Source organism: Streptomyces sp. NPDC030809, from assembly GCF_055572195.1.
This window is the reverse complement of sequence record NZ_JBVIDV010000002.1, coordinates 407,057-460,258: the sequence shown is the minus strand read 5'-3', so window position 1 is coordinate 460,258 and position 53,202 is coordinate 407,057. Positions and strand designations below refer to the sequence as shown.

The following is a 53,202-nucleotide window of genomic DNA, read 5'->3' as shown; positions in this document are numbered from 1 at the left end:
ACTCGGCCGTGGTCCGCCGGACTCAACCTCCGGGCGCTGGACTCGGCCGTGGTGCGCCGGACTCAACCTCCGCGCCGGACTCAACTTCCGCGCGCCGGACTCGGCCGTGGTCCGCCGGACTCAACCTCCGGGCGCCGGACTCGGCCGTGGTGCGCCGGACTCAACCTCCGCGCCGGACTCAACTTCCGCGCGCTGGACTCGGCCGTGGTCCGCCGGACTCGACCCGGCCCGCCGGACTCGGCCCCGGCACCGGCTTCAGGCGTGGTCCGCCGGATCCGAGCCCGTTCAGCCCGGTTCAGCCCCGGTCCGCGACCGCCCAGGACGCCGCGGCCACCACGCTCGCCGCCCCCAGCACTGCCGGCCACGCTCCGATCTTCTTGGCCAGCGGGTGCGCCCCGGCGAAGCCCGCCAGGTAGAGCCCGCCGAGCGCGGCCGCGGCAGGGGCGCCGGCCCGCTGGTGCCACGCGCGTGCGGCGACCGCGCCGGCCGTCCCGAGGACGACCCCGCCGAGCGGCCGCTTGCGCGTCCAGCGCGCGACGGCGTACCCACCGACCAGACCAGCAGCGGCCACTGCCGCCGACGGCACCTGTGCCATGCCCATTCCTTCCGCCGTACTTCCGTACATCCGTGCGTGCAGTGGTCCTGCCGCTTCGAGGCTAACGCGCCCGCCGTGCCAGCCCCGCGGCGCCCGCGAGGCCGAGGACGAGTACGGCCCCGCCGATCACGGCGTCCGGAACCGCCTCCTGGACGGACCGCGGCAGCATCGCCACGACGCCCAGGACGAGGAAGAACGCGAGGGCGCAGCCACCCGCGCCGAGCAGCAGTCTGTACACGGGGCCCCCTGTTCCGACCGGCATGACACCCCATCAACGCACCCGGGCCACCCCACGACACGGCCCCCGCGCCGCCACCGGCGGGCCTTGGGTATGTCGTATTTGTCGCACACCCTCCGCTTCTGCGGACACGCCGCCCGCGGGAACCCTCCCGGCGTAAATTCGCTCTCCCGGAGAGAAATCCCCCCAACCCGATGCAGCCGCCCCATTGGCCGCCAACCGCACCAACCGCACCAACCGTGCGGCACGCCCGCCACGCCCGCCCCACCCGTCACCCCAGGAGCCCCGCCCGTGATCTGTTACGGAAAGGCCGTCCTCGACCTCCAGGACGAACTCGTCGACGCCTACGCCGAGGTCTTCTCCGCCCCGCCCTGGAACGAGGACGAAGAAACCATTCGCCAGTTCTCCGCCCGCCTCCAGAGCGACGTCCGCCGGCCCGGGTTCCGTACCGCCCTGGCCCAGTCGGAAGCCGGCATCGACGGCTTCGCCACCGGCTGGATCACCTCCGGCCCCTTCCCCGCCGACCGCGCGTACGGTCACGTGGCCGCCCAGCTCGGCCCCGAGCGCGTCGCCGAATGCCTGGTCGGAGCCCTGGAAATAGACGAGCTCGCCGTACGCTCGTACGCCCGCGGCCACGGCACCGGCCGGGCCCTCCTCGCCGAACTGACCGCCGACGCACCCGACTCCCGCGCCTGGCTGCTCACCGCGCGCAAGGCTGCCGACACCGTCGCGACGTACCGACGCCTCGGCTGGCACGAGCTGACCCCGCTGCCCGGCACCGAGAACGGTGTCGTCGTCTTCCTCGCCCCCGGCCACCCCGCGGCGGCCTGAATCAGGCCGCCGTTCCCGGGCATACCGGGAGCATGATCACCGATCTCGACCGCATCGCACGCCGCCAGCTCAACCTGGCCACCTCCCACCAGCTCACCCGGGCGGGCATCGCCCCCGGCACCCGCGCCGGCCGCGCCCGCCCCGGCGGCCCCTGGCAACGCCTCCTGCCCCGCGTCTACCTCCTGCAGACCGGTCCGCCGGACCGCCGCCAACGCGCCCTGGCCGCCGTCCTCCACGCGGCCGCGCCGGACACCGACCCCCTGTCGGGAGCCACCGCAGCCCTCACCGGCGGCGCCGCCCTCGCCCTCCTCGGCATCCGCGGCGCGCCTCCCGAACCGCACCACGTCCTCGTCCGCGCCCCGCGCCGCGTCGCCACCGCCCCCGGCGTACACCCCCGTACGACCGCCCGCTGGCCCGCCACCCTCACCGTCTGCGGGGTCCCCAGCACCCGCCCGGTCCGCGCCGCCGCCGACTTCGCCGCCCGTACCCAGGACGGGGACCTGGTCCGCTCCGTCCTCGCCAACGTCGTCCAGACCGGCTGGTGCCACCCCCAGGACCTGCACGCCGAACTCCGCGCCGCCCGCACCCTCACCCGCCCCGCCACCCGCACGGCCGCCGCCGAACTCCTCGCCGGCGTGCGCTCGATCGCCGAGGGCCACGCCCGCGAGGCCCTCGCCCGCACCGACCTCCCGCCCCCGCTCTGGAACCCCCGCCTCCACACCCCCGACGGCGCCTTCCTGGCCTCCCCGGACGCCTACTGGCCCGACGAGGGCGTGGCCCTGGAGATCGACTCGGCCGAGTACCACTACACCCGCGACGCCTGGCACGCCACCCTCCGCCGCCGCCTCCGCCTGGAAGCCCACGGCATCCTGGTCGCCAGCGCCACCCCCTCCATGATCCGCACCACCCCCACCGAGATCACCCAGGCCCTCCGCACCCTCCTCACCCTGACCACAACCCGCCCCCACCCCCCGAACATCCGCCTCCGAGACCACGCCCAGCTGGAACTGCCCTTGGGGAGGTAGGGGCGGTGGCATAGCGTCGTCGCATGACGATGCGGGAATTGCTGCTTGAGGTGGCCGGTACGTATGACCGGGCCGCAGGGTGCAAGGAACACGTGTGGGGCCAGCAGGTCCTGCGGAGCGTGTCACGTCGCACGACGTTGGGTGGTCCGCAGGGGTGGACCATCCGTGGTTACGGAGGGAACGGGTCCGCGGCTATCTGCCCGTGGATCGGCATATATGACCGGGCGATCAATGACGACCCGAAGAAGGGCCTGTACCTCACTTACATCTTCAGCGCAGACCTGAAGACGGTCACCTTGACGCTCCAGCAGGGGGTCACGGAGCTCAGTGAACGGATGCCGATCAAGCATGCCCTGGAGCAGCTGAAGCAGCGGGCGGCCGTGTTGTACGCCGCCTTGCCCGAAGGCTTGGCCGCACCCTGGAAGCACAGCCCCGCGTTCGGCTCCAAGGAGCGGCGGCCGAGGTTGTACGAAGCGGCCAGCGTCTTGGCGCGCACCTACCCGACGGACGCCCTCCCCAGCGAGGACGAGTTGCAGCAAGACCTGCTCGCGCTGGCCAAACTGCTGGCCCCCGTCGATGCCGCGGAGCGCCTCCTGCGTTCAGGCGAGGCCGAGGAAGTCCTGCCTCTGGCGGCGGCCGTCGGCTCGCGCGTGGCGCTGGCCGGCTTCAAGCCGCGCAACAGCTCCGAGTACATCGCCGACATCCCGGCCCGGCAGCAGGTCAAGACCCGGGACCACGAAGCGGTGATCACGGCCTTCAAGACGTACCTCAGCCCCCGTGGTTACACGGTCATCAACCAGCAGATCCATCCCAAGGACCTGGTCCTGCAGCACACGGACAGCCCCACCGAATGGCTCGTTGAGGTCAAGGTGGTGCGGAAGGGGAATCCGACGAGCGCCGTGCGCGAAGCCGTCGGCCAGCTCCGCGAGTACAGCTACTTCCACTACCGGATGCAGAAGCGCACCGAACCGCACCTCCTCGCCCTCTTCTCGGAGGACATCGGGGTGTACGCGGATTATCTCGAACACCAGGGCATCGCCGCGATCTGGCGCGACGGTGCGGGCTGGGCCGGATCCCCCACCGCTGCCGCGTGGGGCATGGTCGACTGACCGTGCGCCAGTAGCGCCGTCTTACGAAGCCCCGTGGCAGTCCCCGTAAGGCTTTTCCGAGGTGCACCAGCAGGGGGAGTGGGGGGTTGGCGGCCAGGGGGTGGCTTTGCCGCGGGCGGCGAGGGTGGTGGCGTATTCGGCCAGGAGGGAGGGGGTGGCGGGGCTGGTGTGTTCGGAGGCGGCGAAGGCCTCGTACGAGGGGACCGTGGCGGTGACGATGCCGAGGTTCTTGGTGCCGGAGGCGGAGAGGGCGCGCAGGGAGCGTTCGATGGTGGCCAGGTGGGCCGCGTGGGAGGGGTACTCCGCGGCGAGGGAGGGGTAGGCGGCGAGGAGTTCGGCGAGTTCGTCGGCGGGCCAGTGGAGGACGGCAACCGGGAAGGGGCGGGAGAGCGCGGCGCGCCGGTCGCCGAGTTCGGCGCGCAGGCGGGCGATCTCGGCGCGGAGTTCGGCCGGGTCGTCGGACCCGAGGGCCCAGATGCGCTTGGGGTCGTGGAGTTCGTCGAGGGGGATGGGGCCGGTGTGGCGGGTGTCGGCCACCATGTCCCAGTCGTCGTGCGGCAGGGCCAGGAGGCGGCGGACGCGGTGGCGGCCGGTGAGGAGGGCGACCGTGGCCGTGGTCAGCGGGGCGTCTTCGGGGATGAGCAGGCGGGCGGCGTCGGTGAAGGCGGCGTGGGCGGCGTCGAGCTCGTCGTGGGCCTCGAGGGTTTCTGCGATGACCTCCCACGGGGCCGGGTCGGCCGGGGCGGCGGCGCGGATGCCGTCGATGAGGGCGCGGGCCTCGGCCTCGTGGCCGTACTCCCACAGGTTGGCGGCCTGGAGGGCCTTCACCAGGTGGGGGTTGGCGGGTTCGGCCGCGAGGAGCCGGTCGTAGAGGGCGCTGGCCCGTTCGCGCTCTTCGGCGAGTTCGAGGTGGGCCGCGGCCTGGAGGAGCAGGGGCTCCTGGTCCTCGGGGTAGCGGGTCGCCGTGCGGATGAGACGCTCGGCTTCGTCGATGTGCTCGGCAGGCGTGTCGGGGCGCATGGTCCACACCGTACTGCTGCTGGTCAGTTGGCGGGGCAGGTCTTAGGGTGCGGGCCGTGCGCGAGCGGATTCCGGTGGTGGTGCAGGGGCAGCGGCGGCGGCCGGCGCCCGGGCGCGCGCTGGCCCGGGCGCTGTGGTCGGGGGCCGAACTCGCCGTGACGGCGGGCCTGGTGCTGATGCTGCTCGTGGTGCACCAGGTGTGGTGGACGAACCGGGAGGCGCGGGCGGGGGCGCAGGCGCAGGTCCGGGCGCTGGAGCGCCAGTGGGCGGCGGAGGAGGCGGACCGGGAGGCGCGGAGGGGTGCTGCCGTGGAGGCGGCGGACGGCGCGGATCGCGGGGGCGAGGACGGACCCGGGGGCGGACCCGGGGGCGAGGCGGCGGAGGGCGGGGCGGACTGGGGATCCGGATCGGGCTCGGGCTCGGGCTCCGGTGCGCCGCCGCGGACCGGGGGTGGCGGGGGGCCGGTGGCTCCGGGCGGGGAGCGGACGCCGCCGCGGTGGGACCGGGCGTACGCCGTGCTGCGGATCCCGCGGCTCGGGGTGGTGGCACCGGTCGCGCAGGGAGTGGACAAGCGGAACGTGCTCGACAAGGGGTACGTGGGGCACTACGCGGGGACGGCGCAGCCCGGGCAGCGGGGCAACTTCGCGCTCGCCGGTCACCGGAACACGCACGGGGAGCCGTTCCGCTACATCAACCGGCTGCGGGCCGGGGACGAGCTGATCGTGGACGTGCGGGGACGGCGGTTCACGTATGTGGTCGGGAGGCGGCTGGAGCAGACGACGGCCCGGGACGGCGGGGTGATCGCGAGCGTGCCGCGGAGCGTGGTGAAGCCGGGGTACGGGTACGCGGCGCCGGGTTCGTACATCACGCTCACGACCTGCACGCCCGAGTTCACCTCCCGGTACCGGCTGGTGGTGTGGGGGACGCTCGTGTCGGGCGAGGAGCGATAGGCCGGGCGCCCGTTCGCACCCCGGTCGCACCCGTTCGCACCCCGGCCGTACCCGTTGTCAGTGGGGCCGTCTACGATCGGTGTCGAGGTCGGATTGCCGCAGGGGGCGGCGGTCCAACTCGTTTCCGGGGAAAGGGGGGAGACGGATGATCAGGTCCAAGGGTGTCGTCGCCGGTGTGCGCGCTGCCGCCGCGGGACTGGAGTCTGCTCTGCTCCTCCTGCTGGGCACCGTCGGCGCGCTGGGGATCCTGGGAATCCTGGGACAGCACTTCGGCGACGGCGGACTGGCGAGCGCCGTCACCTTCGCGGCCACCGCTGCCGTAGGAGCCTCGCTCGCGGCCTGCCTGAGTCTCGCCGCCCGCAGTGCGCGGCCCGTACCGCCCACCCGAATACGCACCGCGATACGCGACCGGGAGCAGCGCACGGCGTTCCTCCCGCAGCGGGACCCCGATGCGGCCGGCCGGTCGCGTCCCAGGGCGCCGGGTCGTCCTTCCCTGACGACCGCGTAGGGGCGTACCCCGGACGGGGCGTACCAGGAATGGGGCGCACCCGGGATGGGGCGCACTCCGGCCGGGGCGTGCTCCGGACGGAGTCTCCGTTCCGGCTGCCATGCGTACGTACGCACCCGCGGCTCGTCACGCCGAAGTCGTTTCCTTTCGGTGCCGCCGCGCCTTCTTCCGGGCTTCCCGGATGTCCCTCCGGCTTTCCCGGTGTTCCGGTTCTCGCCGGTGTGCCGGGTGTCCCCGGGTGCGGTGGCAGGACGAGACCCCGGAGGTCCGCGTGTCCTTGTTCGTGCTGCTTGTTTCCCGTCTTGCCGATCTGCTCGACCCGGTCTTCGCCGCCTCGGCGACGGCCGTGGCCATCGTGCTCTTCACCGCCCTGGTGCGGGTCGCGATGCATCCCCTCACCCGTGCCGCCTTCCGCGGGGAGCGGGCCCGGGCCGCGCTCGCGCCCCGGATCGCGGAGCTGAAGCGCCGCCATCCCGGGCCGAAGAACGCCGACCGGCTCCAGCGGGCCGTGCTCGACCTCCAGGCGGAGGCCGGGGTCCGGCCGCTGGCCGGCTGCCTGCCGATGCTGGTGCAGCTGCCGGTGTTCTTCGTGATGTACCGGGCGTTCTCGTCGACGGAGATCGGGGGCGAGGCGAACGAACTGCTCGGGCACCGGCTCTTCGCCGCCCCGCTGGGCGCGCACTGGGCGGATGCCGTCGGGGAGACGGGTCTGTTCGGGGCGCAGGGGCTGGTGTTCGCCGGGCTGTTCGCGGCGATCGCGGCCGTGGCGGGCTGGACCGTGCTGCGGGCCCGGCGGGCGAACGCGGCGGGCGCTGGGCCGGCCGAGCTCCTGGGGGCGGGGGCGCGGATCGGGGGTACGGCGTCCGAGGAGCCTGCGGCGGCGGGGGCGCGGACCGGTGGCGTGGCGGCCGAGGAGCCTGCCGCGGCCGTGGCGCGGCGGCTGGCCAAGGTCATGCCGCTGATGGCCTTCGGGACGCTGGTCACCGCGGCCGTCGTACCGCTGGCCGCCGGGCTGTACCTGCTCACCACGACCGCATGGACGGCCGCCGAGCGGGGCTGGCTCCAGCGGCGGTGGGAGAAGGCCGGTGGAACCGAGCGGTCCAGTCTGTGAACAGGGTCTTGCATACGGGACGCAGTTCTTGGAGGATCAGCCAATCCTCCGATGGCCGCAACCCATCGGCCGGTCCGTCGGCATGCCCGCGGGCCGACCAGCCACGACCACGGGAGAAAGCCCATGAAGCTGCTGCGTGTCGGACCGGTGGGCGCCGAGCGCCCCGCGCTGCTCGACCAGAACGGAATCCTGCGCGACCTGTCCGGGATCGTCGCGGACATCGACGGCGGCCTGCTGGCGGATGACTCCGCGCTGGCCCGGGTACGGGACGCGGCGGCGGCCGGGGAGCTCCCCGTGCTCGACGCCGAGGGGCTGCGGATCGGCGCCGCGGTCGGCCGGATCGGCAAGGTCGTGGGCATCGGGCTCAACTACCACGGGCACGCCGCGGAGATCGGGGCGGCCGCGCCCGAGGAGCCGATCATGTTCCTCAAGGCTCCGGACACCGTGGTCGGCCCGGACGACACCGTGCTCGTCCCGCGCGGCAGCGTGAAAACCGACTGGGAGGCCGAGCTCGGCGTCGTCATCGGCAGCACCGCCCGCTACCTGGGCTCCGCCGCGGAGGGCCTCGCGCACGTCGGCGGGTACGTGCTCGTGAACGACATCTCGGAGCGCGAGTTCCAGATCGAGCGCGGGGGCACCTGGGACAAGGGCAAGAACTGCGAGACGTTCACCCCGCTCGGCCCGTGGCTGGTCACGGCCGACGAGATCCCGGACCCGCAGGTGCTCGACGTACGGCTGTGGGTGAACGGCGAGCAGAAGCAGGACGGTTCCACCTCGGACCAGATCTTCCCGGTGGGCGAGGTCGTGCGGTACCTGAGCCAGTTCATGACCCTGTACCCGGGCGATGTCATCGTCACGGGCACCCCCGCCGGTGTGGCCATGGGCCAGCCGGAACCCAAGCCGTACCTGCGGGCCGGTGACGTGGTCGAGCTGGAGATCAGCGGCCTCGGGCGGCAGCGGCAGGAGCTGAAGAACGCGTGACGGGTCCGGACCCGTCAGACGGGTCCGGACCTATCCGGCGGCTCCGGTTCCGGGCCCGTCAGCTGGTTCCGGTTCCGGGTTCCGGGCCCGTCAGCTGGTTCCGGTTCCGGGTTCCGGGCCCGTCCGATGATTCTGGTTCTGGTTCCGGGCCCGTCCGGCGCGGTCGGGCGGGCCTGGTCAGGCCGTCGGCTTGAGCTCGACCGTGGTGCCGGTGGCCGCCGAGCGGCGGGCCGCCTCCAGGACGTCGAGGCAGGCGGCGGCCTCGTACGCGGTCACGGGGGGTTCCCCGCCGGTGCGCAGGGCCTCGGCCACCGCCGCGTAGTAGGCCGGGTAGTCGCCCGCGAGGGTGGGGACCGGGCGGCCGCCGCCGGTCAGCGGGGACTCCCCGGAGCCGACGCGGCCCCACAGGTGTTCCGGCTCCAGCCCCCACGGGCTCCCGTCCTGCGGCCGCCGGCCCTCGCGCAGGGCGGCTTCCTGCGGGTCCAGCCCGTACTTCACGTACCCGGCGGACGCGCCCAGGACGCGGAAGCGCGGGCCGAGCTGGGCCGTGGTGGCGCTGACGTAGAGGTGGGAGCGGACTCCGTTCGCGTGCGTGAGTGCGATGAAGGTGTCGTCGTCCGTCTCGGAGCCGGGGCGGCGGAGGTCGGCCTCGGCGTAGACGCGTACGGCCGGGCCGAACAGGGTCAGCGCCTGGTCCACGACGTGGCTGCCGAGGTCGTACAGCAGGCCGCCGATCTCCTCGGGGGCGCCGGACTCCCGCCAGCCGCCCTTCAGCTGCGGGCGCCACCGCTCGAAGCGGGACTCGAAGCGCTGGACCTCGCCGAGCTCGCCGGTCGCGAGCAGGCTGCGGAGGGTGAGGAAGTCGTTGTCCCACCGGCGGTTCTGGAAGACGGAGAGCAGCGTGCCGCTTGCTTCGGCGAGGGCGGCCAGGGTGCGGGCCTCGGCGGCCGTGGCGGCGAGCGGCTTGTCCACCACCGTGGCCAGTCCCGCTTCCAGGGCGGCGGTGGCCAGGGGGACGTGCGTCTTGTTCGGCGAGGCGATCACGAGCAGGTCGAGCTCGGCGGCGCGGGCGAACAGGTCCTCCGGGGAGTCCGCGAGCCGCACGTCGGGGAACTCGGCACGGGCCTGCGCCCGGCGCGCCTCGTTGGCCGTGACCACGGTGTCGAGGACCAGCCCCTCGGTGGCCGCCACGAGCGGGGCGTGGAAGACGGAGCCGGCCAGGCCGTAGCCGATGAGACCGACGCGGAGGGGGGTGGTGGAGGACATGCAACCACTTAAGCAACGCTGTTGCGATAGTGCAAGCAGGGGGGATGATGGCGGTGTGAAGAACGGCGATGGGCGAGCGGAAGCGGACGGCGTGGCGGCGGGGCGGGGGCGTCGGGCCGGGACCGGTCCCGGTCCCGACCCCGGCTCCCGCCCCGGCCTCCGGACGGGGTCCGAGGCTGTCGCGGGGGCCCCGCCCGGCACGGGGTCCGGTCCGCGGCCGGGGTCCGGTCCCGTGGCGGGGGCTGCGCCCACTGTGGGATCCGGCTCCGGGGTGGGGGCCGGGCGGCGGGCGGGGGCCAGTCCCGTGGCGGGTCCTGGGCCCGGTGCGGAACAGGGTCCTGCCGTGGGGTCCCGTCCCGGTGGGGGGTCCGGGCCGCGGACGGAGGCCGGGCCCGGGGTGGGGCTTGCGGCCGTGCGCAGCCACAATGCCGGGCTGGTTCTCGGGCTGCTGCGGGCGGCGGGGCCGGTCGGGGCGGGGCGCCAGGAACTGGCCGAGGGCACGGGGCTGACCCCGCAGGCCGTCAGCAAGATCAGTGCCCGCCTGCGCGCGGCCGGGCTGGCGGCCCCCGCGGGCCGTCGCGCGTCGACCGGCGGAAAGCCCCCGGGGCTGCTGCGGCTCGTGCCGGAAGCCGGGTACGCGGTCGGGCTGCAGCTCGACCGCGACGAGGTACGGGTGGCGGTCGTGGACCTGTCCGGGCAGGTCGTCGCCGCGCGGTGCGCCCCGCTGGACTTCGCGGCCGGCGGGTCGGCGGTGGTGGAAGCCGCGGCCCGCGAGGTCGAAGCGGCGGTTCTGGACGCGGGGGTGACCTGGGCCGGGCGCCCCGGGGCGGCCGAGGAGCCGGGGATACCCGCCCCGCCGCCCGCCGGCCGGCTCCCTGGGACGCCCACCGGGACGCCGCCCGCGGGGATGCCGCCCGCCGAGGCGCCGCTTGGGGAGCCTGCCGAGACGCCTCCGACAGCGCCCGCCGGGACGCCCGCCGGAATGCCCGGTGGGGTGCCCGCCGGAAGGCCTGCGGGGATGCCGCCCGCCGCGGCGCCGCTTGGGGAGCCTGCCGAGACGCCTCCGACAGCGCCCGCCGGAATGCCCGCCGCAATGCCTGCGGGGATGTCGGTTGGGGCGGCTGCTACGACGCTTTCCGCCGCGCCGATCGGGGTGCCCGGCCTGATGCCCGCTGGGATGCCCGCCGGAAGGCCTGTCGGGATGTCGGTCGGGGCGGCCGCTACGACGCCTTCCGCGGTGCCGACCGGGACGGCTGCCGGGACTTCCGCCGAAACCTCCGCCGGGACGTTGGCGGGGGCTGCCGGAACCTCCGCCGGGGCGTTGGGTGGGGCCGCCGCAACCTCCGCCGGGACGTCGGCTGGGGCCGCCGCGACGTTTGGCGAGTCTCCCGCCGGGACGCTCGCCGGGAGGCCCACGGGGACTTCCGCCGGGATGCTCGCCGGGGCGCTCGGCGGGGCCTCCGCTGGGGTGGCCGCCGGGGCCCTCGGGGCCCTCGGGGGGCTGTGGGGGGTCGGTTGTGCCGTGCCCGGGCCGCTTGATCACCTGACCGGGGTGATGGGGCGGGTCACCGGGTTCCCGGAGTGGGACGGGTTCCCGTTGCGGGAGGCGCTCGCGCGGCGGCTGGGGGTGCCGGTCGTGCTCGACAAGGACACGAACGCTGCGGCGGTGGGGCTGGCCGCCGATGCGGGCGGGTCGTTCGCCTACGTGCACGTCGGTACGGGGCTGGGGGCCGGGCTCGTACTCGGTGGCGCCCTGCACCGCGGCACGCGTACGGGCGCGGGCGAGTTCGGGCACCAGGTCCTGCTGATGGACGGGCCGCCGTGCCGGTGCGGGGCGCGCGGGTGCGCCGAGGCGCTGTGCCTGGAGGCGGTGGCCGAGGGGGCGCACGGCAGGGCCGCCCGGATCCTCGGCGAGGCCGTCGCCAACCTGGTCGCGCTGCTGGACGTGGACCGGGTGGTGCTGGGCGGCCGCGTGGTGGCCGCGGCTCCGGACACGTACGTACGCGGGGTCGGCGAGGTCCTGTCCGCGCGTGCGCTCGGGGCGTACCGAGCGGGCGTGCGGGCCGCGCCCGAGGGGGCGGTGCTCACAGGGGCGGCCGAGCTGGTCCTGGCAGAGGCGTTCGGGCCGTCGGCCCTCACCTGAGCGAGGCGCTGCGCGCTACCGCACCCCAGTGCCCGGCGCGGGCACCCCGCAGTGCCTTGACTCGGGCTCTGCGTCCGGGTGGAGCGCGAAGGGCGCTGCCTCCGGGCGGTCGTGGCCCGCGGGGAACGGCGGGGTGCCGGGCCGCAGGGTGGATCCGGCGTGGGTCGTGGCTGCGTTGGGCCGGCCGCCGGGACTGCAAGAGTCGCCAGGCGAGCCGGTCCGCACCGGCTGCTGGGACCTGCACGGGGGCCCGTGCCGTGCCTCGGTCTCGCTCCCTGCTGCCGCTGGGAGGTGCGCCACGTGCTCCCTGGAGAGGCCGGTGTGCTGCGAGAGGCCGGTGTGCTGCGCTCCAGGGTGACGGCGAAGCCGAGACCGTCCGAACCGCGACGGGTGCGGCCGGAGCCGGGTTCTGCTGGGCTGGTCCCTCCGTTGCCGCGGTCGGGTGCGGCGGGGCTGTCGGCGGCCGACGTGGGTGGGCACGTCCGTGGTCCGGACGGGGGGTAAAGGGGTGGGGGAGCGGCGTGTGGGGGCGGGGTGGGCCGGTGGGCGTGGGAGGGTGCCGGGGACGGCGGGGTGATTGTCACCTGGTCCGACCAACGTCCGGCGAGCAGTGAAGGCCCTTCATGCGATTCCGCACAGCACTGGCCGTGTCCATCGCCGCGGCCGCCCTGGCCCCCGCGCCCGCCGCGGCATTCGTCCCCGCCCCCGCGTCGGCCGCAGCGTTCCCGCCCGCGCGTGCCGCCGCTGCGGCTCCGGCGCGCGTCCCCGCCGCCGTGCCGGCGCCCGCACGGGGCCCCCGGCCCGTCCTCGCGCCTGCCCTGCTCCCGGCTGTCACCCCAGCCGCGGGGCGTGTCCTCCCCGCCTCCGTGCCGGGCATGGCCCAGGCTCCCGTCGCGGCTCCGGGGCGCCTCGTTCCTGCCGCCGCACGGCCCGTGTTCGCCGCGGCCGTCCCCTTCCCCGCCCTCGCCTTGCGCCCAGGCGCCCCCACCCTCGCCTTGCGCCCAGGCGCCCCCACCCTGCGGGCCCCCGTTCCTCGTGCCCATGCCCTCGGTGTCGCGGCACCCGAAGTTCCCGTGGCTGCCGCGGCGCCCGCAACTCCCCTCGTCCCCGCCGCTCCTCACCCCACCCCCCTCGCCGCCGCCCCCCACTCCCTGCACGACATCGGGGAGGGCGGGGGGGCCAAGCCGGCGCCGGCCCTGCCGGCGCGGGTACAGCCTGACTGCGGGGACGGGCGGAGTGCGAAGTTCCCGTTGGGGGCGCGGATCCGTGGGGGGCCGGCCGTCTACCGGAGCGGGGGCGGGCCGCAGACCTGGTACCTCGACCTGACCAATGCCACCGGGGAGGACTGCCCGGCCGTGCATCCCGTCGTCGTGTTCACCGACCGGGCCCACGCCCTCGCGCCCGGGCAGTTCCGCATGGAGTTCACGGCCGGCGGGGCGACGTACCCGGTGAGCCTGGAGCAGTCCGACCAGGACGAGATCATCGCCGTGTTCGACGGGGCGGGGTCCTTCCCCGGGTTCACCGTCGGCGCCAACGGGTCGGTGACCGTGCCCGTCCGGCTCGCATTCGCCGAGGACACCCCGCCCGGGGAGGTCCTCGCCGATGCCGCGCTCGTCCAGCGCAAGGGGGACGACGGGGACTGGGTGGGCGAGAGCGGCGGCTACCGCTTCTCCGTCGAGGGCCCGGAGGAGCCGGCGGAGCCCGGGGCTGCCGGCTCCCTGGCCGAGACGGGCCGCACCGGGCGGCTGTACGGGGCGGCCGGCGCAGCCGCTGCGGCCGCCGGCGCGGGTGCGGGGCTGATGCTGGCGGCCCGGCGGCTGAGGGCCCGGCGGCTGTAGGACAGGCGGCCGAGGGCCACGCGGCGGAAGATCCAGAGGCTGAGGGCCCAGCGGTCGGAGGTACGACGGCTGGGGCCCGGCGGCGGGGCGTACGACGGCTGGGCGTACGACGGCCGCGAGCCCAGCGGCAGGGTCCGGTGGCCGCCGCAGGCCTCGGGCCCGGCCCGGGTGCGTCCTGTGGCGGGTCAGGCTCCCGCTGCTGCCTGCCCTCGCCGGGCGCAGCCGCAGCGCTCTGCTCCGCCCTCTCCGGGCGAGCTGAGCGCCACGACGATTTCCCGCGCCCTGCGCCCTGCGCCCCGCGCCCTGTGCCCTGTGCCCCGCGCTCGCCGCCGCCGGCAGTCTCGCCCTCGCCCCCGCCGCCGGGCTCACCGCCTGCGGGGGCGCCGCCGCAGGCTCCGCGGACTCCCAGGCCGACGTACTGATCACCCTTCAGCCGTTCATCCGGCATCCCGACGGCAAGGGGCGCGTCGAGGCCTACCGCCCGCAGGGCTCCGAGCGCGTCAACGGCGGGACGAGGACACCGGCGGGACGTGGCCCTCCGTCGTCAACGACTCCTTCGGCTCCGTCCAAGACGAGAAGGAGCTCGCCCGGGTCCCCAGGACCTGGGAGGAGCTGCTCCGTGCGCGACTTCGGCGGCCGGCCCCCGGCGCCGGACCGCCTGAAGAAGCGCCGGACCGACAACGTCGGTCACGGGCGGGACGACGGCCGCCCTCCGCCACGCCCCCCACCACCGCCGCGGGGCCGCGGACGGCCCAGGTGCTCGTCTCGTACGAGGGGACCCCGGCCCGTGCCCCGGCCCGTGCCCCGGCCCGTGCCCCCGCCGGTGCCCCCGGGTGGCCGTCCCCCGGCCCGGCCCCCGCGGCCCGGCCTGGGCGCCGCCGCGCCGGGGAGCGTGTATCCAGGAAGGATGGATCCCCGCTCCCCGGCGGCGAGCCGGCACCGCTCACGGACGCGGCGGCAGGCTCTCCTGGCCGTGCCGTTCGCGCTGATCGTGCTCGTCGGCGCCGTGGACGTACTGGCCCCGCCGGACGTGCACCTGGGGCCCTTCCTGGCTGCCGCCCCGGCGCTGACCGCCTCCTTCCGCGGCCCCCGGGCCACCGCCGTGGTGGGCGCCGCCGCCGTGCTGGTCCAGGCCGTGGTGGCGGCCGCCCGCACCGAGCTCACCGACCTCAACCACACCTTCCAGATCACCGCCCTCCTCCTGATCTCGGTGTTCGTGACCCTCTTCGCCCACCTCCGCGAGGTCCGCGAGCAGCAGCTGACCCGGCTGCGGCTGGTCGCGGAGGCCGCCCAGGAGGTGCTCCTGCGGCCGCTGCGGGAGCGGATCGGCCCGCTGCGCCTGGCCTCCGTCTACCTGGCCGCGGCGGCCGAGGCGCAGATCGGCGGGGACCTGTACGCGGCCGCCCGCACCGCCCACGGCACCCGGCTGATCATCGGGGACGTACGCGGCAAGGGGCTGGCGGCGGTCGGGGACGCGGCCCTGGTGCTCGGCGCGTTCCGGGCCGCCGCCCACCGGGAGACCGATCTGCCCGGCCTGGTCGCCTACTTGGAGGGCACGGTCTCCTCCGACCGGGAGGACGCATACGACCGCGAGGACGCGCGCCACCGCGAGGACGCACCTGGCCGGGAGGACGCCGGCGACCGCCGGAACCCCCGCACGCCCGCGGATCCGACCGCCCCCGGCGCCGCATCCGGCACCGCACCCGGCGAGGAGGACCCCGAGGACCGGGCCGAGGCCTTCACCACCGCGGCCGTCCTCGACATCCCGGACGGCGCCGAGGCCCTGAGCCTGCTCAGCTGCGGCCATCCGCCGCCGCTGCTCCTGCGCGAGGGCCGGGTCCGCGCACTGGAGGTGGACGGGCCCGCCCCGCCGCTCGGGCTCACGGAGTTCGCCCCCGACGGGCTCCGCGCGCAGGGGTTCCCCTTCGCGGCGGGCGACCTGCTGCTGCTCTACACCGACGGGGTGATCGAGGCCCGCGACGAGCACGGCCGCTTCTACCCGCTGGCCGACCGGCTGGCCGGCGCGCCCCGGCACAGCCCCCGGGCCCTGCTCGACCACCTCTGCGCCGACCTCCTCGCCCACGCCGCGGGCGGCAGCCTCGGCGACGACGCCGCCCTGGTCGCGGTCGAGCGGCTGCCGGGGAGCGCCCGTACGGAAGGAAAGTGACGGACCGTCGGAAGCCGGAGCGGGGCAGGGGCCGCGCAAGGGCCGGCCAAGGGCCGGGCAGCCCCCAAGCCCCCTCACTCCCCGCCCTTCCCCCGCCCGCCCGGTCCGCGCTGTGGACGGCGGGCGCGGTCCGGGCCGCTCCCCGATAGGGTGGTACAGACCAGAGATCAACCAAGGTCAGAGGCCCCCGCAGAGCGGAGAACAGTCCAGTGGCAGAGCGCAAGCCGATCGAATCCTGGCTCACCGACATGGACGGGGTCCTCATCCACGAGGGCACCCCGATCCCCGGCGCGGATCAGTTCATCAAGCGGCTGCGCGACTCGGGCAAGCCCTTCCTGGTCCTCACGAACAACTCCATCTACACCCCCCGCGACCTCCAGGCCCGTCTCCAGCGCATGGGCCTGGACGTGCCGGTGGAGAACATCTGGACCTCCGCGCTGGCCACCGCCAAGTTCCTCGACGACCAGCGCCCGGGCGGCACCGCGTACGTCATCGGAGAGGCCGGGCTGACCACCGCCCTGCACGACATCGGCTACGTGCTGACCGACCACGACCCGGACTACGTCGTGCTCGGCGAGACCCGTACGTACAGCTTCGAGGCCATGACCAAGGCGGTCCGCCTGATCAACGCGGGCGCCCGGTTCATCTGCACCAACCCCGACGAGACCGGACCGAGCACCGAGGGCCCGCTGCCCGCCACCGGCGCCGTGGCCGCGCTGATCACCAAGGCCACCGGCAAGAAGCCGTACTTCGCAGGCAAGCCCAACCCGCTGATGATGCGCACCGGCCTCAACGCGATCGGCGCGCACTCCGAGACCAGCGCCATGATCGGCGACCGGATGGACACCGACGTGCTCGCCGGACTGGAGGCGGGCATGCAGACCTTCCTCGTGCTGACCGGGCTGACGACGGTCGAGGACATCGACAAGTTCCCGTACCGCCCGTCGAAGACGGTCGACTCGATCGCGGACCTCGTCGAGCGCATCTGAGCCGGCGCGCCCCCGGCAGCCGCGCGGCGCACCTGCACGCGCACCTGTACGCGGGCCTGCACGGGCCTGCACGGGCCTGTACGGGGGCATGCCGCACCCGTACGGGTCAGCCCGGCGCCCGCCGGGATGCGGCCGGGCCGGGCCCGGGTGAACCTCCCTACCAGGAGGTTTCACCATGTGCGCTGCTGTGCTCGCTCTCCGTTCCACCGGGGCGGCCGCCGTCCTGCTGGCCGCGTCCGCCGTCACCCTCGCGGGTGCCCCTCCGGCCAGTGCCGGAGAGGAGCACCGCGGCACGGTCTGGGCCACCCCCTCCACGGCCTCGCCCGGGTCGCAGATCGAGCTGCGCGTCAACAGCTGCAACGGCACCAGGGGCACGGCGAAGTCCGAGGTGTTCGTCGCCGACGCCGAGCTGTCCGGCCGGGACGGCGGCGGCCACCCGCTCTACGGCGAGGCGATGATCAGCTCGCACGCCCGGCCCGGCTGGTACAGCATCCACGTCACCTGCGACGGGCACGACCGCCGGGCCACCGGCAGCATCCAGATCGCGCACCGCGAGCCGAGCCACCACCCCTCGCCGGTCTGGCCGGTGCACGCGGGCGGCGGCGGCATGTCCGCGGAACTCGCCGCCGCGAGGAAGGACGAGGAGGGCGGCCGCGGCCCCGGCCTGCCGCACACCGTGGTCGGCGCCGTCCTCGCCTGCGCCGCCACCCTGGCGGTGGCGGGCCGCGCGCTCCGGCTCCGCCGTCGCCGCAGCGGCGGGTGAGGGGCGCGCGGGATGGGGGATGAGCCGCGTTCCCCGCTGAGCGGGCGGATGCTGACGGGCCTGGCCTGGGCGGTGCTGGTGCTCGGGCTGTGGCTGTGGGGCCGGGAGATCACCGGTGTGCCGCAGGGCGGTGCGGGTGCGGCGGGCGCGGTGTCCGGCGCCGGGCTGCCGGCCGCGCACGCGCCGATCGCGGGCGATGCGCTGCCGGCCCGGCTGGACCTGCCGGGCATGGGGATCCAGGCGCCGGTGGTCTCCCGCGGGCTGGACCGGGACGGGGCGATCGACCCGCCGCCGTACGACCGGCCGGGCACGGTCGGCTGGTACGGCAGCGGCACCCGGCCCGGGGCGGCTGGCCCGGCCCTGCTGGTGGGCCATGTGGACACGGCGTCCAAGCCGGCCGTCTTCTACGGGCTGAGCACGGTGGAGCCGGGGGACGCGGTCCGGGTGGTGCGGGCGGACGGGCTGGTCGCGCAGTTCACGGTCGAGGACGTGCAGGTCTACGAGAAGGAACGTTTCGACGCGGCGAAGGTCTACGGGCCGAAGGTGCGCGGCCGGGCGGAGCTGCGGCTGATCACGTGCGGGGGTGCGTACGACCGGGTGGCGAAGGAGTACACGGCGAACGTCGTCGTGTCGGCGTACCTGACGGGCGTGAGCGGCACGAAGCGGTGAGCGCGGCGGCGGAAGGCGCTTGTGCAGAACCCTGCTCGTGCAGAACGCGCTCGTGCGGAACGGGCCCGGAAGACGAAGAAGCCCCTCGCTGATGCGAGGGGCTTCTTCTGTCGGTGCGCCGCCAGGGACTCGAACCCCGGACCCGCTGATTAAGAGTCAGCTGCTCTAACCAACTGAGCTAGCGGCGCCTGCTGACAGAGAAAACTCTACCGCACCTGCGGGGGTGCTCCCAACCGAGCCACGCCCGGCTTGTCCGATTAACCCATCTTCGCCCCGTTGTGCGTGCAGTATGTGTGATGGCCGCAACGTTTATGACGAGGATTCAGGGGAGTGGACGGACAGGATGACGACGCAGCGCATGCCGGCACCGGTGTTCCGTGACTACAGACCCGCGGGTGACTGCGCCTGCCCGGGATGCGTGGCGCAGCGCGCGGCCCTGCGGGGCGGCGGGCATCCCGCCGCGCACGGACCGCGCCGGGCACTCGTCCTGGTGACGGCCGCCGGAGTGGTCCTCGGCGGCGGGGGCGCGGCGGCCGCCGCCGACGGGCCCGGGCGGACCGCGGGCCCCGGCGGGGGCCCGGTCTCCGCAACCGTCTCCGGCGCCGACGGTACGGGGAACCCCCAGGGCGCGCCGGCCGGGCTGCACGGTCCGGCCGGGAAGCCTGCCCTGGTGCCGGCCGCCGGCCCGGCCAAGGTGCGGCGCATCGACCGGGCGTCGATCATCAACCGCGCGAAGCTGTGGCTGGACGCCGGGGTCCCGTACAGCATGTCCAAGTACTGGACCGACGGGTACCGGCAGGACTGCTCGGGCTACGTCTCCATGGCCTGGGACCTCGGGACGAACGAGTGGACCGGCAGCCTGGACACCTTCGCCACCCTGATCACCAAGGACGAGCTGCTGCCCGGGGACATCCTGCTGTTCCACAACCCGGCCGACCCGAGCAAGGGCTCGCACGTCACGATCTTCGGCGGCTGGACCGACCACACGCGGACGTACTACACGGCGTACGAGCAGACCCCGCCGAACGTGCGCAAGCAGGCGACCCCGTACGGCTACTGGAACAACGCCGCGAAGTACCTCCCGTACCGCTACAACGGGGTGAGCGGCCTCCCCGCCGACCCGGGCCCCGCGCCGGCACCGGGCCCGGCCCCGGCCGCCGCGAGCGGTACGGCGCCGGGGGCGTACCCGGGGCGGTGGACCTTCGGACCGGGCGCGAAGAACGGGTACGTCAGCCGGCTCGGCCAGATGCTCATCGCACGCGGCGGCGCCCGCTTCTACACCACCGGCCCGGGGCCGCGGTGGACCGAGGCGGACCGGCAGGCCACCCGCGCCTTCCAGCGGGCCCAGGGCTGGACCGGCCCCGCAGCGGACGGTCTCCCCGGCCCGGCGACCTGGCGCCTGCTGGTCCGCAAGCAGGGCCGCGACATCCCGCGGGCCCTGTCCCCCGGGCGCCCCGCCCCCGGATCCACCGGCACCGGCACCGGCTCCGGGCGTCCCGCTCCAGCTCCCGGGCATGCCGGCACCGGCTCCGGGCGTCCCGCCCCCGGTCCGCTCGCCAAGGCGCCGGTGCCCGCGTACCCCGGGGCCGCGGTCTTCCGCCCCGGCAGCATGCACCCGGCGGTCGCCGCGCTCGGCAGGCAGCTGGTGAAGAAAGGCTTCGGCAAGCACTACACCTCGGGCCCCGGCCTCGTCTGGAGCGAGGCGGACCGCCGCAACGTGGAGGCCTTCCAGCGCGCCCAGGGCTGGCGCGGCTCCGCAGCGGACGGCCACCCCGGCCCGGAAACCTGGCGAAGGCTCTTCGCGTGACGGAGGCACCCGTGTACCCCACCCGCACCACATCCACCACCGGCACCATGACCTGGCACCCCGCCCCCGGCCCGTGGATCCCGGCCCGCCCCGGCCCGGGGCGCCCGGCCGCCTCCCCGGCCCCGGCGGCCCTGGCCCCCTCGGCTCCGGCGCCCGCACCTGCGCTGGACCCCGCACCCGCGTGGGAAATCGCCCCTGCATCCGCGCCCGCGCCCGACCTCGTGTCCGTACGCGTGCCTGCCGCCACGCCCGACTCCGTTCCCGGCAGCCCGACTCCGTCCGCATCGTGCACCGGGCCCCTGCGGGGCGACTCCGACGCCGCGGGGCGAAATCAAGCCTCGCCGGCGATCGAGGCGCGGGGGTCCGGGGGTGGAGCCCCGGCAGGGCGGGTGCAGGGCGTGCGGGTGGGTGTACCCGCGGCCGCCACCCCCGTGGCGACCGCGCTCGCCCCCGCCCCCCGCGCGTCCGCGGACGCCGAACCGTCGGCTGCCCAGCAGAGGGAGCCGGCCGCGGCCCGCGCCGGTGCCACCGCGGGCCCGGCGGCCTGCCGTACCGCCGCCCCGGGCACGGGCGCCGCTGCCGCCCCGCCCGCTGCCGCCCCGCCCGCGGGCGCCTCGGAGCCGCCCGCAGCCGCGGTACCGGAATGCCGGGCCGGCGGACCGGCGAGCCGGGCGCCCGAAGGCACACCCGACCAGGCCCTCCGCGACCCCGCCGCGGGCGCCCGCCCCGACACGGGCCCGACCGGCCCGGCGCAGGACCACCCCGCAGCCGTCCGCACCCCCGCGGGCGGACCGGACGAGAGCTCCCGCGGCGCGGCCCCGGCCGCCACGGGGTGCATCCCCGGAACCCGTACGGACGCTCCGGCCGTCGGCACGCACCGGACGGGCGGCGGCCTGCCCCTCGGGGACCCCGCAGCTCCGGTCGCCTCACCACCCTCTGCACCCACCCCAGCGGCGCTCGGCGCCCCTGCCCTGCCTTCAGGCCCCGGCTCCCGCCGGGCGGACGGCCCGCCCGCCCCGGGTGCCCCCGAGCCGAAGGCCGAGGCCGAGGCGGAGGCCCGGACCGAGGCCCACCCCCCGGCCCCGGGGGGCGACCAGGCCCCGGCTCAGGTCCACGCGGTGGCCAGGGCGCAGATCGAGACCAAGGCCCATGCGCCGGTCGAGGCGGTCACCACGGCGGAGGCTGCCGCCGAGGCCCAGGCCGAGGCCCAGGCCCCGGCCCCGGCCCCGGCCCATGCCCGGCCCCAGGCAGTGGCGCGGGTCCAGGCGGAGCGCCAGGCCCATGCTCCGGTTCAGGCAGTGGCCCGTGCCCGGGACCGGGCGCAGGTCCAGGCGGATGCCCAGGCCGGGGCGCACGCGCAGGACCGGGTCCAGTCCGAGGCACAGTCCCCGGTCCGGTCGGAGCCCCCGGCCCAAGCCCAGCACCCGGACGCAACCGGCCCCACCCCGCTCCCCGGTGTCGGCGCACCCGCCGCGGGAACGGCAGCCCCGCAAGGCGAAGCGACCGCGCCCCTGGGCCCGCCCGCCCCGCACGGCGAAGCGACCACGCCGCTCGGCACGCCCGCCCCGCACGGCGAAGCGACCACGCCGCTCGGCACGCCCGCCCCGCAAGGCGAAGCGACCGCGCCCCTGGGCCCGCCCGCCCCGCACGGCGAAGCGACCACGCCGCTCGGCACGCCCGCCCCGCAAGGCGAAGCGACCACGCCCCTGGGCACGCCCGCCCCGCAAGGCGAAGCAACCGTTCTCCTGTCCGTCGTGGACGCTGCCGACCAGGGGGGCGGGGCGGCCGGTCCGGCCCTCGGCGCACCCGCTTCCTCCCGATCGGGCGACGGGCCGGCCGGCGGCCTGCGGGACGACGACACGCAGGGGCTGCCGGTCGTGGTTCTCGGGGCCGTGCCCGACGCGGCCGCCCCGGCGGGGCGGGGGCACGGGGTGCCCGGCCCCCCGCGGCACGTGATCCGGACTGCGGCCGCCACCGAGATCCCCGTGCACCTGCTGTTCCGGGACGGCTCCGGGGTCCCGGCCGGGAGCGTGCCGGTCCCGGCCGCCGCCCCCCGCCCGGCGGAACGGCGGACCCCCCTCCCGGCCCCGCCCCGCCCCGCAGCCGCACCCCCGCCCCGCCGCCCCGCGCCCCCCGCCGATCCGCAGCTGCGCGAGCGGCCCGGCCCGGTGCTGCCCGGGTGGGCGGCGGTCGCGGTCGGCGGCGCCGCGCTCGCCGGGGTCGCGGCCGTGTTCGCGCGGGCCGGCGCGCTCCCCGCCCGCGCGGAGCGCGCGTTCGGCCTCGCCGTGCGCCCGCACCACGCGTCGCTCGGCGTCCTGGACTGGGCGGCGTTCGCCGCCCTCGGCGTGCTCGCGCTGCTCGCCCTCGGCGGGCTCGGCCGCGGCCGGGCCGGGCACGCCTGGGTGCTGACCCTCTTCGGCCGCTACCGCGGCACCGTCCGCCGTACCGGTCTGGTCTGGGTGAGCCCCCTCCTCCTGCGCCGCCGCGTGGACGTACGCCTGAGGCACTGGCGCAGCGAGCCAATGCCCGCGGTGGACGCGGGCGGCCTGGCCCTGCGGGTGGTCGTACAAGTGGTGTGGCGGGTGGAGGACTGCGCCCGCGCCACCCTCGCCGTGGCGGACCACACCGCGTACCTGGCCGAGCAGGTCGAGGCGGCCATGGCCCGGGTGCTGTCCCAGCTGCCGGCCGACGCCTTCCACGAGGACGCGCCCACCCTGCGCGACGCCGAGGCGGTCGGCGACGCCCTCACCCGGCTGCTCGCGGCCGAGACCGAGGCCGTCGGCATCGACGTGTTCTCCGCGCAGCCGATCCGCATCGAGTACGCCCCCGAGGTCGCGGCCGCCATGCAGCGCCGCCGGGTGGCGGCCATCGACGCCAAGCACCGGGACAGCGTGCTGGGTTCGGTGGTGGACGCCGTCGAGGACACCGTCCGGCGGCTGACCAGCCGCGGGATCGTGGAGCTCGACGACTACGAGCGGAAAGCCCTCGTCAAGGACCTCACGGTGGCCTTCTACACCGGCCGCCAGGAGTAGCCCCCGGGCCCCGGCGCCCCCGTCCCGGCCGTCCCGCCTGCGCCCCGCGCACCGCCCGCCAGATCCCGTCCCGCAGCCGCAGCGGCCGGACCCCGACCGGGGTCCGGCCGTTCCCGCATTGGTATGGACATGGCCAACTCCCGTCAATAATCTGAGACTTGGGACTTGGTCTAGACCTGAAAGCGCGGACGCGCGCCCACGGACTCCCCTCCGGGCCTCCCCATCCCCGGCACCCCCCCCACGTTCGAGGAGCATCATGCGTCACACCCTCATATCCCGTACCCCGGGCGGCCTGCGCACCGGCTCCACCGCGCTCGCCCTCGGACTGGTCCTCGGCGCCACCGTCCTCGTGGCCCCCACGGCCGAGGGCCACGGCTACACCGACCAGCCCATCAGCCGCCAGAAGCTCTGTCAGAACAAGACCGTCTCCGACTGCGGCCCCATCCAGTGGGAGCCCCAGAGCGTCGAGGGCTACAAGGGCTTCCCGGCGGCCGGCCCCGCCGACGGCAAGATCTGCGCCGGCGGCCACAGCGAGTTCGCCCAGCTCGACGACCCCCGCGGCGGCGCCTGGCCGGCCACCCAGGTCACCAGCGGCCAGAGCTACAACTTCCGCTGGCAGTTCACCGCCAACCACTCCACCACGGACTTCCGCTACTACGTCACGAAGAACGGCTGGGACCCCACCAAGCCCCTCACCCGCGCCGCCCTGGACCCGGCCCCCTTCCTGACCGTCGCCTACAACGGCGCCCGCCCGGCCATGACCACCGTCCACCAGGGCACGATGCCCGCGGGCAAGACCGGCCGGCACATGATCCTCGCCGTCTGGACGGTCAACGACACGCCGATGGCCTTCTACGCCTGCTCCGACGTGAAGTTCTGACGGGACCGGCCTCCCCGCCACCCCGTCCCTGCCGCCGTCCCCGTCCCCGTCCCCGTCCCCCCGCCCGTCCCCGTCGCCCCGTCCCCGCCGTCTTCATTTCCGACGGGGCGTCAGCTATCGTCCGGCGCCATGCCGACCAGCAGCCGTCCGAGCGGCGGCACGGGCGCGGCGGAGACCGTCGCGGAGCTCGTCCTGCGCCAGTGGGGCGACCACCGGACCGGCCTGAGGGACCACGGCACCGCCCTCAGCCACCACCGGGCCGCCGCGGAATCCGCCGCCCGCGCCGCGCTCCTCGTCGACCTCCTGCCCCGCGAGGCCGAACCGCACCTCGGGATCCTGCTCGACAACACCCCCGAGTTCCCGCTGTGGCTCGGCGCGGCGGCCCTCGCCGGGGCCGCCGTCGCCGGCATCAACCCCACCCGCCGCGGCCCCGAGCTGGCCCGCGACATCCTGCACACCGACTGCCGCATCCTGCTCACCGAGCCCGCCCACCTGCCGCTCCTCGACGGCCTCGACCTCCCCGGCGTACGGATCCTCGTCACCGGCACCGAGGAGTACGCCGCCCTGCTCGCCCCGTACGCGGCGGCCGTGCCGGGCGAGGCCGTGCTCCGCCGGGGCGGGCCGGTCCCGGGGGACCGGCTCCTGCTCTACTTCACCTCCGGCTCCACGGGAGCGCCCAAGGCCGCCCTGTGCAGCCAGGGCCGCCTCGCGCACGCCGGCGCCGCCCTCGCGCACCGCTTCCGCGTCACCCCCGAGGACGTCCACTACATCTGCATGCCGATGTTCCACGGCAACGCCGTGATCGCCGACTGGGCCCCGGCCCTGTACGCGGGCGCCGGCATCGCCCTGCGCCGCCGCTTCTCCGCCTCCGCCTTCCTCGACGACGTGCGCCGCTTCGGGGCCACGTACTTCACCTACGTGGGCCGGGCCGTGCAGTACCTGCTGGCCACTCCGCCGCGCCCCGACGACCGCGAGCACCCCCTGCGCACCGGCTTCGGCACGGAGGCGGGGGCCGTGGACGCGGCCCGCTTCGCCGAGCGCTTCGGGGTGCCGCTCGTCGAGGGCTACGGCTCCTCCGAGGGCGGGGCCGCCATCCAGCGCACCGACGACACCCCGCCCGGGGCCGTCGGCCGCGCCGCGCCCGGCGACGACCTCGCCGTGGTGGACCCCGGCACCGGGCGGGAGCGCCCGCCCGCCCGCACCGGCCCCGGCGGCGAGCTGCTCGGGGTGGCCGAGGCCATCGGGGAGCTGGTCAACCGCGGCCGCAGCCCCTTCGAGGGGTACTGGCGCAACCCGGAAGCCGAGGCCGAGCGGCTGCGCGGCGGCTGGTACTGGACCGGCGACCTGTTCTTCCGCGACCAGGCCGGCTTCCTCTACTTCGCCGGCCGCACCGACGACCGGCTGCGCGTGGACAGCGAGAACCTCGCCGCCGCCATGATCGAGAACATCCTCGCCCGCTGGTCCGACGCGGCCGCCGTCGCCGTCTACGCGGTCCCCGACGAGGTCGCGGGGGACCAGGTGATGGCCGCCCTCGCGCTGCGCCCGGGCGCGGCCTTCGACCCGGAGGCCTTCGCGGCCTTCCTCGCGGCCCAGCCGGACCTCGGCACCAAGATGGCCCCGCGCTACCTGCGGATCCTGCCCTCGATGCCGGTCACCGCCACGCACAAGGTGCACCGGTCCGCCCTCCGCCGCGCGGCCTTCCTCCCGGAGCCCGCACCGCCCCCGCCCCCGCAGCCCGCTCACCCCGCACCGCCCGGGCAGCCCGGGCCGCCCGGCGAGGTCTGGTGGCGCCCCGCGGGCAGCCCCGGCTACCGCCCGCTCACCCCCGCCGACCTGGCCGCCCTGCTCGCGGCGTACGAGGACCGGGGGCGCGCGGGTCTGCTGGGGCGCTAGACGCCTCCCGGGAGCCCCGGGGCGGGGGTGGTCACGAGCACCCCTCGGGACCAGGTAGTATTTTCTCTGTCAGCAAGCGCCGCTAGCTCAGTTGGTTAGAGCAGCTGACTCTTAATCAGCGGGTCCGGGGTTCGAGTCCCTGGCGGCGCACCTGATCTTCGGGCGGTTTCCGGTTCACCGGGAACCGCCCGAAGTGCTTTCCGGCTCCTGCCCCGCCGCGCCCTACAGGCTCAGCGACAGCAGCAGGGGCGCGGCCTTCCGGTTCAGGGTGTCGGCCGCGGCCCGCAGCCGGTGCGCGTGCTCGACCGGGAGCGACAGGGCCAGGCAGCCCACCGCCGAGCCCGCGGTGATCGGGACCGCCGCGCAGACCGTCCCCACCGCGTACTCCTGGAGGTCCAGCATCGGCACGGTGGCCGGCTGCGAATCCAGCTTCGAGAACAGCACCTTCTCGTTCGTGATCGTCCGCGAGGTCAGCCGGGCGATCTTGTGCCGGGAGAGGTGGTCGCGCCGGCCGTTGAGGTCGAGCTGCGTGAGCAGGCACTTGCCCACCGCGCTCGCGTGCGCCGCCGACCGGAAGTCCACCCACTCGTGGACCTTGGGCGTCTGCGGGCCGTCCGCGACCCCGGTGATCTGCACCTCGCCGTCCACGTACCGGCTGATGTAGACGGCGGCGCCGACCGTGTCCCGGAGCCGGTCCAGGGCGCTCTGGAGCTTCTGCCGCAGGGCCTCCTGCCGGTCCACCCCCGAGCCCAGCAGGACCAGGGAATCGCCTATCGCGTACGCGCCCTCCGACACCTGGAGCACGTACCCCTCGCGGCGCAGCATCAGCAGTAACGGGGCCAGGTGGGCGGTGGGCAGTCCGGTCTCGCGGGCGATCTGGGCGTCGGACACACCCCCGGTGTGCCGAGAGATCGTTTCGAGTACGCGAAGGGCGTACTGCACCGAATGGAACGGCGCGGTCGGCTCCGGCTTCAGCGCCACGGCTCCCCCTAGCAGGTTGTTACCGCTTGCCTTCCCACGATAGCCAGCAAAAAGCCGATGTGGAGCGCCTGTTGAGCAGATTGCCGGAGCAACCGGCCCGCTGGGCAGGGATTCATCGGATTGGCATATGCCTAGGTCATGCCACGTGCCGCCGGCCGCGGGGGAATGGGAGCCGCCCGGAGTCTGTTCGACCTGTTCGTACGGATTCGGCGGCGCGGAGAGAGCGGGCGGAAGCGGTCATGGCGGTTGCACAGCGTGAGGACATCCGGGGCAAAGCGGAAGGGCGGGCCCCGGTGCCCCTGTCCGTCCTCGATCTCGTGACGGTGGGCAGCGGCGGCAGCGCGGCCGCCTCCCTCCGCACCAGCGTGGCGCTCTCCCGGCTCGCCGAGTCGCGCGGCTACCACCGGCACTGGGTGGCCGAGCACCACTCCATGCCCGGTGTGGCCAGTTCCTCGCCCGCCGTGATCCTGGCCCACCTCGCCGCCCACACCAGCCGGATCCGGCTCGGCTCCGGCGGGGTGATGCTCCCCAACCACGCCCCGCTGGCCGTCGCGGAGCAGTTCGGCACCCTGGAGGCACTCGCCCCCGGGCGCATCGACCTGGGCCTCGGCCGCGCCCCCGGCACCGACGGCGGCACCGCGGCCGCCCTGCGCGGCGCGGCCCGCCCCGACCCCGGCGGCGAGGAGTTCCCGCGGCAACTCGCCGAGCTGACCCGGTTCCTCGACGACGACTTCCCCGACGGCCATCCGTACGCCCGGGTCCACGCGGTCCCCGGCCCCGTGCAGGGGCCCACCGGAAGGCCGCCCCTGTGGCTGCTCGGCTCCTCCGGATTCAGCGCCCGGCTGGCCGGCGGGCTGGGGCTGCCGTTCGCCTTCGCCCACCACTTCTCGGCCGCCAACACCGTGCCCGCGCTCGACCTCTACCGCGAGTCCTTCCGCCCTTCGGCCGTCCTCGACGCCCCGTACGCGGTCATCGGGGTCTCGGTGCTCGCCGCGGACGAGGAGCGGGAGGCGCGGCGGCAGGCCATGACCGGGGCGCTGTCCATGCTCCGGCTGCGCACCGGCCGCCCCGGCCTGATCCCGACCCCCGAGGAGGCGGCGGCGTACGACTACTCCCCGGCGGAGCGGGAGTTCGTGGACGGCTGGCTGCGCAACGTCGTGCACGGGACCCCGGAGCAGGTGCGCAAGGGCCTCGACGCACTGGTGGCGCGGACCGGCGCGGACGAGCTCATGCTCACGTCCAACGCCCACGGCGGGGAGGCGCGTCTGCGGTCCTACGAGCTCGTCGCAGATGTGTACGGGCTGCCGGGCGGGGCCGGCTGAGCCGTCAACGGGGTGCGAACGGGGATTGGCTGGTTTGTTGCCAAAACCTGTCGCCCGGCCACCTGAAGAGATCCTTAAACCGCTCGTCACCGGGGGTGGCGGGCGGTTTCTGCTGTCCGCCCACCTCTCTGACCGGCCCTTTTGCCTTCCAGCTGGTCTAGTCCTTATTTGGCCTGAACCATTGACGCGGTCATGGCGCGGCGGCTATCACTCTCCTCAACACGTGGCCCCCCACCCCTCCCAACTCCGGAGGCAGTTCATGCACATCCGTAAACCGCTGCTCGCGGCCGCCACCACCGCCGCGCTTGCCGCCGGAGCGCTGGCCGGTTTCGCAGGACTCACCACGGCCGAGGCGGCCGACACCTCGGCCACCGCCGCCGCCGCCGGCGGTGTGAAGATCGCCTACTACGACCAGTGGAGCGTGTACGGCAACGCCTTCTACCCCAAGCACCTCGACACCCGGGGCATAGCGGGCAAGCTGGACGTCATCAACTACTCGTTCGGCAACATCCACCCCACCAACCTCACCTGTTTCGAGGCCAACAAGGCGGCCGGCGACGACAACAACCCGAACGCCGGCGACGGCGCGGGCGACTCGTACGCCGACTACCAGAAGTCCTTCAGTGCGGCCGACAGCGTGGACGGCGTGGCCGACAAGTGGGACCAGCCGATCGTGGGCGTCTTCAACCAGTTCAAGGAACTGAAGGCGAAGTACCCCCACCTGAAGATCAACATCTCCCTCGGCGGCTGGACGTACTCGAAGTACTTCCACGACGCGGCGCTCACCGACGCCAGCCGGAAGAAGTTCGTCTCCTCCTGCATCGACCAGTACATCAAGGGCAACCTGCCCGTCGAGGGCGGCTTCGGCGGCCCGGGCACCGCGGCCGGCATCTTCGACGGCATCGACATCGACTGGGAGTACCCCGGTTCCTCCGGCGGCCACCTCGGCAACCACTACGGACCCGAGGACAAGGCCAACTTCACGCTCCTGCTGAAGGAGTTCCGCACCCAGCTCGACGCGTACGGAGCGGCCAACGGCGGCAAGAAGTACCTGCTGACCGCGGCCCTCCCGGCCGGCCAGGACAAGATCAAGTACATCGAGACGGACAAGATCGGCGCGTACCTCGACTACGCGAACATCATGACGTACGACATGCACGGCGCCTGGGACGGCGACGGGCCGACGTACCACCAGTCCCCGCTGTACTCGGGCACCAACGACCCGACCGACCCGATCGCTCCGGGCACCGAGAAGTACAGCATCGACAACGCGATCGACTCCTGGATCGACGGCAACCCGGCCTACGGCATCGCGGGCGGCTTCCCCGCGAACAAGCTGACCCTGGGCTACGAGTTCTACTACCGCGGCTGGAAGGGCGTCCCGGCCGGCACCGCCAACGGCCTCGCCCAGCCCGCGACCGGCGCCTCCGGGGCCCGTCCCACCAGCCAGCAGGCCGGCATCGCGCTGTACAAGGAGCTCGGCGGGATCGTCGACAACCCGGCGACCACCTTCTGGGACGACCAGGCCAAGGCCTCGTACTTCTACAAGGACGGCGAGTGGTTCACCGGCCTCAACCAGAAGTCGGTGCAGGCCCGGGTCGACTACGGCAAGCAGCGCGGCCTCGCCGGCGCGATGATGTACTCGCTCCTCGGCCTCGACGCCAACACCACCCTGCTGAACCAGATCTCGGACGCCCTCGGCGGCACCACCCAGCCGCCGACCACCCCGCCCACCACGCCTCCCACCACCCCGCCGACCACTCCGCCCACGACGCCGCCCACCACGCCTCCGACCACCCCGCCGACCACGGGCTGCACCGCTCCGGCGTACGTCGCGGGCACCGTCTACACCGGCGGCACCCAGGTCTCCCACAAGGGCCGCACCTGGAAGGCCAAGTGGTGGACGCAGAACGAGGAGCCCGGCACCACCGGCGAGTGGGGCGTCTGGCAGGACCTCGGCGCCTGCTGATCCCCCCCACCGCGCGCCGGGCGAAGGGCCGCCCCGCACCCTCCTTCCGGGGTGCGGGGCGGTCCCGTCCGCGCATCCGGCCGCCGCCGGCCCTCCGGCGGCGACTCAGCCCGGCTGCGACTGCACGCTGCGGGAGCCGATCATCTCGGCGATCCGCTCCGGTGCCACCGCCCGCGAGTACAGCCAGCCCTGGCCCGTGTCGCAGCCCACCCGGCGCAGCCGCGCCGCCTGCCCGGCGGTCTCCACGCACTCGGCGGTGACCGTCAGGCCGAGCCGGTGCGCCAGCTGCACCATGGCCTCCACGATCGTCTCGTCCGCCGGATTGGGGTGCGCCCCCTCCTCGTAGCGGAAGCCGCGGACGAACGAGCCGTCCAGCTTGAGGACCGACACCGGCAGCCGGCTCAGGTAGGCGAGGTTCGAATAGCCGGTCCCGAAGTCGTCGATGGCGATCCGCACGCCCATGTCGCTGAGCTCCTGCAGGGCCTGCAACGGGCGGCCCGCCGAGCCCATCACCGCCGACTCGGTCAGCTCCAGCTGGAGCAGCTCGGGTGCCAGGCCCGTCTCGGCGAGGATCGCGGCCACGTCGCCCACCAGATCCGAGTCCCAGACCTGCCGGACGGCCACGTTCACGCTGACGAACACCGGGCTCTCGGAGGGGTGGTCGAGCTGCCACCGGCGGGCCTGCCGGCACGCCGTCCGCAGCACCCACCGCCCCAGCTGCACGATCGACCCGTCCTCTTCCGCAATTCCGATGAACCGATTCGGCGTCAGCGTGCCGAACTGCGGGTGGTTCCAGCGCACCAGCGCCTCCACCCCGCGCACCGCCCCGCTCTCCAGGTCCACCAGCGGCTGGTACTCCAGCTCGAACTCCCCGCGCTCCACGGCGGGCCGCAGGGTCGAGGACAGGGCCTGCCGGGTCATCCGGTGGGCGTTGCGCTCGGGGTCGAAGAGCGTCCAGCGGGCCTTGCCGTCGGCCTTCGCCCAGTACAGCGTGGTGTCGGCCATCTGCATCAGGGCGGTCGCCGAGGTGCCGTCGGTGGCCCGTTCCACCACCCCGATCGAGGCGGATACGGAGAGCCGCTGCCCGGCCAGGTCGAAGGGCTCCTGCACGACCGCCAGCACCGACCGCGCCAGCTCGGCGAGTTGCTCGGTGCCCGTGGAGTCCTCGACGAGCAGGGCGAACTCGTCCCCGCCCAGCCGGGCCACCAGGTGCCCGCCGCTGCGCCCGAACCCGGCCTGGTCCGCGCAGTGCGTCAGCCGGGCCGCCACCGCCGTCAGCAGCCGGTCCCCGACCCGGTGCCCGAGGGTGTCGTTCACGGCCTTGAACCCGTCGAGGTCCAGGTAGCACAGCCCGATCCGGCCCGTGCCGCCGTTCTCGTACGCGGAGGACTCCAGCGCCGCCGAGACCCGCTCGAAGAACAGGGCCCGGTTGGGCAGCCGGGTCACCGGGTCGTGCATCTGCAAGTGCCGCAGCCGGGCCTGGAGATCGCGCCGGTCGCTGATGTCAGCGACCGACATCAGCACGTCCCGGGTGCCCGGGACCGGCCCGAGGGTGACCTCCGTCCACAGCGAGTGCCCGTCCGGATGCTTGAGCCGGCGGGTGCAGCGCAGCCGGGCCTGCCGCCCGCGGAGCACCTCCAGGTACGCCTGCCAGGTACGGGCCTCCGCGCCGAGGTCCACGAGCTCGGCCGCGGACTGCTCGACGAGGGAGTGCGGCTCGGCGCCCAGCAGTTGGGCCAGGGCGTGGTTGGCCGCCACCACCAGTCCGTCGCGGTCCACGACGGCCATGGCGAGGTGTGCCGCGTTGAAGGCGGCCCGGTAGTCGCGCAGTTCGGCGGGCGACCGACCGGTGAAGTGACGCTCCGTAGTGGTTCCCCGGGGGCTGTCGGCCGCTGAACGGGGTCCTTCCGATGTTCCGCTCACCGCTCGCTCCCGGTGTCCGCGCAGGAAAGTGTGCCGATCATAGAGGCACCCCGGTGCCCTATCCAGCCGCAGGGCCGTCGCCGGGGGGTGGTGGCCGGCCGGTCCGGGGGCCCGCGAAAGCCCGGATAGATCGTTTCTGCGCGGCCGTGCCCGGCCCTGAACGGCCCTGTCCGTCACTCGATCGAATGTGACGTTCCGTGATGTTCACGGTGGTCAGCGGCGTGGGCTCGTGCTCACTCGTGTGGGGCACTGGAACAGGACAACACCTTGCATATCGGCACAAGGTGGTGGGGATGTCCCGAACCCCCACCGGAGGTCCACGTGCCGCGACAGCAGACACCCGGGGGAGTGGAGCGCGCCCGCGTCCGCAGTGCGGCGGCGGCGCTCACCTCCCTGACGGCACTCGCCGCCATGTCGCTCGTCGCCGGACCCGCGGTCGCCGCCCCCCGGGGCGGCCCCTGCGCCCTGACCCGCACCGCGGCCCACCACTCGCTGGGCGTGGACACCTGGAACCCCGCCTACCCGCGCCCGGTGCGCACCCTGAACGCGGTGATGGTCTTCCTGTCCTTCCCGGACGCCCGCCCGCACACCACCCCCGAGGAGCTCACCGGCGACTACTTCCCCGAGACCAGCCGGTTCTTCGAGCGGGCCTCCTACGGGAGGTTCCGGCTCGTGCCGCACCCGGGGAAGGAGTGGGTCCGGATGCCCCGGCCCTCCACGGCCTACCGCATAAAGCGGGACTGGGCCCCCGAGGACCGCGCCGCCTACCTGCGCGACGCGGTGGCCACCGCCGACAAGGCGGTGGACTTCAGCCGCTACGACATCGTCTACTTCGTCGCCGACCCGGACGCCCCGGGCGTGGACTCCGACGCCACGAAGGTCGTCAACTTCGACCGGCCGATCCGCGCGGACGGCTCCGACCTGCACCGCATCGTCACCGTCTTCGAGCAGCACCCGCCGGACCGCAACGTCCTCGCCCACGAGACCGGGCACGTCTTCGACCTGCCCGACCTCTACCACCGGCCCACCGACGGCAAGGGCGACTGGGACACGTACGTCGGCGACTGGGACGTCATGGGCAGCCAGTTCGGGATGGCGCCCGACCTCTTCGCCTGGCACAAGTGGAAGCTGGGCTGGCTGGACCCGGGCCAGGTGGACTGCGTGCAGGGCGGCACCTCCCTGCACACCCTCCAGTCCCTCGGCGCGCCGGGTGTGCCCGGGGCCCGCGGCGGCACCCGGCTCGCGGTGGTCCGCACCGGCGAGGACACCGCGATCGCCATCGAGGCGCGCGGCTCGGCCGGCAACGACGAGGACACCTGCACGGAGGGCGTGCTGATCTACCGCGTCCGCAACGAGGCGCCCTCGGGCGGCGGTCCGGTCGAGGTGCTGGACACCCATCCCGGCACCGAGGCCTGCTGGGACGACTCGGTCTTCCCGGCGCTCGCCGACGCACCCCTGGAGGTGGGGGAGACGTACACGGTGCCCGGGGACGGGATCCGCGTGGAGGTGGCCGACCGGACCCCCTCCGGGGACTGGACCGTCAAGATCACCACATGATCCGCTCCCGGCCGGGCCGATCGCGGAGCGCGTGCCGGAACACGAAGAAGCCCCTCGCTGATGCGAGGGGCTTCTTCCGTCGGTGCGCCGCCAGGGACTCGAACCCCGGACCCGCTGATTAAGAGTCAGCTGCTCTAACCAACTGAGCTAGCGGCGCCTGCTGACGTCGTAGACATTAGCATCCGGACCGGCGGAAGGAAAAATCGATACCCGCACCGCCGCAGCCGAGGCCGTACGGGCGGCTCGGACGCAGGCCCACAGCAGCACCTCGGGGCCCGGGAGCCAGGGCTGCCTGCTGTCCGGTGCCACCAGCCAGCGCGAAGCCGCCCGCCCGCCGCCCACCGGGGCGCTCAGGGCGGGGACGGCCACCGCGTCCCCGCGGCCGTGGCACAGCAGGGCCGGGATGGCCTCGCCCCACTCCTCCCAGTCGAGCAGTGCGGGCAGCCGGTGGGCCGTGCCGGGCGCGGCGAACAGCAGCATCCGTCCGCGGTGCACGGCCACCGGGCCCGAGCCCGGGCCTTCCTCCCAGAGCCGGTCCAGCATCCGGCGCCCGAACACCGCGGGCACGTTCACGACGTCGAATGCGGAACCACAGGGCAGCACCGCGGGCGCCGTGGGGCGCGATTCCCAGAGGGAGAGGGTGCTGCGGGGGTAGGGGGAGGCGGACGAGAGCCACGCGGCGCCGGGCGGGGTCACGTGGGCGGCGGCGTGCCGGCCGAACCCCTCCGCCTCCAGCAGCCCGAACAGATCGGCCTCGTCGGCGCCCAAGGCGGCCTGACACCCGGTGGCCGGTTCGTCTCGCGTCTCGTCTCGCACCCAGGAGCTCATGCACCCTAGGTTTACCGGCCGTGGTGATTCCGTTCCAAGGAGTTGCGCAAAACCCGGACAGGACACCACGGGGTGGGGTATCTTCCGCCCCGGCATATGCCAGTGGCGCCCTCGCGCGCATGTTCGCGACGTCACCCGGTCCTGGTGTTCGGCCGGTCATTCCGGTTGCGCGTTCGGCCCGTCACCCCGGCCCTGCCCGTACCCCCGTACCCTCCGGATCCCCCGGTCAGGCGGGGTCGTGCTTGCCGCTCAGCAGGCCGCGGCCGAATTCGATCATCCGGTCGGCGTAGTCCTCGGTCCAGTCCGCCCGGGCCGCGATCTCCGCCGGGGGCATGCTGTCGAACCGCCGCGGGTCCGCCAGCTGGGCCGCCGCCAGGGCCTGGAACTCCATGGCCCGGTCCTGCGCGGCCCGGAAGGCGAGGGTCAGCTCCGTGGCCCGCGCCAGCAGCTCGCCCGGGTCCTCGATGGACTCCAGGTCGAAGAAGTGCTCCGGGTCCGCGGCGGCCTCCGAGGGCTCGAAGAGCAGCGGCGCGGGCCGCAGCCTCCGCTCGGTCCGCTCGGGCTCTGCCATGCGATTCCTCCGGCTGGTCGTCTGCGTACGGGTGGCACGGCGAGGGGCGCCGCGCCGGCCGGCCCCGGTTTCCGGGCCACCCTCCATTGTCCAGCCCCGCGCAAGACCGCCCCCGGCGGCCGCCGGGCGCCGCCTCAGCCGTCCAGGTGGCCGGTGTCGTTCCAGCGCTCCAGCGCCGGGGAGCCGTACGCCCAGCCCAGCACCGACAGCGAGGCCGGGTCCAGCTTGATCCGGGCGCCGAACGACGGGTCCAGGCCCAGCCAGCGCGCCGCCAGCGTCCGCAGGACGTGCCCGTGGGCGAAGACCAGCACGTCCCGCTCGGCCGAGCGGGCCCAGGTCACCACCTCGTCGGCGCGCGCCCCGAGCTCGGCCAGGGTCTCGCCCCCCGGCACCCCGTCCCGCCAGATCAGCCAGCCGGGCCGGACCGCATGGATCTCGGCCGGGGTCATGCCCTCGTAGTCGCCGTAGTCCCACTCCATGAGCGCGTCCCACGGCTCCGCCTGGAGCCCGAAGCCGGCCAGGTCGCAGGTCTCGCTCGCGCGGACCAGCGGGCTCGTGCGGACCGCGACGCCGGGCAGCCCCGCCCACGGCTCCCGGGCCAGCCGCTCGCCGAGCAGCTTGGCGCCGCGGCGGCCCTCCTCCAGCAGCGGGATGTCCGTGCGTCCCGTGTGCTTGCCGGACAGGGACCATGCGGTCTGTCCGTGACGGGCCAGCAGGATGCGCGGTGCCATGCGGTTCTCCCGGAGCGAGGGGTGCCTTTCCGGTCATCATCGCTCACATGAACATCGGAAGACCTCACAGGCAACCTGCGGGTGCCCCGGTACGTCTTACAGCGTATGCCTGAACGTCTGGACCGCCGCCCCCGCTGGTGGGCCGAACTCCTGCTCATCGCCGTCGTCTACGCCGCCTACTCCGGCGGCCGGCTGCTCGCCCGCGGCGACGTCTCCACCGCCGTCGACCACGGCCTGGCGATCCTGCACTACGAAAAACTGCTCCACCTGAACGCCGAGCACCCCCTGAACCGGCTCTTCACCGCCGAGCCGTGGATCGGCATACCCGCCGACTTCGCGTACGCCTCCCTGCACTACCTCGTCACCCCCGCCGTGCTGGTCTGGCTGTACCTGCGCCGGCCCGCCGCCTACCTCGCGGCCCGCACCTGGCTGATGATCTCCACCCTGCTCGGCCTCGTCGGCTTCACCCTGCTGCCCACCTGCCCGCCCCGCCTCCTCGACGCCGTGCACGGCTTCACCGACACCATGGCCCAGTACAGCTCGTACGGCTGGTGGGGCGGGGAGGCCAGTGCCCCGCGCGGCCTCGGCGGCCTCACCAACCAGTACGCCGCCATGCCGAGCCTGCACGTCGGCTGGGCCCTGTGGTGCGGCGTCCTCGTCTGGCAGCACGCCCGGACCCCGCTGGTCAGGGCCCTCGGCGCCGCCTACCCCGTGTTGACCTTGCTCGTGGTCCTCGGCACCGCGAACCACTACCTCCTCGACGGGGTCGCGGGCGCCGCCGTCATGGGCGCCGGTTACCTGCTGGCCCCGCGCGCCCTGCGGCTGGCCGGACGTTTCCGCCGGAAGTCCACGATTGTCAGTGGCGGATGGGACACTTCCGCGGGTGAGCTCCTACCCGCCCAGCGGTCCCGCGCAGACGACGACGCTCCGGCAGCGGCTCGCTGAGCTGCGCGGCCCCGCCGTACCGCCCCGCCCCCTGGACGCGCGCGCCCTCGCGGCCCTCGCCGCCAACCCCGGCTGCCGCAGACGCGCACTCCTCGACGGCGCCGGAGTCGACAAGCCGGCCCTCGCCGCCGCCCTCGGCTCGCCCGCCGGGTACGGCCAGTCCCAGTTCGCGATGATCCGCGGCAACTCCTTCGAGGCCAAGGTCAAGGCCGACGGCGGGACCGAGCTCCTGCGCCTGGTGCACGAGCGGTTCGGCGGCCGCAGCGAGCCGCCCCGCGCGGCCCACCTCCCGGACCTCGCCGCCGCCGGGCCCGAGGGCCGCGCGGCCCGCACCTCCCTCGCCCTGCGCGAGGCCACCGCCGCCGGCACCTGGACCCTCCTCGACCACCCCATGCTGGCCCTGGAGGTCGCGGGCACCCCGGCCTACCTGGAGCCGGACGCCGTCGTCGTGCACCCCGACGGCCGCTGGACCGTCGTCGAGATCAAGTCCTTCCCGCTGATCGACGGGGCCGCCGACGCCGCCAAGGTCGGAGCCGCCGCCCGCCAGGCCGCCGTCTACGTGCTCGCCCTGGAGCGCATCGCGGACAAGCTCGACGGGGCCCGGGTCGGCCAGGACGTCCTGCTGGTGTGCCCGAAGGACTTCTCCAACGTGCCCGCGGGCGCCGCCGTGGACATCCGCAAGCAGCGCTCCGTCACCCGCCGCCAGCTCGACCGGCTCGCGCGCGTCGAGGACCTGGCCGCCGCGCTGCCCGCCGGCACCAGCTTCGCCCCCGACCGCTCCCGCGCCGAGCTGACCGAGGCCGTCGAGGCCGTCGCCGCCGCCTACGCCCCCGACTGCCTCGCCGCCTGCGAGCTCGCCTTCCACTGCCGCGACCGGGCCCGCGCCGAAGGCTCCGTCACCACCCTGGGCCGCGGGGTCCGGGGCGAACTCGGCACCCTCACCACCGTCGAGGCCGCCCTCGCGGCCGCCGCCACCGGCTGCCGCGCCCCCGCCGCGGACGGGCCGGCCGCCGAGGACCCCACCGCCGAAGCCCTGCACCGCGCGGCCCGGCTGCGCGCCGAGGCCCTTGCCGCAGCCGGCCTCCCGCACCCCCGGCCGGAGGCCGCCGCATGTCCCTCCTGACCACGCTGGCCCGCCTCGAAGCCGTCCGCGCCGGCCGGGCCCGCCCCCTCGCCACCGTCCGGCACCGCCACCTGAGCCCCCGCCCCCTGGTCTTCGTCCCGCTGACCACGGCCGGCGAGGCCGGCGCGCCCCTCGGCGCGCTGGTCGGCACCGACCGGCAGGCCCCCCGGCTGCTCGTCGTCCCGCAGCCCCGCGACCGCGACCTGCGCTGGTCCTTCCTCGCCGACCTGGCCGAGGAGGTCCTCCCGTACATCGAGGGGTACGCGGACGAGGTCGAGCCCGTGGAGCGGAGCGAGACCGACCCCGCCACCGGGCGCAGGACCAAGGTCCTCGCCGAGCTCTGCCTGGACGCCCCCCAGCTGGTGGTGCCCAGCCCCGCCGGCATCGAGTACGTCCGGCTGCTCGGCCGGTCCATGCGCTTCCGCCGCACCGCCGAGGAGGACCCCGACACGCCCTATCCGGCCCCCGCCCGGGTGCCGCTGCTCGGCCGCTGGTTCACCCACTTCGCCGAGCGCGCCCGCACCCCCGGCTCCGCCCTCCTGCTCTCCGCCACCGGGCTGCTGTCGCGGCACTGGGCCACCGGCCAGAGCAACCTGGAGGACCAGCACCTCGGCGCCCTGCTCGCCTGGATAGCGCCCGACCCGGCGCTCGGCGGCACCGGAGCCGAGCAGGCCCTGCGCGCGGAGCTCGCCCGGGACGAGCGCGGCGGGCTGCTCGTCCCGCCCGCGGGTCCCGCCACCGACCCCGCCTTCGACAACAAGCTGCTCGCCCCCGCCATGGCCCGCTTCGACGCGGCCCGTTCCGCCGACCCGGCCGACCCCGAGGCCCTCGCCGCCGCCGAGGACGCCGTCCGCACCCTGGTCGAGACCCAGCTGCGGCCCACCTGGGACGCCGTGTGGCAGGCCCTGGACCTGGTACGGGCGCTCCCGCCGGGCGAGCGGACCGCCGAGCGCTGGACCGGCGACCGCTGGTCGTACACCGGCCACCGGGACCGGGTGCGGGCCGGGGAGCCGCCGCAGCCCCGCCGGGACGACGCCGTCACCGCGGCCCGCAAGCTGGGCCGGCGCGAGACCGAGCAGGTCCGCCTCGACGCCCAGGAGGCCCTGGACGACCCGCTGGTCATGGCCGCCCGCCGGTTCGCGGGCGAGGCCTTCGCCGGGGAGGTCACCGAGGTCGTCATGGAGTGGACCGATTCCAAGCGGCCCAGCCCGCGGCCGCTGGTGACCGTCGCCACCGAGGACCGCCCGCAGTTCGACGGCCCGGCCAAGGTGTACCGCTCGCTGGCCGGACGCGCCCAGACCGCGGAGTACGTCCGCACCGAGGAGGGCGGGGCGGTCGTCCTGCGGCTGCTCGACAAGATGGGCCGGGGCCGGGACCCGGAGGCGGGCTCGGTGCCGGAGAAGGGCGACGCGGTCTGCTGGACCCTCTTCGAGCACGAGCCGCGCAGCGGTCCCCGGCTGCCCGAGCCCGAGGACACCCCGTGGACGCACGGCGGGCCGCCCGCCGCGGGCGCCGAAGCCGGCGACCCCGTGACCGACGAGGACATCCTGTGACCCGGACCGCCCCCGGCGCCCCCGCCCCCGATGCCGTCGGCACCCCGGCCGACCCCGGCACCCCCGCCGACCCCGGTGCCGCGGCCGCCCGCGCCACCGCGGCGATCCTGCACGACACCCTCCACGGCAGCGAGCGCGGCGTGGTCGTCGACTCCCCGCCCGGTGCCGGGAAGTCCACCCTCGTGGTCACCGCTGCCCGCGAGCTGGCCGCGGCCGGCCGCCGGCTGATGATCGTCGCGCAGACCAACGCGCAGGTGGACGACCTCGTGCTGCGGCTGGCCGAGAAGGACCCGCAGCTGCCGGTCGGCCGGCTGCACAGCAGCGATGCCGACGCCTACGACCAGGCCCTGCTCGGCCTGCCCTCGGTGACCCTGTCCGCGAAGGCCGCCGACCTGGCCGCGCTGCCCGTGGTCATCGCCACCTCCGCGAAATGGGCCCACACCCCGCAGGGCGCCGAGCCCTGGGAACACGCGATCGTGGACGAGGCGTACCAGATGCGCTCGGACGCACTGCTGGCCGTGGCAGGGCTGTTCGAGCGGGCGCTGTTCGTGGGCGACCCCGGCCAGCTGGACCCCTTCAGCGTGGTCGGCGCCGAGCAGTGGGCGGGCCTGTCCCACGACCCGTCGGCCAGCGCCGTCGCCACCCTCCTCGCGCACAACCCGCACCTGCCCCAGCACCGGCTGCCGGTGTCCTGGCGGCTGCCCGCCTCGGCCGCGCCGCTGGTCTCCGCCGCGTTCTACCCGTACACCCCCTTCCGCAGCGGCACCGGTCCCGCCGACCGTCGGCTGTCCTACGCGGCGGCCTCCGACGGGTCCGGCCCCGACCGGGTGCTGGACGAGGCCGCGGAATCCGGCTGGGGCCTGCTCGAACTGCCCGCCCGGCACGCGCCGCGAACCGACCCGGAGGCGGTGCGCGCGGTGGCGCTGGTGGTCCGCCGGGCCCTGGACCGGGGTGCGCTCGCCGTGTCGGAGCGGTCCCCGGACCCGGAGCCGCTGACCGCCGGGCGGATCGCGGTGGGCACCGCCCACCGGGACCAGGCGGCCGCCGTCCGGGCGGCGCTGGCCGAACTGGGCGTCACCGGGGTCACCGTGGACACCGCGAACCGCCTCCAGGGCCGCGAGTACGACCTGACGGTGGTGCTGCACCCGCTGTCCGGGCGCCCCGACGCCACGGCCTTCCACCTGGAGACCGGCCGGCTGTGCGTGCTGGCCTCCCGGCACCGGCACGCCTGCGTGGTCGTGGCCCGGGCGGGCATCGCCGACCTGCTCGACGAGCACCCGGGCACGGAGCCCGTCCAGCTGGGCGTCCCGGTCAAGTTCCCGGACGGCTGGGAGGCCAACCACGCGGTCCTCGCCCACCTGGCCGGACACCGCGTCCCCTGGTCCCCGTAACCGCACGCCGTCCGCCCGCCCCCCGGTCCGCCGAGCCCGCCGCCCCGATGCCCGCGGGCCCCGTCCGGCCGGTGCGGCCCGCGTGCCGCGCCGGTCCGGCCGCCCGGCCCGGCTAGCGTCGGGCCATGGCCCTCCAGGACACGGTCTACTACGTCGACCGCTCCGACATCCTGCCCGGCCGGCTCGACGACGCGAAGGCCGCCATGCGCGAGCTGGCGGCCTTCGTGGACGTGGTCGAACCGCAGCTGCTCGCCTACCACTTCTTCGTGGACGAGCCGGGCGCCGCCATGACCCTGGTGGCGATCCACCCCGACGCGGCCTCGCTGGAACTCCACATGGAGCTGGGCGGCCCCAAGTTCCGCGCGTTCGTCCCGCTGATCCGGATGCGCTCCATCGACGTGTACGGGAGCATCGGCCCCGGCCTGCTGGACCGCCTGCGCGCCAAGGCCGCGCTCCTCGGCGGAGCCGCCGTCACCGTCCACGCCGAGGTGGCCGGCTTCGCCCGCTGACCCGGCCGCCCGGCGGGCTCACACCGCAGCGTGCCGGGACAGGAACTCCGCCACCAGCGGCGAGCGCTGGTGGGGCAGCAGGGCGGTGGCCGTCCCGCCCAGCAGGGCCGTGACCCGCTGGGACTGCACCTGCGGCAGCAGGTCCAGCACCTGCCCGCCCGCGGCCGCCGCCTCGTCCGGGACCCCGGCCCGCGCCAGGTCGTCCGCCAGCTGCGCCGTGTACAGGGCCACGTTCCGGGCGAAGTGCGACTCCTGGAGGTTCGAGGCGCGCCGGGCGTGCCGGGCGGCCCGCCCGTACTCCCCGAGCGCGGCCCAGCACCCCGCCTCCTGTGCCTCCAGCTCCGCCTCGCCGAAGAAGCTCATCCACTCCGGGTCGGCCGGCGAGGGCCCGCGCCCGAACAGGGTGTGGGCCCGGCCGAGCGCCTCCTCGCAGCCCGCCCGGTCCCCCAGCCCCGCCCAGCCGGCCGCCTCGCGCAGGGTGAGCAGGCAGGACAGCCGGGCCGAGCCCACCGCCCGGGCCGCCCGCTGCCCGGCCTGGGCCGCCCGTACGCACTCGCGCGGCCGGCCCGCGTCCCGGGCCAGGAAGCTCATGTTGGCGAAGGCGTGCGCCTCCAGGCCCGGGTCCCCGGAGACCCGGGCGGTGGCCAGCGCCTCCGCGTAGTGCGAGCGGGCGTCGGAGAAGCGGCGGGAGTCGTGGGCCAGCCAGCCCACGGAGATGGCGAGTTCCCCGGCGCCCGCGTGCAGCCGGTCGGCGGTGGACTGCCGGGTGGTCCCGGCGTCGAGCAGGGCGTACGCGGTGCGCAGCGGCTCGGCGGCCCGGCGGTAGAGGCCGTCCGCCCCGTGCCGGTCGTCCAGCAGGCGGATCCGGCGCACGGCCGCCTCCACCGCTTCGGCCTCGGCCTCGCCCGCGCGGCGCGGGAGCTCGGACCGGCGGGGCAGGGTGAAGCCCAGGGTCGCGGCCGCCACGGTGGCGGATCCGCCGGAAATGAACGCGCGACGCAGCACGTCGCTCTCCTCAGACGAAGGGGAATCGGGGGCAGGGCACGCAGGTACGGCGGCGGGACCGGGGAGGAAACGGTTCGGCCCCCGCCCGCGCACGGATTCGCGCGGGGAGAAGCCGAGGTCGGAGAGGGTTCGACCGGGGAACATGTGCAGGAACACCCGTTCGTACGCGTAGTTGGGGCAGCGGATCTCGCCCGCCTCGACCCGCCCGATGTAGCGGGCGTCGCACGCGACCGTCTCGCCGATCTCCCGGGCGGCCCGGCGCACCAGGGCCGCGAACTCGGCAGGGGATTGCCGCCCTCGCAGCCGCCGGAAGGACTCGTTGGGTGACGTCGCCATCGGACGTGCCTCTCTGGCCAAAGTGCCGCCGGTGCCTGGGGGACCGGCGCGCATGAACGTACCGCCAGTCAAGGACCTCCCGGTCGGCGTTTGGCTACAAAACGGATATCTCACCCGCGATCCGCCATGAACTGCCATCCTTTGCGGCAGCATGCCGCCGCCACCGTTGACGCTCCCGCGCGTTGAACCATGCGGAGTGGGAGCGGGCTCCCCGCGTACGAGGACGAGGACCGAGGAGGGGTTCCCTTGGTGGAGGCTGGTATGGAGACGAGCGCGGCGGCCGGCGGCGCGGGATCCGGGCCCGGTGCGGCCCCCGACCTGGTGACGGTCCCGGCCCGGCAGGGTCTGGAGGCGGTGGACATCATCCGGCGCACCGCCGCGGCCGCCTCGGGGGACGCGGCGAGCGGGGTGGGCCCGGTCCTCCACGACGGTTCCGGGGACACCCTCGGCTTCCTGGTGCCCCCCGGCACCGCCGACTGCTGGGACCTGCCGGGCAGCGCCTGTACGCACACGTCGGGGCGCGGGATGCGCTTCGACGTGGCGGCCGCCCCCACCAGCGAGGGCACCGGCTGGCTGCTGCCGCCCGAGGCGGCCGGGCCGGTCACCGACCCCGAGGTGCTGCGCGCGGCCCTCGGCGAGGCGGCCCGCCTGATCGAGGCCGCCGACAACTGCCGCTGAGCGGGGCCCGCCGGGATCCGGCGATAATGGGTGCGTGGCGAAGGGCAGGCGCGGACGTACGACCCCCGAGGCCGTCGTCGCGCAGGTGGACGGCGGCCTGGCCGAGCTGGAGCCGGACCGGGAGCGGCCCGCCGCCTGGACCCTGCTGATCGACGGGGCCCCGCAGTCCCACGTGGACCTCGGTGACCCGTCGTACCTCGATTTCTCGTACCAGCGGCGGATCGGCCACGTCATCGACCTGGCCGCGCCGGCCCGGCAGCCGCTCAACGTGGTCCACCTCGGCGGCGGTGCCTTCACCCTGGCCCGCTACACCGCGGCCACCCGGCCGCGCTCCACCCAGCAGGTCGTCGAGATCGACGCCCGCCTGGTGGCCTTCGTACGGGAGAGGCTGCCGCTGGACCCGCAGGCCCGGATCCGGGTGCGGGCGGCCGACGCGCGAGCCGGACTGGCCAAGGTGCCCGACGGCTGGGCTGACCTGGTGGTGGCCGACGTCTTCAGCGGGGCCCGCACCCCCGCACACCTGACCAGCGCCGAGTTCCTGGACGAGGTGCGGCGGGCGCTCAACCCCGCCGGCTGGTACGTGGCCAACCTCGCGGACGGGCCGCCGCTGGCGCACCTGCGCGGGCAGATCGCCACCGCGGCCTCCAGGTTCGGGGAGCTGGCGCTGGCCGCCGACCCGGTGGTCTTCCGGGGGAAACGTTTCGGCAATGCCGTGCTCGTGGCCTCCGACCGGGAGCTGCCGGTGGCCGAGCTGACCCGGCGGGTGGCGGGCGATCCGCACCCGGGGCGGGTCGAACACGGCCGCGCGCTGGCCGACTTCACCGGGGGAGCGAGCCCGGTCACGGACGCCTCGGCGGCCGCCTCTCCGGCCCCGCCGCCGTCGGTGTTCCGCTGAAACGTTCCTGCTGCGCCTTTTCCCCTGTACCCGCCGGGACCGGGATCAGCGCTCGTCCACCTCGACGAGCGGGGCGTGGTCGTGCCAGGTGCAGAACACGTTCACCTCGCGCCCGTCCCGGGTGAACGTCACCCGGATCCAGAAATCCTGCTTCCACACCTGCATCCGCCACCCGGCCGCCGGAGTCGCGGACACCAGCTCCGCCGAGGACCGGCCCAGGTCGAAGGCCACCCGCCCGCCCGCGACCGTACGGCTCTCGATGCGGTCCGCATCCCCGCCCGGCGACCCGGCCCGCTGCTTCGCGGGCTTCGGTCCGCCCGCCGGCCCGGGCACGGCGCCGGTCGGCCGCGCCGGGGCCGGGGCGGCGGAGCCGGTGGAGGGTCCGGTGGCAGGGGAGGCGGCCGGGGAGGGCGCGAACGAGCCGTCCGGCGAAGGGGATTCCGGCGGCGGGGCGGGCCGCCGGGTCGAGGAGGACAGCTGCCGGTCCGACAGCGGCAGCGCGCGCGGCGGGTCGTAGGCCGTACCCGACATCACCGTGTGCACCCCCCACCAGGACAGGGTCACGGCGGCGCCCGTCGCCAGGGACCACGCCAGGGCGTGGACAAGTCCTCGTCTCATCGGGGGACATACTGCACCACGGCCGGCAGAGCCGTCCCGGCGCCTCCGCGGGTCCCCCGCATGGCGTACGGTGCCGCCCATGGCAAGTGTGCTCGTGGTCGAGGACGACCAGTTCGTACGATCCGCCCTCATCCGGCACCTCACCGAGGCCGCGCACACCGTGCGCAGCGTCGGCACGGCCCTGGAGGCGCTGCGCGAAGTCGCCCACTTCCGCTTCGACGTGGTCGTGCTCGACCTCGGCCTGCCCGACCTGGACGGGGCGGAGGCGCTCAAGATGCTGCGCGGCATCACCGACGTACCGGTGATCGTGGCCACGGCCCGGGACGACGAGGCCGAGATCGTGCGGCTGCTCAACGACGGGGCCGACGACTATCTGACGAAACCGTTCTCCGTGGAGCACCTCTCCGCCCGGATGGCCGCCGTGCTGCGCCGGTCGCGGTCCGTCGCCGGTGCCGAGCCGCCCTCCCGGGTGCTGCGCGTCGGCGGACTGGCCATCGACCCGCTGCGCCGCTCCGCCGAACTCGACGGCACCGCACTGGACCTGACCCGGCGCGAGTTCGACCTGCTGGCCTTCCTCGCCGGCCGCCCCGGGGTGGTCGTCCCCCGCAAGGAGCTGCTCGCCGAGGTCTGGCAGCAGTCGTACGGGGACGACCAGACCATCGACGTCCACCTGTCGTGGCTGCGCCGCAAGCTGGGCGAGACCGCCGCCCGCCCCCGGTACCTGCACACGCTGCGCGGGGTGGGAGTGAAGCTGGAGCCGCCGCAGTGAGCGGGCGCCGGACCGGAGACCGGCGGACCGCGGTCCGGCGGGCCGCGAGCCTGCGGGAAGAGCCGCAGGGAGCAGGCGGCCGATGAGATGGGCGCTGGTCCGGGTCTGCCTGGCGGTCACCACCATGGTGGCCGTCGCCTTCGCGGTGCCGCTGGGGCTGGTGGTGCAGGAGATGGCCCGGGACCGGGCGGTCTCCAACGCCGAACGGCAGGCGGCAGCCATCGGACCCACCCTCTCCATCACCACCGACCGCAAGCAGCTGGCCCGCGCCGTCGCGACCACGCAGATGGGCGCGGCGGGCCGGATGGCCGTGCACGTGCCCGCGGTCGAGGCGGACCCCGACGCCGGGGTGGCGGGCAGCGGACCGGTGGACATCGGCGCCGGGTGGGCCGGCGCGCAGGCCGTCGCGGACACCCGGCGGCTGGGCAAGGCCACCACCACGGGCCTCCCGGGCGGCGGTTCGGTGCTCCTCCAGCCCACGGCCATCGGCTCCGGCGGGATCGCGGTCGTCGAGATCCGCATCCCCGAGGGCGAGGTCAGCAACGGGGTGGCCACCGCCTGGCTGGTCCTGGCGGGGGTGGGCACCGCGCTGGTCCTGGGCTCGGTCGCGGTCGCGGACCGGCTCGGCGTACGGATGGTCCGGCCCGCGGCGCGGCTGGCGGACGCGGCGCAGCAGCTGGGCGAGGGGCGGCTCGGGGCGCGGGTCCCGGAGGGCGGACCGAAGGAACTCCGCTCGGCGGCGGCCGCGTTCAACTCGATGGCCGACCAGGTGGTGGAACTCCTCGCCAACGAGCGGGAGCTCGCCGCCGATCTCTCGCACCGCCTGCGCACCCCGCTGACCGTCCTGCGGCTCAACGCCGCCTCGCTCGGGGACGGGCCGGCGGCCGAGCAGACCCGGGCGGCCGTGGAGCAGCTGGAGCGGGAGGTGGACACGATCATCCGCACCGCCCGCCAGCAGCGGCCCCCGCACTCCGGGCAGCCCGGGGCGGGCGCCGGCTGCGACGCCTCGGAGGTGATCCGCGAGCGGATGGCCTTCTGGTCGGCCCTGGCCGAGGACGAGGGCCGGGAGGTCAGGCTGGCGGGGGTGGACCGCACGGTGCGGGTGCCGGTGGCCCGGCCCGAACTGGCCGCCGCGCTGGACGCGATGCTCGGGAACGTCTTCCGGCACACCCCGGAGGGCACCCCGTTCGCGGTGGACGTGCACGACGCGGGCGAGGCGGTGATCGTGCTGGTCTCGGACGCGGGGCCGGGCATCGCCGACCCGGACGCGGCCCTGCGGCGCGGCAACGACGGGGACCGGCACGGCTCCACCGGCCTGGGCCTGGACATCGTCCGCCGGGTGGCGGAGGCCACCGGCGGGGACGTGCGGATCGGGCGGTCGGTCCTCGGCGGCACGGAGGTGCGGGTGTGGATCGGGCCGGACGGGCGGGGCCGCCCGGCGGACCGGGGGCGGCGCGGCCACCGGGGCGCGGTGCGGCGCCGGAAGCGGGCATCTGCATAGTCGGCGCGCCGGGGCGCGGGCGCGCCTCATGGGGGGTTTGTCCCGATCTGGGTAGCGTCCGGGCTCATGGACACCCTTATCTTCGGCGGGATCCTCGCCACCCTGCTGGCCATGTACCGCCAGTCGTCCAGGACGGTGGTGCTCGGCGCCTGGTTCGTCATGCTCGTCGCCGTGATCCTGCTGATGGCGCACCACATCACCAGCAGCCTGGCCCTGAAGCTGAGCTACTGACCCATGGCGATGAACAGCATCCTCCCGGACGCCGCCCCGCTGGAGGGCGGGGTGCTGGGCCGGGCCCAGTACTGGTTCGCCTGCTTCTTCGCCCTGGGCTGGACGGGGGTCGTCTGCGGCGGCCTCTACTACCAGTTCGTGGAGTGGGAGTACCCGTGCCCGCTGTGCATCGTCCAGCGGATGTTCATGCTGCTGGCGGCCATCGGCGCGGGGGTGATCGTACGCAGGGGCATGGCGGGCACGGTCTCGGGCCGCGACTACATGATGGGCTGGGGGCTGGCCCTGGTCGCGGTGATGGCCGGCTCCTTCGCCTCCTGGCGGCAGACCATGCTGCACATCCTGCCCGGGGACAAGGGGTACGGCAGCGAGGTCTTCGGACTGCACCTGTACGTGTGGGCGTGGATCCTCTTCTCCGCCTCGGTCGTCGCGATCGGGATCGTGATGGCCTTCGCGCACGCGACGGCGGACCGCACGGTGCCGGCCTCGTACCGGCTGCCCGGGCAGCTCGTCCTGGGCTTCCTCGCGCTGGTCATCGCGGTCAACGTGGTGGCCGTCTTCTTCGAGGAGGGCTTCCACTGGTTCCTCCCCGACGACCCCACCCGCTACGAACTCCTCTACGACCTGGGGATCCTGGACTGAGGCGGACGCGCAGGGGGGCTCCAGCCGAACCGGCTGCCGGTGGCCGGCGCGAGGGCGAGGAGCGCGGCGGCGGCCGCCGAGGCGCAGGCGAGGGTGAAGGCCGCCCGGTGGCCGTGCGCCGCGGCGAGCGGGCCGGCCGCGAAGGCCGCCAGCCCCTGACCGGTGATCAGTGCGCTGCCCAGCAGGGTCATCGCCTCCGCGAGCCGGCCGGCCGGGGCGGCCCGCTCGGCCAGCGCGAACAGCGCGATCAGGTGCGGGGACACGGCCAGTCCGATGCCGGCGCAGACGAGCGCGGCCCCGGCCGGTCCGCCGGCGGCGAGCAGCGGCAGGGCGAGCAGGGCCTGTGCCGCGATGGTGAGCCGCAGCCGAAGGTGCAGGGGGGCCCGGCCGGGTCGGGCGACGGTCGCGAACCCGGCGATCGAGCTGGTCACGGCCATGGCCGCCCACACGGGACCGGCGGCTCCGGGGGTTCCGGCGTGCTCGGCGAGCGCGTTCACGCCGGTGTTCGCGGCTCCCCACACCGCGCCCTGGAGCGCGGCCAGTACGAGGAGCAGGGCGAGCCCGGGGGACCGCAGGCGTACGGGGGCGGCGCCGGGCGGCGGGGGCGGGGAGCCCGCGGGTGCGGTGGGGTGCAGGGCGAACAGGGTGCCGCAGGACAGGATCAGGGCGGCGGCGAGCAGCAGCGGCAGCGCCGGGTGCACGGTCGCCGTGAGCAGCCCCGCCAGTGCGGGGCCGACCATGAAGCCGATCTCGTCGAGGGTGGCGTCGAAGGAGAGCGCGGCCGCGGTGACCGGCTCCGGGCGGCCCTGGGCGAGGGCCACCCAGCGGGTCCGGGCGAGCGGGCCGATCTGCGGCACGGTCAGGCCGGCGGCGCCTGAGAGGGCGAGCCGGGCCGGCAGGGGGAGTCCGGCGAGGACGGCCGCGACCAGGGCGGTGAGGGCGGCCGCGTGGGCGGCGGAGGCGAGGAGGAGCACCGGGCGGTGGCCGTGGCGGTCGGCGCGGCGGCCGATCAGGGGGCCGCCGAGGGCCTGGCCGAGCCAGAGGGCGCCGGCCACGGCTCCGGCGTCGGCGATGCCGTCGAGCTGGTTGACGAGGAGCAGGGTGCCGGTGGGGGCGAGGGCGGCGGGGAGCCGGGCGAGGAAGGAGAGGAGGGGGAGGGCGGCGCCGGCCAGCGAGAGGACTCCGCGCAGGCCGGCGGGGGCGGGGTGGCCGTCGGGAGTGGATGTCGGCGCGGGCGTGGGACGGGGCGCGGATATCGGCGCGGGCGAGGGATCGGGCGTGGACATGGGCAGCCTCCGGCCGCACGCCGACCCACCCGTGTCTCCGGCGCGCGTGGTTGCCCGTTGCCCGGGACCGTACGTCAGCCGGGGGCCGCTGTCAGCCCTTCTTCGCTTCCTTGTCCTCGGCGCGCAGCTGCGCCGCCTGGTCGCGTCCGACTTCGGAGGCGCGGTGCAAGTAGTCCCCGATCACGGCCAGTTCGGTGTCCGAATAGCCCTCCAGCACCGCGCCGAAGGCCCGGCCGGGGGTCTCCCAGGCCGCGCTGATGCGGTTGCGGGCATCGGGGGCCAGGGAGACCAGGGTGCGGCGCCGGTCCTGCGGGTCGGTCCGGCGCTCCACGATGCCGGCCTTGGCCAGCCGGTCCACGAGGCGGGTGGCCGACCCGGAGGTCAGGCCGGTCAGGCGGGCGATGTCGCCGGTGCTGACCGGTCCGGGCTCCATGTCGAGGAGCGCGATGCACTGCATGTCGGTGGGGTGCAGCCCGACGTGGTCGGCCATGGCCTGGTTGAAGAGCGAGTAGTCGGCGTGGTGGCGCCGGCTCTCGAACACGATCCGCGCGAGCAGCTCGGTGCGGGTCCACTCACCCGAACGGGGGGAATCGGTTGGCATCGGCTTTCTCCCTGCGGGACATTGTGTGCGTAACGCAGTGACTGTGCAGCGAAGGTGCTGCGCCGTCCAGTCATTGCGTCATGCAGAAGCTGCGCCGGGGATCCAGTCTACTCGTCGGCTCAGGGGGATGCCGGGTGCAGCACCCCCGTGCGGGCCAGATCCGCGTACCAGCGGGCGCTGGCGCGCGGGGTGCGGGCCTGGGTCCCGTAGTCCACGTGCACGATGCCGAAGCGCTTGGCGTAGCCGTAGGACCATTCGAAGTTGTCCATGAGGGACCAGAGGTAGTAGCCCTCCACGGGGGCGCCGTCGGCCAGGGCGCGGTGGACGGCGGACAGGTGGGCGTGCAGATAGGAGATGCGGGCCGGGTCGTGCAGATCGGGGGTGAAGGCCGCACCGTTCTCCGTGACGAGCAGCGGGAGGCCGGGCACCTCCCGGGAGAAGCGCATCAGCAGGTCGTAGAGGCCCGACGGATCGATCGACCAGTCCATGGCGGTGAGTTCGCCGGGGGGCTGGTGGAAGGCCACCCCCTCGGCGGCGGGCCAGGGGGAGTGCGGGGAGGAGCCGTGGCCGTCGGAGCGCGGGCCGCCGGAGTCCGCCGAGACCACCGCCGGGGTGTAGTAGTTCACGCCCAGGAAGGACAGCGGCTGGTGGATCAGGTCCTCGTCGCCGGGGCGCACGAAGGACCAGTCGGTCAGCGCGGCCGTGTCCGCCAGCAGGTCCTGGGGATAGCCGCCGTGCAGCAGGGGGCCGGTGAAGATGCGGTTGGCCAGGGCGTCGATGCGGCGCTGGGCGTCCAGATCGGCCGCCGAACCGGTCAGCGGCCGGACCGCGCTCGGATTGAGGGCGATGCCCGGGCGGGAGCCGGCGGGCAGGGCGCGGACGGCCAGGCCGTGCGCCAGATTGAGATGGTGGGCCGCGCGCAGCGCGTCCGCCGGAGAGGTACGCCCCGGGGCGTGGACCCCGGAGGCATAGCCCAGGAAGGCGCTGCACCACGGCTCGTTGAGGGTGGTCCACAGCGAGACCCGGTCGCCGAGCGCGCCCGCCACCGTCTCGGCGTACGCGGCGAAGGCGTAGGCGGTCTCGCGCGCCGGCCAGCCGCCCGCCTCCTCCAGGTGCTGGGGCAGGTCCCAGTGGTACAGGGTCAGGCACGGCTCGATGCCGTGCGTGAGGAGCGCGTCCACCAGCCGGTCGTAGAAACCGATCCCGCCCGCCAGCACGCGCGGCCAGGAGACCGAGAAGCGGTACGAGCGGAGGTTGAGCTCCGACATCAGGCGCACGTCCTGCTGCCAGAGCCGGACGTGGTCCGCGGCCACGTCCCCGGTGTCGCCCGCCGCCACCTTCCCCGGGGTGCGGCAGAAGGTGTCCCAGATGGAAGGGCCGCGGCTGTCGGCCGCACCCTCGATCTGGAAGGCCGCCGTTGCCGCCCCCCAGAGGAAACCGGCCGGGAACTGCATCGCTGTCATCCCTTGAGTGCTCCCTGCATGATGCCGCCCACGATCTGGCGGCCGAAGAGGACGAAGACGAGGAGGAGGGGAAGGGTGCCGAGCAGTGCGCCGGCCATGATCACCGACTGGTCGGGGATGTAGCCCCGGCCCAGGCCCGTCAGGGCCACCTGCACGGTCGGGCTGCCGTTCTGCGTCAGTGCGATCACCGGCCAGAAGAAGTCGTTCCAGGCCATGACGAAGGTCAGCATCCCGAGCACCGCCATGGCCGGGCGGGCCACCGGGAACACCACGTGCCAGACCACCCGCAGCGAACTCGCCCCGTCCACCCGGGCGGCCTCGACCAGTTCGGCGGGCAGGGCCTGGGCCAGGTACTGGCGCATGAAGAACACGCCGAACGCGGACACCAGGGCCGGCAGCACCACCGCCTGGAGGTGGTCGGTCCAGGACAGCTCCGCGATCAGCATGTAGAGGGGGACCACGCTCAGCTGCGGCGGCACCATCATCGTGCCGATCACCAGCAGGAGCAGCAGCCGCTGCCCGCGGAAGCGCAGCCGCGCGAAGGCGAAACCCGCCAGGGTGGAGAACAGCACCGTGCCGGCCGCCACCGTGCCGGCCACCACCGCCGTGTTCAGCAGGGCGGTGCCCATGTTGGCGTCCGTCCAGGCGGTGGCGAGGTTCTTGCCCAGATTGCCGCCGAACCAGAACGGCGGCGGGGTCTGCGCCAGGCGCGTGTTGCTCCGGGAGGCCGCAACCGCCGTCCACAGCAGGGGGAAGAGGGAACCGAGGGTGAACAGGCCGAGTACCGCATAGGTCAGGCGGCCCGCGCGGAGAGCTCTCACCGGCCCTCACCCCGCCCGCGCAGCAGCCGCGCCGCTCCGCCCGCCAGGACCAGCAGCAGGAACATCGCCCAGGCGATCGCCGAGGCGCGGCCCAGGTGCAGGTTCACCCAGCCCTGCTCGTACAGGTACAGGCCGAGGGTCTGGAACTGGTGGTCGGCGCCGCCCGTGGCGCCGGCCCCGCCGTTGAACAGCAGCGGCTCGCCGAACAGCTGGGTCGCACCGATCGTCGAGACCACACAGGTGAACAGGATCGTCGGACGCAGGGAGGGGATGGTGACGTGGAGGAACTGCTGGAGGCGCGAGGCCCCGTCCAGCTCCGCCGACTCGTACAGCTCGGCCGGCACCGCCTGCATGGCCGCCAGGTAGATCAGGGCGTTGTAGCCGGTCCACCGCCAGATCACGATGGTGGACACCGCCAACTGGCTGGCGAGCGTGCCGTTCTGCCAGTCCACCGCGTCGAGACCGGCCAGCCCCAGCGCCCAGTTCACCATCCCGTGGTCCCGCCCGAAGAGCAGCACGAACACCAGCGTGGCGGCCGCCACCGAGGTGGCGTACGGGGTGAGCACGGCCACCCGGAAGAAGGCCGAACCGCGCAGCCGGTAGTTCAGCAGGTGCGCCAGGCCCAGGGCGATGAGCAGCTGCGGCACCGTGGACAGCAGTCCGATGGTCACCGTGTTGCGCAGGGCGTTCCAGAAGAACTCGTCACTCAGCAGCCGGGTGAAGTTCCGCGCCCCCACCCAGGTCATGCTGTCGGGATCGGTCAACTCCACCCGGTGCAGGGCCGCCCAGCCCGTGTACAGCAGCGGGAAGAGCCCGAAGGCCGCGAAGAACAGGAAGAACGGGGCCACGAAGGCGTACGGGCTCCAGCGCAGGTCCCAGCGGTAGCGGCGGGAGCGCCAGGCCTGGGCCCGGCCCCCCGCCTTCCCGGCCCGGGCGGGGAGCGCCGCTGCGGGCGCCTCTTCGGTCAGCGAGGTGTCGGCCACGGCCGCTCACTGGTCCAGGGCGTTGTCGATCGCCTTCACCGCGGCCTGCCAGCCCTGCTCCGGGCTGCGGCCCTTCTGGTCCACCTGCAGCATGCCGACGTCCGCCAGGTTCTGCGCGATCACCAGGTCCTTGGGGCCGACCGTCTGCACCGGCACCC

The 53,202-nt window shown here is 75.1% G+C and carries 48 protein-coding genes and 3 tRNA genes (1 of these 51 running past the window's edge); 32 read left to right on the top strand and 19 right to left on the bottom strand.

Going from position 1 to position 53,202, the window contains the following annotated elements; genetic code table 11:
• Positions 1-295: 295 nt before the first annotated feature.
• Together ACZ407_RS04705 and ACZ407_RS04700 are read right to left on the bottom strand one after the other, a co-directional pair.
• Positions 296-595 (bottom strand): hypothetical protein, encoded by a 300-nt coding sequence (locus ACZ407_RS04705; RefSeq protein WP_468125450.1) that lies wholly within the window; start codon positions 593-595, stop codon positions 296-298.
• 61 nt (positions 596-656) lie between these two features.
• Positions 657-833, bottom strand: coding sequence for a hypothetical protein (locus ACZ407_RS04700; protein WP_468125449.1), 177 nt, complete (start codon positions 831-833; stop codon positions 657-659).
• A gap of 291 nt (positions 834-1,124) precedes the next feature.
• Here ACZ407_RS04700 and ACZ407_RS04695 point away from each other — a divergent pair, with 291 nt between their 5' ends.
• From ACZ407_RS04695 to ACZ407_RS04685, 3 genes are read left to right on the top strand one after another with little or no spacing between them, the layout of a single operon-like run.
• Positions 1,125-1,664 (top strand): GNAT family N-acetyltransferase, encoded by a 540-nt coding sequence (locus tag ACZ407_RS04695; protein WP_468125448.1) that lies wholly within the window; start codon positions 1,125-1,127, stop codon positions 1,662-1,664.
• A gap of 32 nt (positions 1,665-1,696) precedes the next feature.
• Entirely contained in the window at positions 1,697-2,689 is a 993-nt protein-coding gene (locus ACZ407_RS04690; RefSeq protein WP_468125447.1) for a hypothetical protein, read from the top strand.
• A 23-nt stretch (positions 2,690-2,712) separates the two neighbouring features.
• A complete protein-coding gene (locus ACZ407_RS04685; RefSeq protein WP_468125445.1) occupies positions 2,713-3,798 on the top strand; it encodes an MrcB family domain-containing protein in 1,086 nt (361 codons plus the stop codon).
• A gap of 21 nt (positions 3,799-3,819) precedes the next feature.
• Here ACZ407_RS04685 and ACZ407_RS04680 read toward each other — a convergent pair whose 3' ends face one another.
• On the bottom strand, positions 3,820-4,818 hold the full coding sequence (locus tag ACZ407_RS04680) for an SEC-C domain-containing protein (RefSeq protein WP_468125443.1): 999 nt from the start codon (positions 4,816-4,818) through the stop codon (positions 3,820-3,822).
• A gap of 56 nt (positions 4,819-4,874) precedes the next feature.
• On the opposite strand from ACZ407_RS04680, the gene ACZ407_RS04675 reads away from it, so the two are divergent.
• The 4 genes from ACZ407_RS04675 (at position 4,875) to ACZ407_RS04660 (ending at position 8,368) form a co-directional block, all read left to right on the top strand.
• On the top strand, positions 4,875-5,768 hold the full coding sequence (locus ACZ407_RS04675) for a class E sortase (RefSeq protein WP_468125441.1): 894 nt from the start codon (positions 4,875-4,877) through the stop codon (positions 5,766-5,768).
• Positions 5,769-5,913: 145 nt separating this feature from the next.
• The gene (locus tag ACZ407_RS04670; protein ID WP_468125440.1) at positions 5,914-6,276 is read left to right on the top strand and encodes a DUF6412 domain-containing protein; all 363 of its coding nucleotides are present in this window, start codon (positions 5,914-5,916) and stop codon (positions 6,274-6,276) included.
• Between the two features lie 271 nt (positions 6,277-6,547).
• A complete protein-coding gene (locus ACZ407_RS04665) occupies positions 6,548-7,387 on the top strand; it encodes a YidC/Oxa1 family membrane protein insertase (protein ID WP_468125438.1) in 840 nt (279 codons plus the stop codon).
• Positions 7,388-7,510: 123 nt separating this feature from the next.
• On the top strand, positions 7,511-8,368 hold the full coding sequence (locus ACZ407_RS04660) for a fumarylacetoacetate hydrolase family protein (RefSeq protein ID WP_468125436.1): 858 nt from the start codon (positions 7,511-7,513) through the stop codon (positions 8,366-8,368).
• Between the two features lie 177 nt (positions 8,369-8,545).
• Here ACZ407_RS04660 and ACZ407_RS04655 read toward each other — a convergent pair whose 3' ends face one another.
• Positions 8,546-9,634: a Gfo/Idh/MocA family oxidoreductase gene (locus ACZ407_RS04655; RefSeq protein ID WP_468125435.1), complete on the bottom strand. Its 1,089-nt coding sequence runs from the start codon at positions 9,632-9,634 to the stop codon at positions 8,546-8,548.
• 1,093 nt (positions 9,635-10,727) lie between these two features.
• On the opposite strand from ACZ407_RS04655, the gene ACZ407_RS04650 reads away from it, so the two are divergent.
• The 6 genes from ACZ407_RS04650 to ACZ407_RS04625 all read left to right on the top strand — a co-directional run bounded on the left by ACZ407_RS04650 (position 10,728) and on the right by ACZ407_RS04625 (position 18,203).
• Positions 10,728-11,777, top strand: coding sequence for an ROK family protein (locus tag ACZ407_RS04650; protein WP_468125488.1), 1,050 nt, complete (start codon positions 10,728-10,730; stop codon positions 11,775-11,777).
• A 1,355-nt stretch (positions 11,778-13,132) separates the two neighbouring features.
• Positions 13,133-13,615 carry a hypothetical protein gene (locus tag ACZ407_RS04645; RefSeq protein WP_468125434.1) on the top strand — a complete coding sequence of 161 codons (483 nt, stop codon included), beginning with the start codon at positions 13,133-13,135 and terminating at the stop codon, positions 13,613-13,615.
• A 907-nt stretch (positions 13,616-14,522) separates the two neighbouring features.
• Positions 14,523-15,782: a PP2C family protein-serine/threonine phosphatase gene (locus ACZ407_RS04640; RefSeq protein WP_468125433.1), complete on the top strand. Its 1,260-nt coding sequence runs from the start codon at positions 14,523-14,525 to the stop codon at positions 15,780-15,782.
• A gap of 209 nt (positions 15,783-15,991) precedes the next feature.
• Complete coding sequence (locus ACZ407_RS04635; RefSeq protein WP_468125431.1) at positions 15,992-16,771, top strand: HAD-IIA family hydrolase; 780 nt, start codon at positions 15,992-15,994, stop codon at positions 16,769-16,771.
• A 175-nt stretch (positions 16,772-16,946) separates the two neighbouring features.
• Complete coding sequence (locus ACZ407_RS04630) at positions 16,947-17,534, top strand: hypothetical protein (RefSeq protein ID WP_468125430.1); 588 nt, start codon at positions 16,947-16,949, stop codon at positions 17,532-17,534.
• Positions 17,535-17,546: 12 nt separating this feature from the next.
• Positions 17,547-18,203 (top strand): class F sortase, encoded by a 657-nt coding sequence (locus ACZ407_RS04625; RefSeq protein ID WP_468125428.1) that lies wholly within the window; start codon positions 17,547-17,549, stop codon positions 18,201-18,203.
• A 114-nt stretch (positions 18,204-18,317) separates the two neighbouring features.
• Here the strand turns inward: ACZ407_RS04625 and ACZ407_RS04620 are convergent.
• A tRNA-Lys gene (locus ACZ407_RS04620) sits at positions 18,318-18,391 on the bottom strand.
• A gap of 170 nt (positions 18,392-18,561) precedes the next feature.
• Between ACZ407_RS04620 and ACZ407_RS04615 the strand changes: the two genes are divergently transcribed.
• From ACZ407_RS04615 to ACZ407_RS04595, 5 genes are all read left to right on the top strand, one after another.
• A complete protein-coding gene (locus ACZ407_RS04615; protein ID WP_468125487.1) occupies positions 18,562-20,010 on the top strand; it encodes a peptidoglycan-binding protein in 1,449 nt (482 codons plus the stop codon).
• 404 nt (positions 20,011-20,414) lie between these two features.
• Complete coding sequence (locus ACZ407_RS04610) at positions 20,415-23,042, top strand: SPFH domain-containing protein (RefSeq protein WP_468125427.1); 2,628 nt, start codon at positions 20,415-20,417, stop codon at positions 23,040-23,042.
• A gap of 292 nt (positions 23,043-23,334) precedes the next feature.
• Positions 23,335-23,922, top strand: a complete 588-nt coding sequence (locus tag ACZ407_RS04605; protein WP_468125485.1) for a lytic polysaccharide monooxygenase auxiliary activity family 9 protein — start codon at positions 23,335-23,337, stop codon at positions 23,920-23,922.
• 129 nt (positions 23,923-24,051) lie between these two features.
• Positions 24,052-25,815: an AMP-binding protein gene (locus ACZ407_RS04600; protein ID WP_468125425.1), complete on the top strand. Its 1,764-nt coding sequence runs from the start codon at positions 24,052-24,054 to the stop codon at positions 25,813-25,815.
• Positions 25,816-25,891: 76 nt separating this feature from the next.
• A tRNA-Lys gene (locus tag ACZ407_RS04595) sits at positions 25,892-25,965 on the top strand.
• Between the two features lie 72 nt (positions 25,966-26,037).
• Here the strand turns inward: ACZ407_RS04595 and ACZ407_RS04590 are convergent.
• Positions 26,038-26,796, bottom strand: coding sequence for an IclR family transcriptional regulator (locus tag ACZ407_RS04590; RefSeq protein WP_468125423.1), 759 nt, complete (start codon positions 26,794-26,796; stop codon positions 26,038-26,040).
• 239 nt (positions 26,797-27,035) lie between these two features.
• Here ACZ407_RS04590 and ACZ407_RS04585 point away from each other — a divergent pair, with 239 nt between their 5' ends.
• Positions 27,036-28,118, top strand: coding sequence for an LLM class flavin-dependent oxidoreductase (locus ACZ407_RS04585; RefSeq protein ID WP_468125422.1), 1,083 nt, complete (start codon positions 27,036-27,038; stop codon positions 28,116-28,118).
• A gap of 259 nt (positions 28,119-28,377) precedes the next feature.
• Positions 28,378-30,087, top strand: a complete 1,710-nt coding sequence (locus ACZ407_RS04580; RefSeq protein ID WP_468125420.1) for a glycosyl hydrolase family 18 protein — start codon at positions 28,378-28,380, stop codon at positions 30,085-30,087.
• A gap of 105 nt (positions 30,088-30,192) precedes the next feature.
• On the opposite strand, the gene ACZ407_RS04575 is transcribed toward ACZ407_RS04580, so the two are convergent.
• The gene (locus ACZ407_RS04575) at positions 30,193-32,010 is read right to left on the bottom strand and encodes a putative bifunctional diguanylate cyclase/phosphodiesterase (protein ID WP_468125419.1); all 1,818 of its coding nucleotides are present in this window, start codon (positions 32,008-32,010) and stop codon (positions 30,193-30,195) included.
• A gap of 321 nt (positions 32,011-32,331) precedes the next feature.
• Here ACZ407_RS04575 and ACZ407_RS04570 point away from each other — a divergent pair, with 321 nt between their 5' ends.
• Positions 32,332-33,567: a M6 family metalloprotease domain-containing protein gene (locus ACZ407_RS04570; protein WP_468125417.1), complete on the top strand. Its 1,236-nt coding sequence runs from the start codon at positions 32,332-32,334 to the stop codon at positions 33,565-33,567.
• 83 nt (positions 33,568-33,650) lie between these two features.
• On the opposite strand, the gene ACZ407_RS04565 is transcribed toward ACZ407_RS04570, so the two are convergent.
• From ACZ407_RS04565 to ACZ407_RS04550, 4 genes are all read right to left on the bottom strand, one after another.
• Positions 33,651-33,724, bottom strand: a tRNA-Lys gene (locus ACZ407_RS04565).
• Complete coding sequence (locus ACZ407_RS04560; RefSeq protein ID WP_468125415.1) at positions 33,715-34,395, bottom strand: bifunctional DNA primase/polymerase; 681 nt, start codon at positions 34,393-34,395, stop codon at positions 33,715-33,717. The genes ACZ407_RS04565 and ACZ407_RS04560 overlap by 10 nt, the downstream gene beginning before the upstream one ends.
• A gap of 226 nt (positions 34,396-34,621) precedes the next feature.
• Positions 34,622-34,966: a hypothetical protein gene (locus ACZ407_RS04555; protein WP_468125413.1), complete on the bottom strand. Its 345-nt coding sequence runs from the start codon at positions 34,964-34,966 to the stop codon at positions 34,622-34,624.
• A gap of 134 nt (positions 34,967-35,100) precedes the next feature.
• Positions 35,101-35,697 carry a histidine phosphatase family protein gene (locus ACZ407_RS04550; RefSeq protein WP_468125411.1) on the bottom strand — a complete coding sequence of 199 codons (597 nt, stop codon included), beginning with the start codon at positions 35,695-35,697 and terminating at the stop codon, positions 35,101-35,103.
• Between the two features lie 105 nt (positions 35,698-35,802).
• Here ACZ407_RS04550 and ACZ407_RS04545 point away from each other — a divergent pair, with 105 nt between their 5' ends.
• From ACZ407_RS04545 to ACZ407_RS04525, 5 genes are all read left to right on the top strand, one after another.
• Positions 35,803-36,642, top strand: a complete 840-nt coding sequence (locus ACZ407_RS04545; RefSeq protein WP_468125410.1) for a phosphatase PAP2 family protein — start codon at positions 35,803-35,805, stop codon at positions 36,640-36,642.
• Complete coding sequence (locus tag ACZ407_RS04540) at positions 36,581-37,765, top strand: hypothetical protein (RefSeq protein WP_468125408.1); 1,185 nt, start codon at positions 36,581-36,583, stop codon at positions 37,763-37,765. The genes ACZ407_RS04545 and ACZ407_RS04540 overlap by 62 nt, the downstream gene beginning before the upstream one ends.
• A complete protein-coding gene (locus ACZ407_RS04535) occupies positions 37,753-39,318 on the top strand; it encodes a hypothetical protein (protein ID WP_468125406.1) in 1,566 nt (521 codons plus the stop codon). Before ACZ407_RS04540 ends, ACZ407_RS04535 begins: the two co-directional genes overlap by 13 nt.
• Positions 39,319-39,422: 104 nt before the next feature.
• Positions 39,423-40,709: an AAA domain-containing protein gene (locus ACZ407_RS04530; RefSeq protein ID WP_468125484.1), complete on the top strand. Its 1,287-nt coding sequence runs from the start codon at positions 39,423-39,425 to the stop codon at positions 40,707-40,709.
• Between the two features lie 125 nt (positions 40,710-40,834).
• Positions 40,835-41,218: a hypothetical protein gene (locus tag ACZ407_RS04525; RefSeq protein ID WP_468125404.1), complete on the top strand. Its 384-nt coding sequence runs from the start codon at positions 40,835-40,837 to the stop codon at positions 41,216-41,218.
• Between the two features lie 18 nt (positions 41,219-41,236).
• Here the strand turns inward: ACZ407_RS04525 and ACZ407_RS04520 are convergent, their stop codons facing one another.
• Positions 41,237-42,559 (bottom strand): tetratricopeptide repeat protein, encoded by a 1,323-nt coding sequence (locus ACZ407_RS04520; RefSeq protein ID WP_468125402.1) that lies wholly within the window; start codon positions 42,557-42,559, stop codon positions 41,237-41,239.
• Between the two features lie 261 nt (positions 42,560-42,820).
• Here ACZ407_RS04520 and ACZ407_RS04515 point away from each other — a divergent pair, with 261 nt between their 5' ends.
• Both ACZ407_RS04515 and ACZ407_RS04510 read left to right on the top strand, forming a co-directional pair.
• On the top strand, positions 42,821-43,237 hold the full coding sequence (locus tag ACZ407_RS04515; RefSeq protein WP_468125400.1) for a hypothetical protein: 417 nt from the start codon (positions 42,821-42,823) through the stop codon (positions 43,235-43,237).
• A 34-nt stretch (positions 43,238-43,271) separates the two neighbouring features.
• Positions 43,272-44,132, top strand: coding sequence for a spermidine synthase (locus ACZ407_RS04510; protein ID WP_468125398.1), 861 nt, complete (start codon positions 43,272-43,274; stop codon positions 44,130-44,132).
• A 45-nt stretch (positions 44,133-44,177) separates the two neighbouring features.
• On the opposite strand, the gene ACZ407_RS04505 is transcribed toward ACZ407_RS04510, so the two are convergent.
• The gene (locus ACZ407_RS04505; RefSeq protein ID WP_468125396.1) at positions 44,178-44,750 is read right to left on the bottom strand and encodes a hypothetical protein; all 573 of its coding nucleotides are present in this window, start codon (positions 44,748-44,750) and stop codon (positions 44,178-44,180) included.
• A gap of 79 nt (positions 44,751-44,829) precedes the next feature.
• On the opposite strand from ACZ407_RS04505, the gene ACZ407_RS04500 reads away from it, so the two are divergent.
• The 4 genes from ACZ407_RS04500 to ACZ407_RS04485 all read left to right on the top strand — a co-directional run bounded on the left by ACZ407_RS04500 (position 44,830) and on the right by ACZ407_RS04485 (position 47,890).
• Positions 44,830-45,519, top strand: a complete 690-nt coding sequence (locus tag ACZ407_RS04500) for a response regulator transcription factor (protein ID WP_468125394.1) — start codon at positions 44,830-44,832, stop codon at positions 45,517-45,519.
• An 82-nt stretch (positions 45,520-45,601) separates the two neighbouring features.
• Positions 45,602-47,020, top strand: coding sequence for a HAMP domain-containing sensor histidine kinase (locus ACZ407_RS04495; RefSeq protein ID WP_468125393.1), 1,419 nt, complete (start codon positions 45,602-45,604; stop codon positions 47,018-47,020).
• A 66-nt stretch (positions 47,021-47,086) separates the two neighbouring features.
• The gene (locus tag ACZ407_RS04490; RefSeq protein ID WP_468125392.1) at positions 47,087-47,251 is read left to right on the top strand and encodes a DUF5993 family protein; all 165 of its coding nucleotides are present in this window, start codon (positions 47,087-47,089) and stop codon (positions 47,249-47,251) included.
• A 3-nt stretch (positions 47,252-47,254) separates the two neighbouring features.
• Entirely contained in the window at positions 47,255-47,890 is a 636-nt protein-coding gene (locus ACZ407_RS04485; RefSeq protein WP_468125390.1) for a disulfide bond formation protein B, read from the top strand.
• On the opposite strand, the gene ACZ407_RS04480 is transcribed toward ACZ407_RS04485, so the two are convergent.
• The 6 genes from ACZ407_RS04480 to ACZ407_RS04455 all read right to left on the bottom strand — a co-directional run.
• Positions 47,866-49,176 carry an MFS transporter gene (locus tag ACZ407_RS04480; RefSeq protein WP_468125388.1) on the bottom strand — a complete coding sequence of 437 codons (1,311 nt, stop codon included), beginning with the start codon at positions 49,174-49,176 and terminating at the stop codon, positions 47,866-47,868. The genes ACZ407_RS04485 and ACZ407_RS04480 overlap by 25 nt on opposite strands.
• A 91-nt stretch (positions 49,177-49,267) precedes the next feature.
• Positions 49,268-49,777 carry a MarR family winged helix-turn-helix transcriptional regulator gene (locus ACZ407_RS04475; RefSeq protein ID WP_468125387.1) on the bottom strand — a complete coding sequence of 170 codons (510 nt, stop codon included), beginning with the start codon at positions 49,775-49,777 and terminating at the stop codon, positions 49,268-49,270.
• A 119-nt stretch (positions 49,778-49,896) separates the two neighbouring features.
• Complete coding sequence (locus ACZ407_RS04470; protein ID WP_468125386.1) at positions 49,897-51,240, bottom strand: GH1 family beta-glucosidase; 1,344 nt, start codon at positions 51,238-51,240, stop codon at positions 49,897-49,899.
• Entirely contained in the window at positions 51,237-52,061 is an 825-nt protein-coding gene (locus ACZ407_RS04465) for a carbohydrate ABC transporter permease (RefSeq protein ID WP_468125385.1), read from the bottom strand. The genes ACZ407_RS04470 and ACZ407_RS04465 overlap by 4 nt, the downstream gene beginning before the upstream one ends.
• The gene (locus tag ACZ407_RS04460) at positions 52,058-53,029 is read right to left on the bottom strand and encodes a carbohydrate ABC transporter permease (RefSeq protein ID WP_468125483.1); all 972 of its coding nucleotides are present in this window, start codon (positions 53,027-53,029) and stop codon (positions 52,058-52,060) included. The genes ACZ407_RS04465 and ACZ407_RS04460 overlap by 4 nt, the downstream gene beginning before the upstream one ends.
• Positions 53,030-53,050: 21 nt before the next feature.
• On the bottom strand, positions 53,051-53,202 hold the end of the coding sequence (locus tag ACZ407_RS04455) for an ABC transporter substrate-binding protein (protein ID WP_468125383.1). Its footprint extends 1,174 nt past the window's final position; only the last 152 of its 1,326 coding nucleotides appear in the window; the start codon falls outside the window, past its right edge; its stop codon occupies positions 53,051-53,053.

What these genes read in the sequence shown, in the direction of transcription:
- ACZ407_RS04705 (WP_468125450.1), bottom strand. Translation starts at nt 595, where the DNA reads ATGGCACAGGTGCCGTCGGCGGCAGTGGCCGCTGCTGGTCTGGTCGGT.
- ACZ407_RS04650 (WP_468125488.1), top strand. Translation starts at nt 10,728, where the DNA reads ATGCCTGCGGGGATGTCGGTTGGGGCGGCTGCTACGACGCTTTCCGCC.
- ACZ407_RS04670 (WP_468125440.1), top strand. Translation starts at nt 5,914, where the DNA reads ATGATCAGGTCCAAGGGTGTCGTCGCCGGTGTGCGCGCTGCCGCCGCG.
- ACZ407_RS04630 (WP_468125430.1), top strand. Translation starts at nt 16,947, where the DNA reads ATGTGCGCTGCTGTGCTCGCTCTCCGTTCCACCGGGGCGGCCGCCGTC.
- ACZ407_RS04585 (WP_468125422.1), top strand. Translation starts at nt 27,036, where the DNA reads ATGGCGGTTGCACAGCGTGAGGACATCCGGGGCAAAGCGGAAGGGCGG.
- ACZ407_RS04525 (WP_468125404.1), top strand. Translation starts at nt 40,835, where the DNA reads ATGGCCCTCCAGGACACGGTCTACTACGTCGACCGCTCCGACATCCTG.
- ACZ407_RS04555 (WP_468125413.1), bottom strand. Translation starts at nt 34,966, where the DNA reads ATGGCAGAGCCCGAGCGGACCGAGCGGAGGCTGCGGCCCGCGCCGCTG.
- ACZ407_RS04515 (WP_468125400.1), top strand. Translation starts at nt 42,821, where the DNA reads ATGGAGACGAGCGCGGCGGCCGGCGGCGCGGGATCCGGGCCCGGTGCG.
- ACZ407_RS04495 (WP_468125393.1), top strand. Translation starts at nt 45,602, where the DNA reads ATGAGATGGGCGCTGGTCCGGGTCTGCCTGGCGGTCACCACCATGGTG.
- ACZ407_RS04685 (WP_468125445.1), top strand. Translation starts at nt 2,713, where the DNA reads ATGACGATGCGGGAATTGCTGCTTGAGGTGGCCGGTACGTATGACCGG.
- ACZ407_RS04640 (WP_468125433.1), top strand. Translation starts at nt 14,523, where the DNA reads ATGGATCCCCGCTCCCCGGCGGCGAGCCGGCACCGCTCACGGACGCGG.
- ACZ407_RS04615 (WP_468125487.1), top strand. Translation starts at nt 18,562, where the DNA reads ATGCCGGCACCGGTGTTCCGTGACTACAGACCCGCGGGTGACTGCGCC.
- ACZ407_RS04485 (WP_468125390.1), top strand. Translation starts at nt 47,255, where the DNA reads ATGGCGATGAACAGCATCCTCCCGGACGCCGCCCCGCTGGAGGGCGGG.
- ACZ407_RS04545 (WP_468125410.1), top strand. Translation starts at nt 35,803, where the DNA reads ATGCCTGAACGTCTGGACCGCCGCCCCCGCTGGTGGGCCGAACTCCTG.
- ACZ407_RS04560 (WP_468125415.1), bottom strand. Translation starts at nt 34,395, where the DNA reads ATGAGCTCCTGGGTGCGAGACGAGACGCGAGACGAACCGGCCACCGGG.
- ACZ407_RS04500 (WP_468125394.1), top strand. Translation starts at nt 44,830, where the DNA reads ATGGCAAGTGTGCTCGTGGTCGAGGACGACCAGTTCGTACGATCCGCC.
- ACZ407_RS04580 (WP_468125420.1), top strand. Translation starts at nt 28,378, where the DNA reads ATGCACATCCGTAAACCGCTGCTCGCGGCCGCCACCACCGCCGCGCTT.
- ACZ407_RS04490 (WP_468125392.1), top strand. Translation starts at nt 47,087, where the DNA reads ATGGACACCCTTATCTTCGGCGGGATCCTCGCCACCCTGCTGGCCATG.
- ACZ407_RS04520 (WP_468125402.1), bottom strand. Translation starts at nt 42,559, where the DNA reads ATGGCGACGTCACCCAACGAGTCCTTCCGGCGGCTGCGAGGGCGGCAA.
- ACZ407_RS04680 (WP_468125443.1), bottom strand. Translation starts at nt 4,818, where the DNA reads ATGCGCCCCGACACGCCTGCCGAGCACATCGACGAAGCCGAGCGTCTC.
- ACZ407_RS04655 (WP_468125435.1), bottom strand. Translation starts at nt 9,634, where the DNA reads ATGTCCTCCACCACCCCCCTCCGCGTCGGTCTCATCGGCTACGGCCTG.
- ACZ407_RS04470 (WP_468125386.1), bottom strand. Translation starts at nt 51,240, where the DNA reads ATGACAGCGATGCAGTTCCCGGCCGGTTTCCTCTGGGGGGCGGCAACG.
- ACZ407_RS04480 (WP_468125388.1), bottom strand. Translation starts at nt 49,176, where the DNA reads ATGTCCACGCCCGATCCCTCGCCCGCGCCGATATCCGCGCCCCGTCCC.
- ACZ407_RS04535 (WP_468125406.1), top strand. Translation starts at nt 37,753, where the DNA reads ATGTCCCTCCTGACCACGCTGGCCCGCCTCGAAGCCGTCCGCGCCGGC.
- ACZ407_RS04475 (WP_468125387.1), bottom strand. Translation starts at nt 49,777, where the DNA reads ATGCCAACCGATTCCCCCCGTTCGGGTGAGTGGACCCGCACCGAGCTG.
- ACZ407_RS04550 (WP_468125411.1), bottom strand. Translation starts at nt 35,697, where the DNA reads ATGGCACCGCGCATCCTGCTGGCCCGTCACGGACAGACCGCATGGTCC.
- ACZ407_RS04660 (WP_468125436.1), top strand. Translation starts at nt 7,511, where the DNA reads ATGAAGCTGCTGCGTGTCGGACCGGTGGGCGCCGAGCGCCCCGCGCTG.
- ACZ407_RS04625 (WP_468125428.1), top strand. Translation starts at nt 17,547, where the DNA reads ATGGGGGATGAGCCGCGTTCCCCGCTGAGCGGGCGGATGCTGACGGGC.
- ACZ407_RS04600 (WP_468125425.1), top strand. Translation starts at nt 24,052, where the DNA reads ATGCCGACCAGCAGCCGTCCGAGCGGCGGCACGGGCGCGGCGGAGACC.
- ACZ407_RS04505 (WP_468125396.1), bottom strand. Translation starts at nt 44,750, where the DNA reads ATGAGACGAGGACTTGTCCACGCCCTGGCGTGGTCCCTGGCGACGGGC.
- ACZ407_RS04690 (WP_468125447.1), top strand. Translation starts at nt 1,697, where the DNA reads ATGATCACCGATCTCGACCGCATCGCACGCCGCCAGCTCAACCTGGCC.